Here is a 57671-nt window from a genome sequence, read left to right as displayed (position 1 = left end):
TCGCAGAGGAGGCGGTGCCCGCCACGGTGGATCGAGCAGGTGCGGTGGCGGGCACCTCACCGAGACGAAGCGGTGCCCGCCGCGGCGGATCAGGGAATGCGGCGGCGGGCACCTCACCGACTCACGCATCAGATCGTGAGAACGGCTGAAAGAGAGTGTCGCACGTAAAACTGTGAGCTGATTAATCCGTCCCCCGGTGCGGGGACGCACAGACCGGGGGGTCTACCCGACCGGTCCGGCCAGGGTCTCGACGGCCTCCCGGGTGAGGCCGGGATGCCGCGCACCCCGCACGGTCGTGGTGAGCGCCCCCGCCGCAGAACCCCAGCGCACGGCGCTCTCCAGGCTCGCTGAGGCGGCCAGCGCCGCGGCGAGTCCGCCGACGAATGCGTCGCCGGCGCCCACGGTGTCGATCGCGTCGACGGCGAACGCCGGATGGCTGATCGCGGCTCCCCCGGCGGGCGCGAACACGACTCCCCGAGCACCGAGGGTGACCACCAGATCGGTCGTCAGGTCGGCCGCGATGCCGGCCACGTCATCCGCTTCGAGCCCGGCGTCGAACCCGAACAGCTCGCCCGCCTCGATCTCGTTGACGACGAGCACGTCGACCCCGGCGAGAAGGTCGGCGGCGCGGCGATCGAGGGGCGCGGCGTTGAGCACGACCCGGGCACCCAGCTCGTCAGCACGGGCGACCACCGATTCGACGACCGCGAACGGCACCTCGAGCTGCAGCACGACGACGTCGCCCGGTCGCAGGTCGATCGACGCCGCGGCGGACTCCGGCCACTCGCTGTTGGCGCCCGGGATGACGACGATCGTGTTCTCGCCGCCGTCGTCGACCGCGATGAGGGCGGTGCCGGAGACTCCCGGGACGGTGCGCACCCCCGCGACGTCGACTCCGGCGCTCGCCAGGTCGCTGCGCAGCAACGCCCCCGCGTCGTCGTCGCCGACGCCCGCGACCATCGCGACGGTGACCCCCGGCGGGGCGATCTTCGCCGCGGCGTGGGCCTGGTTGCCGCCCTTCCCGCCCGAGAGGCGCTGAAGCTGGCTGCCCAGCAGGGTCTCCCCCGCCCGTGGCAGATGCGGCACTCGGTACAGCAGGTCGAGGTTGACGCTGCCGACCACGATGACCCGTGCGGAACTCACCGCCCCAGGTTAGGCCGTGCGTGCGAGAACCGAGTGGTTGACTGGGCGGATGGCGGATCGGCTGGCCGACCTCGCGGGTGAGCTCTACGGCGTGCCGCCCGCCGACTTCATCGCGGAGCGCACGGCGCGCGCGAAGGAGCTCGCCGACGACAAGGCGCTCGCCGCCCGGGTGAAGGAGCTGCGCAAGCCCGCCCCCGCCGCCTGGGTCGTCAACCTGCTCGCGCGCTCCCGGCCCGGCGATCTGGACGAGCTGCTCGACCTCGGCGCCGAACTCCGGGCGGCGCAGAACGCGCTCGACCGTGCCGAGATCACCCGGCTCGCGAAGGAGCGACGCGCCCGGGTCACCGCCCTCGCCCGCGTCGGCGCCGGTCTCGCGGCCGACGCCGGACACCCGGTGCCCGCCGGGGTCGTGGATGCCGTCGCCACGACCCTCGACGCGGGACTCGCCGACGCCGAGGCCGCCGACGCCATCCGCACCGGCCGACTGCTGCGCCCGCTTCAGGCGATCGGATTCGAGCCGGTCGACCTCGCGGAGGCTGTGGCCCTGCCCGAGGCGGGCTCCCGCGCGGCCCGGCCCCGCGCGGCACCCGAGCGGCCGCGGCCGCGGGCGATCGACGACTCCGACGCGGAGCTGCAGCGGGCGCGCAGCCGTGCGGATGCCGTGGTGGCGCGGGCGGAACAGGATGCTGCCGAGGCGGCGGACGAGTTCGGCGACCTCGAGGCGCGACTGCGCGAGGCGCGCAGGGCCCTCGCTGCGGCGGAGCGCGAGGCGGAGGCGCTCGAGCGACAACGGGATGCCGCCGGACGCGCCCACGAGACGGCCCGTGCGGCACTGGACGCCGCGCGAGCCGGGCGCCGCGACCTGGGGTGATCCGAGAGGTTGAGTCACCGCAATGGTTGCTCTAGAGTAACCGTTACCCATGAGCAACCAATCGGAACTCGCCCTCGACGCCCTCGGCGATCCCATGCGCCGCCGGATCGTCGAGCAGCTCCACCGCGGACCGACACCGGTCGGCCAGCTGGCCGAGGCGCTCCCCATCGGGCGCCCCGCCGTCAGCAAACACCTGCGCGTGCTCACCAACGCCGGACTGGTGGAGTTCAGCCCGCGCGGCACCCGCAATCTGTACGCGCTCGCGCCCGACGGTCAACGCGAACTGCAGCAGTGGCTGATCTCGATGTGGGACGACGCGCTCACCTCCTTCGCCCGTTACGTCGACGAGGAGCAGCGATGATCCCGCCCCTGCGACGCGAGGTGCTCGTCACCGCGAGCCCCGAGCACGCCTTCGCCCTGTTCACCGAGCGGATCGGCGACTGGTGGCCGTTGGCCCGATTCGGCGTCTTCGGCGACGGCACCGTCGCGTTCGAGGAGCGGCTCATCGTCGAACGCTCCGGCGACCGGGAGTCGGTGTGGGGCGAGGTCACCAGCTGGGAGCCGCCCGGCGCTCTCGGCTTCACCTGGCATCCCGGCTACGGATCGGGGCACGCGACCGATGTGCGAGTGACGTTCGAGGCCGCCGGCGAACAGACCCTGGTCACCCTCGTGCACTCCGGTTGGGAACGCATGACCGACCCGCAGGCCGCCCGTCGCGAGTACGGCAACGGCTGGCCCGCGGTGCTGGCGGGTTTCGCGGCGCTCGCGATGAGTTCATGACCGCCTGGTTCGCCCTCGTGCATCGGCCGGGACCGGCCCTCGAGGGCACGTCGATCTTCGAACATCCGGCGTTCGGCGAGCATGTCGCGTTCCTGCGCAGGTTGCAGGAGCGTGGACTGCTCGTCGCCGCGGGACCGTTGCCCGACGAGCCGGGCGTGGGGATGACGATCGTCCGCGCCGACGACGGCGTGGATGTCGTCGCTCTCGCCACGGTGGACGACGGAAGCGTCGCGGGCGGCTTCCTGACCGTCGAGGTGCGACCTTGGGACGTGCGCTTCACGGGCTGAGGGCGCGCTACGCGACGACGTCGGGACGCACGTCGATCGCATCCCCCTGCCGGATCGCGCTCAGCACGACATCGGCGGTCGAGAACTGCAGCACGTAGTCGCCATCAGGCTCGCCGAACAGGGCGATCCGGTAGTCGTCGGCCGACCACTCCGAACCGCCGCCGGCCGCGGCATCCAGCTCGGCGTCGGCGGCGAGCAGTTCGGCGAGCTGCGCCCACGCCTCGGCGCTCAGCAGCGACCGCAACAGGGTGAACGCGGCGTCGCGCTGCTCGGCGGTCAGGTCACCGAGCCGCAGGCCCGTGCCGGGAATGTTGGGGACGCCGTCGAAGAGGGCGGCGACCTGTGCCGGGTCGAGCGCGGCGACGAAGTCGGCGGCGCCTGCGGCCGCAGTCCGCACCGAGCTGGAGGTGCGCGACGTGGCGGCCGAAGCCGCCACGACGGGGCCCGCCGCGATGCCGCCCGCGAGGGCGAGTGCGGCGAGCGCGCCCAGCACTCGCCGGGTGACGGTGGTGTGGAAGCGCGACGCGGTGCGAGTGGAATCGGTCATGGCTCCAGACCACCGCAGTGACCTCGGGATGCGACTGCCGTTAGCTGTGAGGCAGCTCTGGATCGTCAGGGGAACCGTCGTCGCGCGGCAGCTCGATCCGGAAGACGGTTCGTCCCGGGACGCTCTCGACCGTCACCGTGCCGTCGTGGGCGCCGACGATCGCCGCCACGATCGCCAGACCCAGCCCGGTGCTGCCGGCGACGCGCGACCGTGAGTCGTCGCCGCGGGTGAACCGCTCGAACAGCGTGTGTTGCAGGTCCGCATCGATTCCCGGACCGTCGTCGGTCACCGTGATGGCCGCTCCACCCTCGGTCGGCGCCAGGGCGACGGTCACCGTCGTTCCGGGCGGGGTGTGCACGCGCGCGTTGGCCAGAAGGTTGCCGAGCGCTTGCCGCAACCGGTCGGGGTCGCCGCGCACCTCGATGTCGTCGGGCGGCAGCTCGAGGTCCCAGTGGTGGTCGGGCCCGGCCACGTGCGCATCGGAGACCGTCTCGACGAGCAGGGCACCGAGGGCGACGGGTTCCGCGCGCAGGTCGCGACCCGCGTCGAGGCGTGCCAGCAGCAGCATCTCCTCGACCAGCGTCGACATGCGCACCGACTCCGACTCGATCCGCTCGAGCGACCGCGCCGTGTCGGCCGGCAGCCGAGCGGGTCGCTGCCCGAGCTCCGCGTACCCGCGGATCGACGCGAGCGGCGTGCGCAGCTCGTGGGAGGCGTCGGCGACGAACCGACGCAGCTTCTGCTCGCTCTCGTGGCGCACCGCGAGCGAGGTCTCGACCTTGCCGAGCAGCCGGTTGAGCGCGGTGCCGACCTGGCCGACCTCGGTGTCGGGCGCATCCACCGGAACCCGCTCGGGCATCGACACCGCACCGGTTTCGAGCGGAAGTTCCGAGACGCGCGAGGCGGTCTCGACGACGCCGGTCAGCGGCCGCAACGCCACCCGCACGACGAGCGCGCCGAGGGCGAGGGCGAGCGCGATCGCGGCGAGGCTGACCGCCGCGATCGTCTGGATGAGGGATGCCGTGGCGGCGTCTGCCTCGGCGAGCGACAGCCCGTTGACGACGATCCGCCCGTCGGAGAGCTCGGTCGAGACGACCCGGTAGTCGCCGAGGTCGCCGAGGTCGACCGTCACCGGATCGCCCCCTTCGGGCACCTCGTCCAGTGCGACGAGCTGGTCGGCGTCGAGGCTGCGGAGATCGCCGTCGGTACCGATGTAGCCGGCGTAGACCGTGTCTGCCGTGATCACCATTCCGACCGCCCCCGCGCCCTGACCCGGCAGGATCTGGATGATCGGCGCCGGCCCGGTGAACCCCGCATCGACGGCGTCGCTCGAGCGCCCCGCGGCGGCGGCGAGCAGGCTGTCGAGCCGCGTGACCTGTTGCCCCCGCGACGCCGCCACGGTGACGACGGCGATCGCGATCGCGAGCACCGTCAGCAGGCCGACGATCCCGACGACGAGGCGGGTGCCGAGCGACCAGCGTTTCACGGACTCGCCGGACGGATCGAGTAGCCGACGCCCCGCACGGTGTGGATCATGCCGGGCCCGTGGGCATCCAGCTTCTTGCGCAGGTACGAGATGTAGAGCTCGACGACCGCCGCCCGGCCGCCGAAGTCGTAACTCCACACCCGGTCGAGGATCTGCTCTCGGCTCAGCACCCGCTTCGGGTTGCGCATCAGGAACCGCAGCAACTCGAACTCGGTGGGGGTGAGCTGGATCGGATGCCCGGCCCGCTCGACCTCGTAGCTCTCCTCGTCGAGGGTGAGGTCGCCGACCCGCACGATCGGACCCTCGTCGCCGGCGGCCCGCATCGAGCGTCGCACCAGCCCGCGCAGCCGCGCCATGACCTCTTCCAGGCTGAACGGCTTCGTGACGTAGTCGTCTCCGCCCGCGGTGAGGCCGGCGACGCGGTCTTCCACGGCATCCTTCGCGGTGAGCAGCAGCACGGGGCAGTCGTTGCCCGCCTCGCGCAACCGGCGCAGCACGGTGAGCCCGTCCAGCCCCGGCATCATGATGTCGAGCACCACCACGTCGGGCGGAGTCTCGCGGGCGAGCTTCAGCGCGGTCTGGCCGTCGTGGGCGACCCGGGTCTCCCAGCCCTCGCTGCGCAGCGCCATCCGCAGCATGTCGGCGAGCATCTCCTCGTCGTCGACGACGAGAGCCCGGATCGCGGAACCGTCGGGGCGGGTCAGAGGTTGGGTCACCCTCGTATTGGACGCGTTGTTCCTATGCGTTTTCTGTGGGCCAGCGCCCAGGAGGACCGGGCTAGGGTCGAACCATGGCTGAACCCGGGGAACCGACGGAATCCCGCGTCGCGGTCTACATCGACTTCGACAACGTCGTCATCTCGCGGTACGACCAGTTGCACGGCCGCGATTCGTGGCGCAAAGACGAGGCTCGGCGCAACGACGGCAAGTCGGTGCCCAAACTCGAGCAGGCCCGCGTCGACTTCGGCGCGATCCTCGACTACGCCTCGTCGTTCGGCACCGTCGCCCTGAGCCGGGCGTACGCCGACTGGTCGGTTCCGGCGAACGCGGCCTACAAGCGCCAACTCGTCGACCGGGCGATCGACCTCACCCAGCTGTTCCCGGCGTCGAGCACCAAGAACGGCGCCGACATCCGCCTCGCCGTCGACGTGATCGACGACATGTTCCGCCTGCCCGACATCACCCACGTCGTGATCGTCGCGGGCGACTCCGACTACATCCCCCTCGCCCAGCGCTGCAAGCGGCTCGGTCGCGTCGTCGTCGGCATCGGCGTCACCGGGTCGACGAGCCCCGCGCTCGTCGCCGCCCTCGACGAGTTCGAGGCCTACGACGCCCTGGCCGTCGACGTGCCCGAGCCGACATCGGCTCCCGCGCCCGCCGCGGCCACCACCGGTGACGACACCTCGGTCCCGGTCGCACTCACCCCGGCCACGGCATCCCGGCTGCTGGTGCGCGCGCTCGACCTGGCGCGCGGCAAACAGGACGACGACGAGTGGCTCAACGCCTCGACCGTGAAGTCGCAGATCAAGCGCCTCAACCCGTCGTTCAACGAGAGGTCGCTCGGCTTCCGCAGTTTCATGGACTTCGTGCGCGCCAACGACGCTCAGGTCGAGATCCGCGAAGCCGGCCAGCAGCGATTCATGCGCCTGCGCGAGCCCGCCCCCGACAGCGACACCGCCGCCGACCTCCCCACCGCCGCTGCCGTCGCCCCGCCGAAGCGTTCGCGTCGCGCCGGAACCAAGGCCGAGCCGCCGAAGACGGCGGAAGCCCCCCGTACCGCGGAAGCGAAGCCCGCCACCCGTGCCCCGCGGCGCGCGAAGGCGGCGGCATCCAGCACTCCCCCGTCGGCGACCGACCCGTTCCGCGAGCCGTAGGACTTCGCCCGCACGGAATGCCTCACACGCTGCCGCGTTGGATGACAGCATGACCACTTTCGGCATCATCGGCTCGGGCAACATCGGCAGCAACGTGGCGAAGGCGGTCATCGCTCGCGGTCACTCGGTCGTGATCGCCAACTCCCGCGGGCCCGCGTCCCTCGCCGACCTCATCGCCGACCTCGGCCCGTCGGCACGCGCCGCGACCGCCGAGGAGGCCGCAGCCGCCGGGGATGTCGTGCTCGTCGCCGTCCCGCTGCGCGCCTACCGCGAGGTGCCGGTCGCGCCGCTCGCCGACAAGATCGTGCTCGACGCGAACAACTACTACTTCGAACGCGATGGGCACTTCCCCGAGCTCGATGCCGGCGAGGCGACGACCTCGGGCCTGCTGCAGACCCACCTCCCTGAGTCGAAGGTCGCGAAGGCGTTCAACCACCTCGGCGCCGACGCGATCCCCACCGACGGCTCGCCGACAGGAACCCCGAACCGCCGCGCTCTCGCCACCGCGAGCGACTCCCCCGAGGCCGCCGACTTCGTCACGACGCTCTATGACGAGCTCGGGTTCGACACGGTCAACATCGGACCGCTCTCCGAGTCGTGGCGCGTCGAGCGCGATCGCCCGGCGTATGGGATTCGGCAGAATCGCGAGGAGCTTGCCGCCAACCTGGCGAAGGCGCCCCGCACGATCTGACCCGATTGCTGAAGCGAACCTGACGCCCGAGTCGACACCCCGAGGTCCGCTCCGTCAGGGCGAGATCGCCAGAAAGACGAACGCCAGCAACAGCACGAGGTGCACGACGCCGGCCAGCCGCGTCGCGCGCCCGGGCACGATCGTCAGAATCGACACGACGACGGTGAGGCCGAACAACACCAACTGCACATCGCCGAGGCCCAGCGTCAGGGGCCCGGGCAGCCAGATCGAGGCGACGGCGATCGCGGGGATCGTGAGACCGATCGTGGCGATCGCCGAGCCGATGCCGAGGTTGAGGCTCGTCTGCATCCGGTTGCGCAGCGCCGCCTTCGCGGCCGAGAGTCCCTCCGGCAACAGCACGAGGCTCGCGATGACGATGCCGACGAACGAGTGCGGGATGCCGGCCGCCGCGACGCCCGACTCGATGGCCGGGGATACGGCTTTCGCGAGCCCCACGACGGCGACGAGGGAGACGAGCAGCAGCACCGCGCTGACCGCGGTGGCCCGGTTGGTCGGCGGGTCGGCGTGACCGTCGCCGTCGGCGTCGGCATCCGGTCGGATCGTTCGTCCGTCGAAGCCGACGGGCAGAAAGAAGTCACGATGGCCGCGGGTCTGGGTGGCGACGAACCCCGCGTAGAGCAGCACCGAGACGATCGCGACGAACGCGAGCTGCGCCTCCGAGAAGCGCGCCCCCGGTTCGGAGACCGTGAAACTCGGCAGCACCAGCGTGAGCGTCACCAGGGTCACGACGACGGCGAGCGCCGCACCCGCGCCTTCGGCGTTGAACCGCGGGAGGCCGTGGCGTAGCCCACCGAGCAACAGCGAGATGCCGACGATGCCGTTGAGGGTGATCATCACCGCGGCGAACGCGGTGTCGCGGGCGAGCGTCTCGGTGCCCTTGCCGCCCACCATGAGGGTGATGATGAGGGCCACCTCGATGACGGTGACCGAGACGGCGAGCACGAGCGACCCGAACGGCTCCCCCACCCGGTGGGCGACGACCTCGGCGTGATGCACGGCGGCGAGCACGGCACCGATCAGCACCGCTCCGGTGAGCACGACGGCGACGACCTCGAGGCGGCGGTCCCAGGTGAGCACGAGGGCGACGGCTGCAACGGCGGGGACGATGACGGTCCACCGGTTGAGCAGTGTCGCGGCCCAGCGGGCGGCGAGTGGTCGGTTCATGCAAGGCCCCTCGTCGTCGGTTGCCAGTTTACCGAGGGCTCCTGGGAGCTCAGCGCCTCAGGTCACCGCACGCGTGTCATCCCCGTCAGGGTGCGTCACCACCCGACGGCGAGCGCGAAGAAGCCGAGCACGGCGGTCGCGCCAGCGATCGCGAAGATCACCAGGTTGAGGTACGGCTTCTCACCGCGACGGACGTGCACGACGAAGGCGCCCGCCTGCAACAAGGCGAGACCGAGAGCCGCGAGGGGGCCGAGCACCGAGATGATCCGCAGCGCCATCGGCAGGATGACGCCGATCGCGCCGAGCACCTCGAGGGCGCCGAGCACCTGGATCTGCCGGGGCGTGAAGTCTTCGACCCAGGCGAACGGCTTGCCCATCGTGGCGAGCTTCTCTTTGGGGCGCACCATCTTCATCAGTCCGGTCGCGAGGGTGAGGAAAGCGAGGATGCCGGCGGCGATGAAGTAGGCGATGATCATTCCTCGACGCTAATGCCTGCGGGGAGCAGTAGGCTCCCCGCAGACTCACCGCCGAGTCCCTCAACCGATTCGAGGAGCAGCCATGACCGTTCCCGCCATCAACTACATCGCCGTCGTACTCGCCACCCTGTCGAGCATGGTCGTCGGCTCCATCTGGTACACGCCGAAGGTGTTCGGCAACTACTGGATGAAGAAGTCGGGCGTCACCCCGTCGGGCGACGCGAAAGACGCCATCCGCCCGATCGTCGTCACCGTCATCGTGAGCTTCATCACCGCCTGGGTGCTCGCCGGAGCCATCTGGATCTCGTTCGACTTCTACGGCGGCTCGTTCCTGGTGAACGCGCTGCTCACCGCCGCCATCCTCTGGGCCGGCTTCACCGCCGCCCGGTTCATCACCCACGACCAGTTCGACGGCCGCCCCCCGGGCCTCACGCTGCTGAACTCGGCGCACGAACTCGTCACCGTGCTCGTGATGGCGCTCATCATCGGGGTCTGGCCCCCGGCGTAGCTACTTCGCCGCCGGGTCGGGCTGGTGGATGCCGAACGTGTTGCCGTCGGTGTCGAGGTAGTACCCCTGCCACGCCATCCCGGTGAGCGCCAGTTTCGGCATCACCACCTGCCCACCGGCGGCGAGGATCTTGCCCTCGGTGGCGTCGTAGTCGGCGACCTCCATCGTGCACACGTACGCGTTGGCCCCCGAACCGTCCGCCGGCGCGGGGCCCGACCGCTGCAGCAGACCGCCGTTGATGCCCGGATCGCCTTCGGCTCCGGCGATGATGCCCCAGTACGGCGAACCGGTCATCTGCCCGTAGTCCTGAAACGTCCAGCCGAACACCGCGGTGTAGAAAGCCTTCGCGCGCTCGATGTCGTCGACCTGGATCTCGAAATGCACCGGACCCGTCATCGTGGCTCCTTCGCGTCGGGGACGTGGCGGCGAGACCGACCCTACGCCGACGCGTCGTCCGCATCCAGGGTCGTGATACCGATCGGGCGGCACCGCCGTGTTACGCGCTTCTCGCCGACGATCTGCAACCCCGCGGAATTGCCCTCAAGCTGTCGGCGCTTCACGAGCCAGTCGCCGACACCCTCGCGAGAACCTCTTCCCGTTCCTCGGGCGACAACAGCCCGGTGAACGGCGAAACGCTGCGCATGTCGATGTCGTGTTTTGTGGTGCCGAGCATGACGGCGACCAACCCGCCGATGTCTCGACCCTCGATCAACTGGGCCCACTGATCGAGCCAATCGCGGGCGCCGCCTCGGAGGCTGGCACGTATCGGGTCGAGTCGCGAACGGGCAGACCCGACTACCGCTTCGGGGTCCGCCACGAGCTTCGATGCGACCGAGCGATGGAGTTCAAGACCTAGCCGATGTTCGCGCCGGTCAACAGGCTCGAACTCGGGCCGCCGAGACCGCGACGAAACGACGAGACGCTCTCCCATCGCAGCCAGAGCGCGCTGAAGGGTTTCGACCCGGATCGTTCCCGCCGCTTCCGACCGTTCCCAGTCGACGACGGTGGGACCGGCAACCCCGCACAGCCGCGCGAGCTCACGAACGCCAACAGAGTGGCGCTGTCGAGCATCGCGAATGAGAACACTCACAGATCGACTCCTTGCGGTAGGTTGCAGCCTAACACCGACGGGATGCCGTCGCGTCGTGAAGCGCGGCCTCCCGAAACCGCGGTCGTGGCGCGCTATCGTCAACGCCAAGTCAACGACGACCTCGCTAGGCGGATCAGATGGATGAGAAGTCCTGGAATGTCGCGCGGCTGATTCCCACCTCGGGCATCAACGGCGCGGAGGAGCAAGAGCGCCGTGCCACATCGGCGCTGCTCGCAGTGATGAGCTCGGTCAAGGAGTTCGGGCGGGTGATGACCGGCCCGCTGGGCGCGCCGTCGGGCCAACTCGAGACCTTCATCGAGGTGCCGTTCGATCTGAACGGCAAACGGATCTTCCCCGACGGTCTCATCCGCGCACGACGCGGTTCGAAGTCGTGGACAGCGCTCGTCGAGGTCAAGACCGGCACCAACGAGCTCACGGTGCAACAGCTGGAGAACTATCTCGACGTCGCCCGCGAGAACGGTTTCGACGCGCTCATCACCATCTCGAACCAGTTGCCGCCTTCTCCCGGCGTGCACCCGACGCCGGTCGACGGCCGCAAGCTGCGCAAGGTCGCCCTGCACCACTGGTCGTGGACCGAGGTTCTCACGCAAGCGGTCATGCAGAAGGAGTACCGCGGGGTCGCCGACCCCGAGCAGGCGTGGATTCTCGGCGAACTCGTGCGATACCTCGAGCACCCGAAGTCCGGCGCGATGTCGTTCGAAGACATGGGCGCCCAGTGGGTGCCGGTACGGGATGCCGTGCAGGCCGGGACACTGCGCGCAAGCGACAAGGCCGCGCTCGACGTCTCGTCGAGCTTCGATGCGCTGATCCGCTTCGCGGCCCTGCGACTCGGGCGACGACTGGGGGCTGAGGTCACACCGGTACTCACTCGCGCGGAGGTTGCGAACCCTGCGTCGCGCTTGGCTGCTCTGTCAGCGGGGCTTGTGAAGACCGGGAACTTCTCGGCTGCGCTTCGGATCCCCAACGCGGTCTCCGACCTCGCGATCGTCGTTGATCTGCGATCGTCGAAGATCACCTGCTCGTTCGACATCGACGCACCGCGCGAAGGCCGATCGACCACACGCATCAACTGGCTGGTTCGGCAGCTCAAGGATTCCCCTGGCACTCTCCGCATCGAGGCGCACTTTGCCCGCGGCCGCGCCGACGCCGCTGAACTGTTGCGAGACGTGCGGGAGAACCCAGCAAAACTCGCGACCGAGCCGACGAAAGAGATCAAGTCCTTCACCATCGCCCACGTCTCGGGGGCCGGTTCGAAACGCTCCACCGGTCGTGGCGGCTTCATCGACTCCGTGCTGGATGCCGTCGACGCAAGCTACGAGGAGATCGGCCAGCGCCTCAAGGCGTGGGCGGCAACGCCCCCGCGACTGCGCTCCGACGCAGAAGTCGAAGTAGAAGTCGACGTGCCGGCGAATCTGCCCTCCGCCGCGTTGTCGTCGCAAGACGAGTAGCCAGTTGCTGCTCGCGGTAGAGCCCCCGCACCGCCGAAAGGTGCGCGCTACAAATGGTCGCGACGTCGGGTGGGAGCGATCCTTCCCACCCGACGCCCAGCCTGCTAGGCGGCCTGACCGCTGTCGGGGCTCTCGTACTTCGACGCGACGAACTGCTTGAACGCCGCGAGAAGGTCTTCCTCGTTCTCGATCGCGCGGAACGTCACACGGTAGTTCGTGTTGCGACCGCGGCCCAGGCCGTCACGCTTCTTCAGCGTGTCCTTCGGCGTCTTGATCAGCTTCCCGTTCTTCGCACGAGCCGCCGTTTCGAGCTGCGCGTACGACAGCACCGCGGTCTCGTAGAAGCGGCCCGCAGACATCAGCAGGTTCGCACGTGCCCAGCCAACCGGGACGAGCAGCAGAGGCTTTCCGTCCGCGACCGGCAGGTTGAAGTCCGCCTCGTCCCACTCACGGGCCACCGGGTCCCAGACCTGGCGACGGAAGGTTCCGACCGTGTGCCCGCCTGCGGTGAACTCGGGATACTTGGCGAGCATCGACTCGGTGAAGCGGGCCAGAGGGCCGAAGACGATACGCGTGGTGACGTCTGACGTGATGTCGCGGTCGACGCCCTCCACGAACAGCGGCAGGTCTTCGAGCTGCTTCAGCACGCCGATGCGAACGAGCGCCGACACGTTGTCGTTCAGCGTCTCCCAGATCAGAGTGCCGATGCCGTCTGCGCCGCCGTGACCGTTGAAGCCGGTCTCGGACATGCCGAGGCGGGTCTCCCACGGCTCCTCGAAGTGCTGGAGCAGGTTCTCGCCACGAAGCACGTGGCTCGGCGTTCCCTTGATCACGCAATTGGTGACTTCGTGCAGGAACGTGTCGGCACAGATGATCGCGTCACGCGCGAACGGCTGCGGACCGCGAGCCAGGCGGATCGCGTGCGGGTCGAGGAACTGGAGGTTGTCGGCCTCGACATTCACATCGACGAACGGAACGGGTCCGGAGATCCCGTAGTAACTGGTAATGCTGGGCATAAAGCCCACCTTCTTCCTTCTGGGTCTTGGCCCCGAGAAAGAAGTGAGACTCCCTGTCTCAGCGAACTTCGGTACGCTGGTGATGACCTACCAGTCAACATCCGCGCTCCTCGGGGCCGGGTTCTGGCCTGATTCCGCTGTAACGGGATCAGGCCAGAAGTGTTTAGGTCTGCATGTCTTCCTCGGGGAACTCGTCATCGTCGTCCAGCAGGTCGTCGTCTTCGCCCTCGACGCCATGCTGCTTCTTGGCACGGTTGCCGATCACCTCGACGCTCGGGCTGGTCAGGTCGATGCAGAGCATCCCGTCCTGCTCGTACGGCTGGTAGCGGCGGCTGACCTTAGTGTCGACGCCGTAGTACTGCGTGAACGCCGTGGCGGACAAGATCACCTGGCCGGTCTTGCGCTCTGACTGCGGTCGAACGGTATAGGCGTGCGACTCCGCGGATGGACGCATCGCGATGACGTGCGCCTCCTTGTCGAACAACAGCTCGACGGTTTCGGGCTCCCCGATGAGCTTGTGAGCCGCCTTGTTGATCGAGAAGATGCCGCGCTTCTGGATCGTTACACTCGGCGCCTTGGCCAGCGGGGCCATGCGCTTGTCGAACACTTCGAACGCCACTTCTTACTCCCTTCCCGACGGTATCTCCAGTATACGGCACGGAACGGGCAAGAGAGAGCTTCAACGTGTTTGAAGTTTTCTATCGCAAGATTGCCCGTTGCGCCCCGAACATGTCGAATCGATACAAGATGGCCTTAAACGCTGGATGACAGCGTGAGCGCTCGCTGGAGGAGCTCAAGCGGCGCAGCAGATCCTTCATCGAAAAGTGATCGAAGAGGTGTTGCAAGCCCGCCTTTCGGCTTACTTCGTCGCGCCAGAAGTAGATCTCATCACGGTTTCGTCGGTTTCCGGGTCGATGCCGAGTGCTTCACGAACAGCAACTACATACTCAACTCGCGCGGCCTCGAAGCCCTCGGACTTCCGCTTCTCGGAGATGGTGGTTGCCACCTGGGTGCGGAGCGCGTCGGCCCGGCGAATCACTGCCTCGGGCCCAAGGATAGAGATGGTAGAGATGACCTCGGCCATCGGAGTGATCGCGACCAGCATTTGATCCTTCGTTTTCGGCGTCATTTTGACCGAGGCGAGCAGCATCGTCCGATCGACCTCGCGAAGGTAGTCGGTGTAGGCAGCGTGCCGCTGGGTCCGCTGCCAACGCTCGTGCTGTCGTTTCTCCGTATATCCCGCGACCCACCGAGCGAATGCGCCGGTCAAGACTGCGCCGACGGCGACCGCTCCGACGCCGACCAGAGCAATGATCAGCGCAATGTTTGAATCGGCGGTGGCCCCCGTCTCGAGTATCAGGGCAGCAACTCCTTTGCTGCAGCCGCCGTCTGGATCGCGGCAGCACCCACGATCGCCGTGCGGAACGCGACGGGCCGAACCTTCCGCCCCAGAGTACGAATCCGTGTCGCCAACTTCTTGTTTCCAAGAGCGTCGACCTGCTCGGCGAGATCGGTGAGGTAGCCCACCAGCTCGTTGATGCGTCGAAGAAGGTCGATCGCGTCAAACGTCTCATGCTCCGTGAGCGCGGTCTTCAGCGCGGTGATCAGCTCGAAGACGTAGCGCCGCTCGTGAACCGACAAGGTGATCTCGTCATCGTTCAGGAGCTCAACCAACTCGTCGAGCGCGCCGAGAGACTGGGTGCGCCCGGCCTCTTCGAGGTGGTAAGCCTCGGGGTTGCCATCAATCACATCCGCAAGTGCGTGCAACTGGTCGATGGTGGTCTGTGCGACGAGGACGGCGTCCGACTGGTGCTGGGAATTCCATTGAACGTTCGGCACGACAATGCCTTTGACCCACTCTGTCTCCGAACGCCGGTAGTGCTCGGTCGGGCGTCCAGCTGCCTCCATCGCCAAGAGAACCCGGTTCACCTGCGCGACAAGGTCCATCGCATAGACGTGCCGACTCCAAGCCTCGCGATTGTCGCCGCCGTGAACCTGGATTACGCGCTGAGTCTTCCCAACCCTCGCCCACTCCTTGAGCAGATCGGCGAGCTCTCGGGCGGCGTTCATGGGCTGCAGCCTAGCGAAATCGACCGACCGCGACGTCGAGAGATCGGCGGTGCCCGCGGCTAGGAAAAGCGCAGATCGCGCCTTATCGAACGGGCCTCCCTCCCGCATGTCATCGCCGATAGCCGGCACTTCCCTACCCCTGAGCCCGCTCCAGCACGAGTTCGCGGACGCGGGCGGCATCCGCTGATCCACCCATCGCCTTCATCACGGCACCGATGATCGCGCCGGCCGCCTGGACTTTCCCGTCCCGCAGCTTCTCCAGCACGTCAGGCTGCTCCGCAAGCGCCGCATCGATCGCCGCCAACAGTGCCCCGTCATCCGACACCACTGCGAGACCCCGCGAGGCGACAACCTCCGACGGACGCCCCTCCCCCGCGATGACACCTTCGAGCACCTGGCGGGCGAGGCGGTCGGTCAGCTCCCCCGCCTCCACGAGCGAGATCAGCTCCGACACGTGCAACGGCGAAACGAGCGACGCAGCGTCGACAGAAGCCGCATTCGCGAGGCGGGCGATCTCACCCGTCCACCACTTGCGGGCCTGAGCCGGCGCCGCACCGGCGGCCACGGTCTCCTCGATCTCGACGAGCAGCCCGGCGTTGGCGACATCCCGGAACTCGAGCTCCGTGAACCCCCACGTCTCACGCAACCGCCGACGCCGCACCGCGGGCGCCTCGGGCAGCGCCGCACGCAGCGACGCGACCAACTCGACGGAGGGTTCGATCGGCAGCAGGTCGGGCTCCGGAAAATAGCGGTAGTCGTCGGCATCCGACTTCACCCGGCCGGGCGAGGTCGTGCCCTTGTCTTCGTGCCAGTGGCGGGTCTCCTGCTGGATGGTGCCGCCGGCGGCGAGGATGGCGGCCTGCCGCTGGATCTCGTGGCGCACCGCCCGCTCGACCGAGCGCATCGAGTTGACGTTCTTCGTCTCTGTGCGGGTGCCGAGCTGGGTCGAGCCCCGCGGCATGAGCGACACGTTGGCATCCACCCGCAGGTTGCCGCGCTCCATGCGCGCCTCCGAGATGCGCAGGCCGCGCACGATGTCGCGGATCGTGCCGACGTACGCCTTCGCCACTTCCGGCGCCAGGCCTTCGGTGCCCATGATCGGCTTCGTCACGATCTCCACCAGCGGTACTCCCGCGCGGTTGTAGTCGACGAGGGATGCCTCAGCCCCGTGGATGCGTCCGGTCGCGCCGCCGAGGTGGGTGAGCTTGCCGGCATCCTCTTCCATGTGCGCCCGCTCGATCGGGATGTCGACGGTCGTGCCGTCCTCGAGCTCCACCGGCACCGACCCCTCGAACGCGATCGGCTCGTCGTACTGGCTGATCTGGTAGTTCTTCGCCAGGTCGGGGTAGAAGTAGTTCTTGCGGGCGAACCGGGATGACGTGGCGATCTGGCAGCCGAGCGCGAGCCCCAGCGAGATGGCGTACTCGACGGCGGTCGCGTTCACCACCGGGAGGGATCCGGGCAGCCCCAGGTCGACCGGGGTGATGAGCGTGTTCGGGGCGACGTCGTGGTTGTCGCTGTTCGCCGGGTTCGGCGCATCCGAGAACATCTTCGTGTTCGTGCTCAGTTCGACGTGAATCTCGAGGCCGATCACCGGCTCGAACAGTTCGAGCGCCTTGTCGTAGTCCATCAGATCGGCTTTAGCCATGTGCTCCATCGTATTTGGCGTGGGAGGGGGCGGATGCCGTGGGCGGTTCGGCAGCGGATGTCGAGTCCTCCACAGGGTGCGGCGCAACGACTTATCCTGAGAATGGTTCGTCTATCTAGTACATACGTTCGACGGTTGCTTCAATGGAGGCATGTCCTCTTCCGCCCCTTCCGTCACCTGGCTTGGCGCCGACCCGAGTGTGCTCGATGACGACGCACTGCTCACGGGCGCGCGCGAGCTGGGTGAGTTGCGGCGACTGGTGGAGGCGTCGCTGGGGTCGTTCGCGGCGGAGGTGAAGCACCGCTCCCGGCGGGAAGACGGCTTCGGCGGCCTCGCCCAACGCCTCGGCGCCGGCACGCCCGAGAAGCTGGTCGAGCAGGTGTCAGGGGTGTCGAAGCGGGAGTCGCAGACCCTGGTGCGCGTCGGTGAGCTGCTGACGGTGGATGCCGACCCGTGGCTCGCCGCGGTCGGTACCGGGGTCGCGTCGGGTGCGGTGTCGGTGGTGAAGGCCGACGTCATCAAGAACGGCCTCGGCACCCCGACGGAGGATGTCGCGGCGGATGATCTCGCCGACGCCGCCCAGGAGCTCGCCGCGTTGGCGCCAACGATGTCGGTCGAGAAGTTGGCGGCGCGGGCGCGGGAACTGCGTGACGAGCTGGATGCCGCCAACGTGCGCGATCGGCATCGTGCGTTGCGCGAGAAGCGGTACTGGCACATGACGCGCCGCTCCGACGGGATGACCCACCTCGATGCGCTCCTCGACCCTGACTCCGCGGAGCCGTACTGGGCCGCCTACGACGCCGCCACCTCACCCCGTCGCGGCGGACCCCGCTTCATCGACGACGAGCAGCGCGAGCGGGCCAAGAAGCTCGTCGATGACGAGCGCACCCTCGGGCAGATCGCCCTCGACACGTTCGTCGACCTGCTCCGCATCGCCACCGAAACCGACCCTGACCGTCTTCTCGGCGCACAGCGCTACGCGGTGCGGGTGCTCGTCACCGACCGAGACCTGCGCGAACGCACCGGAGCCGCCTTCCTCGGCAACCACCCCGACGGCGTCCCCCTGGAAACCGCCGACCGGCACATCTGCGACGCCGGCATCGTCCCCGTCCACTTCGAGGATGACGGCGAACCCCTCCGACTCGGCGTCACCCGCCGCCTGTTCTCTTCGAAGCAGCGTGACGCCCTCGCCGCCCGCGACGGCGGATGCCGTTTCCCCGACTGCGACCGGCCCGCCTCCTGGTGTGAAGCACATCACCGGATTCCCTGGAAACACGGCGGGCAGACCGACACCCGCGACGGACTCCTCCTCTGTCGACACCATCACATGCTCGTCCACGACAACCACTGGGTCATCGACCGAGATCCGGTCCATGGATTCGTCGCCATCCCACCCCGAAGCGTCGACCCCGCACAGCGACCCATCCCGATGCCCGCTCGATCCCCAGTCGCCGCGAGACTTCGAAGATGAGTGCCACAGCTCGTGCGCTGACGCCCTCGACCTCGCTCTCTGGATATCGTCGAAGCGTGACCGAGACCCACCCCCGCAGCGTCGAGAACGTGCGCGCCGCCCTGCTCGCCGCCGGTGTCCCCGGAGCCGACCGCATCCGCCACATCCCCGACGGCGCCCGCACCGCCGCCGAAGCCGCCGCCGCACTGGGGGTCGAGGTCGGCGCCATCGCCAACTCGCTCGTGTTCGTCGCCCGCACCGGCGACGACGACGGCACCCCCGACAACGGCGGCACGCCGCTGCTCGTCATGACGTCGGGCGGCCACCGCGTCGACACCGTCGCCCTCGCCGCGCGCATCGGCGTCACCGCGATCGACCGGGCGACCCCCGAGATCGTGCGCTCCGCGACTGGTCAGGCGATCGGCGGCGTCGCGCCCGTCGGGCATCCCTCCCCGCTGCACACCCTCGTCGACCCGGTGCTCGAGACGTTCCCCGAGATCTGGGCGGCCGCCGGCCACTCGCACGCGGTGTTCCCCCTGAGCTACGACGAACTCGTGCGCATTACGGGAGGCACCGTCGTCGAGGTCGGGTGACTCGGGGGTGGTTTCGACACGCCGCCTGCGGCGGCTACTCAACCACCGAGACGGCGTCCTACCACTCTCGGTGGGTCCCCCGCGCCGCGCGAAGCGCGGGGTCGGAGGTCGGTTCGCGAGTCGATCGGGGTAGGGGTCCCCGCTCTCTCGACTCGCGAACCGACCCCCGACCCCGCCCCCTGAGTTACAGAGCAGGCGCGAGCGAAAGCAGCGAGCCGCCCCACTGGGATTCCAGCAGCGACTCGAGCGCGGCACCCACGGTGTAGAGGCGGGCGTCTTCGCGCACCGGCGCCATGAACTGGATGCCGACCGGCAGGTTGTCTTCGGGGGCCAGGCCCGCGGGGATCGAGATGCCGGGCACTCCGGCGAGGTTCGCCGGGATCGTCGTCAGGTCGTTGAGGTACATCGCCAGCGGGTCGTCGACCTTCGAGCCGAGAGGGAACGCGGTGGTGGGCGCCGACGGGGTCGCCAGCACATCGACTTTCTCGAAAGCGGCGTCGAAGTCGCGCTGGATGAGGGTGCGCACCTTCTGCGCCGACCCGTAGTAGGCGTCGTAGTAGCCGGCTGACAGGGCGTAGGTGCCGAGGATGATGCGGCGCTTCACCTCGTCACCGAAACCGGCCTCGCGGGAGGCGGCCATGACATCCTCGACGGTCCCGCCGGGCACCTCGACGCGCAGACCGAAGCGCACCGAGTCGAACTTGGCGAGGTTGCTCGACGCTTCCGCCGGCAGGATCAGGTAGTAGGCGGCGATCGCGTAGTCGAAACTCGGCGCCGACACCTCGACGATCTCGGCGCCCTGCGCCTCGAGCAGCGCGAGCGACTCGCGGAAGCGCTGCAGCACGCCGGGCTGAAAGCCCTGCCCCTCCTGCGACAGCTCCTTCACGACACCGACCCGCAGACCCTTCAGCCCCTCGCCCCGCAGCCCGGCACGTGCGGCATCGGCGAACGACGGCCAGGCATCCGGAATCGAGGTCGAGTCGCGCGGGTCGTGCCCGCCGATGACGTCGTGCAGTAGGCCGGCATCCAGAACGGTGCGGGTGACGGGACCCACCTGGTCGAGCGACGACGCCAGCGCGATCGCCCCGTACCGCGAGACGCCGCCGTAGGTGGGCTTCATGCCCACCGACCCGGTGACCGCGGCGGGCTGCCGGATCGAGCCGCCGGTGTCGGAGCCGAGCGCGAGCGGTGCCTCGAATGCCGCCACCGCCGCGGCCGAACCACCACCGGAACCGCCGGGGATGCGCGTCAGATCCCACGGGTTGTGGGTGTTGCCGTAGGCGGAGTGCTCGGTCGACGAGCCCATCGCGAACTCGTCCATGTTGGTCTTGCCGAGCGGCACCAGCCCGGCGGCGCGCATCCGCGCGACGACGGTCGCGTCGTAGGGCGGAATCCAGCCCTCGAGGATTTTCGACCCGGCCGTCGAGGGCATGTCGAGCGTGCACAGCACGTCTTTGATGGCGACCGGGATGCCGGCCAGCGCCCCCAGGGCGTCTCCGGCGGCGCGGGCGGCATCCACCTGGCGGGCGGTGTCGAGCGCGGCGGCGTTGACGTGGAGGAACGCGTGGATGTCACCGTCGACCGCGGCGATGCGGTCGAGGTGTGCCTGCGTCACCTCGACGCTCGAGACCTCGCCCGCGGCGAGCAGCTCCGAGAGGCGGGCAGCGGATGCGGTGGTCAGCTCCGAGGCGCTCACTGCTCTTCACCCAGAATGCTCGACACCTTGAACTGCCCGAGTTCGTGTTCCGGTGCGCCCGACAGGGCCTGCTCGGTGGTGAGCGTCTGCCCGACGACATCCTCACGCGTCACCATGCCGAGCGGGATCGGGTGGCTGGTCGCCGGCACGTCGGGCGTCGCCACGGCGCTCACCTTCGCGACCGAGTCGACGATCTGGCCGAGCTCGCCGGTCAGCCTGGTGATCTCGTCATCCGTCAGGGCGATGCGGGCGAGATGGGCGAGATGAGAAACGACCTCGGGGGTGATGTCCGGCACCCCGAAAGTCTACGAGGGCTTGATCGCCGCAGATTCCGCGGTCAGTGCTGCGCGGTCTAGTGCGCCGACGCCTTCGCCAGGATGGTGTCGGTCGTCGCGAGGCCGCCCTGCCCGATCGCGATGAGGGCCGTGTTGCGCACCGACGTCGTGCCGGGCCAGAAGTAGTAGACGTGCCCGTTGATGTCGTCGAGCTTCTCGCCGGTGATCGGGTCGGTCGTCGCGTGCACCGAGAACCGCGTGGCGCCGAAGTCTTCGTCGAGCGGCTGGCTGCCGAACACACCACTGCGCGGCACCGGGTCGGTGTCGGCCGCCGCGACCCACACGTTGTGGTTGGCGACCTTGAGGTCGTCGACGCTCGTGGCGGGGCTGCCGGGCGATCCGACGAGGATGAGCGCGTCGACCGAGATGTCGTTCTCCTGCAGGGCGAGCATCGCCGCGGTCGACCCGTAGGAGTGCGCGACGATCGACACGTACGGGCCCGGGTCGGGAGACTGCGCCGCCGCGACGCCTCCGCGCACGGCTTTGAGTCCCTGCACCGAAGCGGTGAGGGAATCCCGGCCCTGGTAGGCGAGGTCGAGCCCGGCGATGTTGACGACGGTGGGCGTGTGGTAACCGATCCACGCCACCGTCGCCACGTCGCCGTCGAGGTCGAGCCGGCCGAGCCACTCCTGCTGCTCGAGGAGCGACGTCTCGGCGTTGCCGGTCCAGTCGACCAGCTGCTCCGCCACGCCGACGTACATTCCTGGGACGAAGAATGTGACGTAATCGGCTTCGGCGAGGTCGCCGACGGCGATCACCGCCCGGCCTTGGGCGGTGACGTCGAGGGCCACCAGACTGCGTCGTTCGCCCGACGCCCCGGTGATCAGCGAGGTCTCGACGGCCGCGAGCATGTTCAGCCGTGCTCGCAGTTCGTCTTCCATCGCCCGCCCGACCCCGGCATCCAACTGGGCATGGATGTCGGCGACGGTCTGGGCGAGGAACGTGCGGTTCGCGAGGTCGCGCACCGCGTAGGGCACCCCTTCGAGGTTGCCGACGACGGCGGGGAGGTCTTCCCGCAGGGACGCGCGGGAAGCCGCCGGCGTGCGCTCCCACCAGGTCGCCACCGCGCTGGCCGCGGGCGGACTGGTGGACAACTCGCCGACCACGTCGGGGTACAGCTGGACGAACTCGGAACGCTCGCCGGGCGTGAGGTCGACCAGCTGGTCGAGCAGGGCGACACCGTCGAGGCGGGCGATGGTGTCGAGCGACGACCCGCCGCCTACCGGGTCGGGGCCGATGAACGGCTGCGGAACATTGCTCGCGACGGCTTCCACGGCGGGCCGGGCGAGGGCCTCCGAGACCGTTGCGGCGGTGACGACGGGCATGGCTGGGGACATGCCGAGGACCCCGGCGACGACTGCAGCGATCGCCGGGTTTGACAGAAAAGTCGTGACGTCGACCAGCACGTCGGGTTGTCCCATCGCCCATAGTGCGGCGCGTCCGTCTGGCGAAGACGGGCATCACCGCACACCCCGCATTCTAGGGTCACGCTGGCACCCGAAAGGGGGGCGGTTCCTGTGGGGTCGCCAAAAACTCCCCGAAATCACCCATTTGTCCCCCGAACTGGGGACACTGGGGGACACTCACACCCGTTCGAGGGCCACCCGAGTCGAGATGGGAAGCCTCCCGGCCGAGCGATGGCAACGAAATCCGTTGTGATGCTCTCCGGCCGCCTCGGGGTGGCTGGTGTACCCCGAAATCGCGGCCGGACATGGTCGACGTCGTTTGTTCTGAAGCCCCCTGTTCCGCCACCCAAGGTGGGCGAAGTGGCGGCGCACCGGGGGTGGAGGATCAGGACCCACTCCCCGATGCGCCGCACATCGACGCCGCGCGGACCCGCATCCGCTATGGGTGTCTTACTGAAGAGACGGGACCGGCCACCCGCTATGACGCGAAACCGGCGACGGAATTCGCGGTGGGCACGTGTACCCCGAAGGCCCACCGCCGTACGGGAGTCGCCGATCCCTGGTCGACGCCGCTCAACCGGGTCGCCGCCGCGCGCGACGAAGTCGCTTGTGCAACTTGTGAGTTGCAGGTAGGGTCGACGAAATGCAACAACTCAGTTGCAGATGTCGATCGAAGGGAGCATCATCATGACCATGACCATCAACCCGCCGGCGAGCGTCGACGACGCCGGTTTCGCCGTGCGCCGCACCGTGACGATCGCCGCCCCGCCCGAGAAGGTGTGGGCCGCGATCACCGAACCGCGGCATCTGGCGCGGTGGTTCGGCCAGCGCGCCGAACTGCCCGAAGTCGCGGTAGGCGCGCGCGGCACGATCGGCTTCGACGGCTACGGCGACTACCCGCTTCGGGTCGAAGAGCTCGACCCGCCGCACGTCGTCGCCTACCGCTGGAGCAACGACGACACCACGGCACCGGCCGATCTCGACGCGGCCGACGAGGTGGTCTTCGCCCGCTCGACGGTCTTCCGGTTCACCCTCGAGCCGATCCCGGGCGGCACGTCGCTCACCGTCGTCGAAACCGGTTTCGACGCTCTCACCGACCCCGCCGCCGCGATGGCGAGCAACCGCAGCGGGTGGACCTCCGAGATCGACGAACTCGTCGCCTATGCGGAGGCGCTGTGAGCCGGAACGAGGTCTGAGTGAGATCGAACCGCGATGTGACGCTCGTGCCCGTGTTCGCCGCCCTCGGCGACGAGACGCGGTGGAGCATCCTGTCGGCTCTCGGCGAGGGCGACGCTTCGGCGTCCGCCCTCGCCGCGCGCCTTCCCGTCACCCGGCAGGCGATCGCCCGTCACCTGAGCGTGCTCGAAGGCGTCGGCCTGGTCGAGCCGGTGCGCGTCGGGCGCGAGGTGCGCTACCGCGTCGTCGGGGCGGAACTCGCCGCAACGGCCCGGCGCCTCGACGGAATCGGCGTCGAGTGGGATCGCCGGCTCGCCGCGATCAAGCAGATCGCCGAAGACCTCTGACCGCCCGACGCCGGCGCCCTACTCGACGGGAGGCAACGCGCCGGGCCCCTGCTCGACGAGCAGCTTGAACTGGGCGGCGTCGATGATGCGCACCCCGAGCTCTTCGGCCTTGCCCAGTTTCGACCCCGCCCCCGGGCCCGCGGCGACGAAGTCGGTCTTCTTCGACACGCTGGATGCCGCCTTGCCCCCGGCGCGCAGGATCGCCTCCTGCGCCTCCTCGCGTGAGTAGCCCTCGAGCGATCCGGTCGCGACCACGGTGAGTCCGGCGAGCACGCCGTCGACTCCCCCGGCCTGCCCGGGGCCCGGGTGGCCGGGCACCGCCCACGGCACCCCGGCGGCCCGCCACGACTCGACGATCTCGACGTGCCAGTCGACCTCGAACCACTCGAGCACGGCATCCGCGATGATGCCGCCGACCCCTTCGACCGCCGCGAGTTCGTCGCGGCTCGCCGCCCGGATCGCGTCGAGCGACCCGAAGTACGACGCCAACGCGCGCGCCGCGACGGGACCGACGTGCCGGATCGACAGCGCCACGAGGAAGCGCCACAGCTCTTTCGACTTCGCCTTCTGAAGCTCGTCGAGCAGCTTCTCGGCCACCGCGCTCGGCCCCGTCACCGCGGGCTGGTCTTTGCGGGCCGGGGTGACGATGCGCCGGAACGGGGCGCGCAGATCGGGCCGACCGTCGGCATCCGTCTTCACCATTCCGGTCTCGGCGTCGCGCACCCGCACCTCGATCGGCAGCAGATCGTCGATCGTCAGCGCGAACAGCCCGGCTTCGGTGACCAGCGGCGGCGGCTTCGGGATGTCGGGCTGGGTGAGCGCGACCGCACCGATCTCGCCGAGCCCCTCGATGTCGAGCGCACCGCGGGAGCCGATGTGCTCCACCCGGCCCCGCACCTGAGCCGGGCACGACCGGGCGTTCGGGCAGCGCAGGTCGACGTCGCCCTCCTTCGCCGGTGCCAGGGCGGTGCCGCACTCCGGGCAGTGGGTCGGCATCACGAACTCGCGCTCCGCCCCGGTGCGCAGCTCGACGACCGGCCCGAGCACCTCGGGGATGACGTCGCCCGCCTTGCGCAGCACGACGGTGTCGCCGATCAGCACGCCCTTGAGCTTCACGACATCCTGGTTGTGCAGCGTCGCCTGCCGCACCTCGGAACCGGCGACGCGCACCTTCTGCATCACCGCGAACGGCGTCGCCCGGCCGGTGCGGCCGATCGACACGACGATGTCGAGCAGCTTCGTGTTCACCTGCTCGGGCGGGTACTTGTAGGCGATCGCCCAGCGTGGCGCGCGACTCGTCGCCCCGAGTTCGTCGTGGAGCGCGAGCTCGTCGACCTTCACGACGACGCCGTCGATCTCGTGCTCGACCGAGTGGCGGTTCTCGCCGTACTTCTCGATGTAGGCGGCGGCCGCCGCGGCATCCGTCGTCACCTCGAATCGCGTCGACGTCGGCAGCCCCCACGACCGCAGCAGCTCGTACACCTGCGACTGCGACGCGACCGGCGGGCTCTGCCACGCCCCGATGCCGTGCACGAGCATCGACAGGTGCCCGATGCGGGCGCGCATGCGGGCGAGGGCGTCGGGCGACTTGCCCTCCGCCTTCTGGCGCAGCGACCCGGATGCCGCGTTGCGCGGGTTGGCGAAGATGCGGTCGCCGGCCTCCACCTGCGCCGCGTTGAGCGTCTCGAACGCCGCGGTCGTGAAGAACACCTCGCCGCGCACCTCGACGAGCGGCGGGTGACCCTCGCCCGCGAGGGTGCGCGGGATCGAGGTGATGAGCCGCACGTTCTCGGTGACGTCTTCGCCCACGACGCCGCTGCCGCGGGTCGCCGCCGAGACGAGTACGCCGTTCTCGTAGCGCAGGTTGAGGGCGAGGCCGTCGATCTTGAGCTCGCACAGGTAGTCGACCCGGCGGCCCGCGTCGCGCTCGACCTTCGCGGCCCAGGCGAGGAACTCGTCGCGGCTGAAGACGTTGTCGAGCGACAGCATCGGCTCGGCGTGCCGCACCTCGTCGAAGAGCGTCGACCGGGTGCCGCCGACGGTCTGCGTCGGGCTGTCCTGCCCCTGCAGCTCGGGATGCAGCCGCTCCAGCTCTTCGAGGCGCTGCATCATCGCGTCGTACTCGGCGTCGTCGACGAGCACCGTATCGCGCTCGTAGTAGGCCTCGCGCAGTTCGAGGATGCGGGCCGTCAGGTTGTCGGCCTCCCGTTTCGCGGCGGCCAGATCGGCGCTCGTGGTGTCGGGGAGCTGCTCCTGGGCTGGCGTCTGCGATCCGCGCGGCATGCCCTCAGCTTAGGAACCACCCCTGACGCCCGACGAAGGGTCTCAGCCCCCGTTCCAGGCGGCCACGAACGCGTCGTACGGCGCACGGTCGGTGTAGTCGTCGCCGATCGTCGCGACCCCGTTCTCGATGAGCACAGAGCCGTTCAGGTAGTCGACGTACATCGGCCGGGTCGTCCAGATGGGGCTGGTGCGCAGGGCGGCCGCGGCGGCCGGCATGTCGGGGTCGGAGCCCGGCGGGGAGTAGAGGCCGAGCCGCACGGCCTGCGGCGTGATCGCCACGCCGTAGAACGACTCGTGCAACGGGATGAGCGCTTCGGCGTCGGCGATGAGCGTCGAGATCTGGTCGAGGGTTCCGGTGGCCTCGATCGAGCCGCCCTCGTGGAACCCGCCCGCATCGCCGGCGATCGTGATCGAGGTGAGTCGCGCGGCGAGCGGTGAGCCCGCGACGAGGTCGAACACCGTCGTCGGCGGGGAGTCCCAGCCCTGGACGACGAGGGTGCCGTCGGCCGCGAGGGTGTACTGCACCGTCGGAGCGCCGGAGGTCTCGAGCGCCGCGACCACCGGAAAGAGCGACGCGTCGCCCGGCGTGACCTGGATCTCGTGATGCCCGTCGCCCTCTTCCGAGACGGTGAAGGTCGGCGCGGGCTCGCGACTGAGTTCCTGGTGCTCGGCCCACTCGAGGGCGACGACGGTGAGGTCGGTCTCGGGGCGGTAGACGAGGTCGTAGCCGCCGCAGACATCCGCGACCCCTCCGTCGATCGCGTCGAACCCGGCGCTCTCCAGCGCGCGCCCCCAGGTCTCCTCCGAGGGTTCGCAGGCGCCACCCCACAGGAACTGGAACGACCCGTGGCTGCGCTGCAACGGCCCGTAGTCGTCGTCGCGGCGGTCGGCGATCATGTCGTCGTCGCCCCGGAAACTCTCGACCTGCACCGCGACCGGGGAGTCGCGCAGCGCTTCCAGCACCTCGTGGGTGTCGGAACGCAGCACGTAGAGGTGCACGAGGTCGGGGTCGATGACGGCGGCGACGACTCCGCCGAGCCCGACCACGTCATCCCAGAGTTCGCGTGCGGCGGCGGTCGCGGAGGCCTCCCCGATCCGGAAGTCGACGTCGTCGTAGCCGAGGCGAAACTCCACCCCGGGGTGATCGCTCACGTACTCGACCGAGCGCTCCACCAGCGCATCGAGCACGGCGTCATCCAGGTCGGCATCCAGCTCGCCGCGGATGACGCCGCTCGTCTCGAACAGCGAGGTGCGGTCGACCACGACCTCGGCCGACTCGACGCCGTCCTGCCCGTTCAGCCAGGAGTGTGCGCCGTTCACGACGTTCGGAGTGCAGCCGGTCAGCGCGGTGAGGGCGAGCGTCGCCGCGAGAAGCAGTACCGTCGGTCGTGCCACCCTGATCATGGCGCGATTCTAGAGAGCGATGGGAGCGACCCGGTGACGCTGCAACAGACTGATCTGGATGCCTTGTGGGATTTCGCCGACGCCGTCGGCAGCGAGGCGCGGCTGCGCGCGGCGTTCGACGCCGCGACCGACCCGGTCGAGCGGCGGGAGCTGCGCACCCAGGTGGCTCGAGCCCTGGGTCTGCAGGAGCGCTTCACCGAAGCACACGCCGTTCTCGACGCGCTCGACCTCGACGAACCCGTCGTCGCCGTGCGCGTGGCGCTGGAGCGCGGCCGGCTGCACAACTCCGCGGGGGCGCCGGTCGAGGCAACCTGGCACTTCCGCCGTGCGGCGACTCTCGCCGAGGCGAACGGCCTGACCTTCCTGCACATCGACGCGCTGCACATGCTCGCCATCGCCGACTCCGAGCACGCCGACGAGCACACCGAGACGGCACTGCGTGAACTCGCCGCGATCGACGACCCGCGCACCCTGCGCTGGCTCGTCGGGCTGCACAACAACCGCGGCTGGGCCCGCTTCGACGCCGGCGACAAGGCGGGCGCTCTCGAGGCGTTCGAGGCCGCGAAGGATGCCGCCGAGAGGTACGGCACGCCGCAGCAGCGCATCTGGGCCGATGAGGCGATCGCGGAAGCCCGCGGCAGCTAGCCGGCGAGCGTCGTGACCGCCGACACGGTGCGGTCGATCGTGCACTGCCCCAGCACCCGCGTGCCGACGTAGAGCACCGCGCTCTGCCCCGGCGCGACCCCGAGCAGTGGCTCGGCCAGGGTCACGACGAGTTCGCCGCCCTCCACGCGCGCCGTCGCGGGAACCGGGTCGCCGTGCGCCCGCACCTGCACCTCGCAGTCGAAGGGCGTCGCCGGGTCGGCGGGCGGGTTGCCCGCCCAGCTGATGCGGCTGCCCGCCAGTTCGGCGATCGCGAGCGCCTCGCGGGGTCCGACGACGACCTCGTTGGTCTTGGGTCGCACCTCGAGCACGAAGCGCGGCTTGCCGTCGGCGGCGGGGAATCCGATGTCGAGTCCCTTGCGCTGCCCGACGGTGAACGCCACCGCGCCCGGGTGGGTGCCGATGCGCTCACCCGTGCGGTCGAGGATCGCGCCCTCCTCCATCCCGACCCGTTCGGCCAGCCAACCGCGGGTGTCGCCGTCGGGGATGAAGCAGATGTCGTGCGAGTCGGGCTTCTGGGCGACCGTGAGCCCGCGCGCGGCGGCTTCGGCGCGCACCTCGTCCTTCGACGGGGTCGCCCCCAGCGGGAACATCGCGTGCGCCAACTGATCGGCGGTCAGCACGCCGAGCACGTAGGACTGGTCCTTCGCCCAAGTGGCCGCCCGGTGCAGCTCGCGCGATCCGTCGGACCCGATGCGGATGTCGGCGTAGTGCCCGGTCGCGACGGCGTCGAACCCGAGGGCGAGGGCCTTCTCCATGAGCGCCGCGAACTTGATCTTCTCGTTGCAGCGCAGGCACGGATTCGGGGTACGGCCCGCGCTGTACTCGGCGACGAAATCCTCGACGACATCCTCGGCGAAACGCTCGGAGAAGTCCCACACGTAGAACGGGATCCCGAGCAGATTCGCGGCGCGGCGGGCATCCATCGCGTCCTCGATCGTGCAGCAGCCGCGCGAGCCGGTGCGCAGGGTGCCGCGCTGCCGGGAGAGCGCCAGGTGCACGCCCACGACGTCGTGCCCGGCGTCGACGGCGCGCGCCGCCGCGACGGCGCTGTCGACGCCGCCGCTCATCGCCGCGAGAACCTTCACCTGTCCAGGTTAGCTGTGCGCCGCACACACCGCCCGAACTACCAAATCAAGGAAGACTGCGACCGCGGTGGCGCATCGCCAGGGGACCGGTGCGACCGACGACCGGATCTCCTTGATCTGGTCGACGTGAGCAGGCCGCCCGCCGCGCCGCGCGCTGAACGCGGCTATTTGCCCAGAATGGGGCACTCAGCGGCGCGGGAGTGCCCCATTCTGGGCAAATAGCCGTCGCTCAGCGAGAAACGGATGCCGAGCGGGCCCGCTCGAGCAGACCCGGCAGCACGGCGAGCAGCGCGTCGATCGCACCGGGGGTCGTGTCGGGGCCGAGGGTGAAGCGCAGGGCGCCGCGTGCCTCCTCGGTCGGGACGCCCATCGCGAGCAGCACGTGCGAGACCTCGGCGACGCCGGCCTGGCACGCGGAACCGGTCGACACCGAGAAGCCGGCGCGGTCGAGCAGGTAGAGCAGCGCGTCGCCGTCGCATCCGGCGAAGGTCACGTGCACGTTGCCCGGCAGCCGGCCGGCAGGGTCGGGGTCGCCGCGCAGCACGACGCCGGGCAGCTCGAGCAATCCCGCGATCAGGCGGTCGCGCAGCGCGGCGAGCGCGGTGGTGTCATGCGGCAGGCCCGCGGCGACGCCGAACGCGGCGGCCCCCGCGGCATCCTGGGTGCCGGAACGCGCGCGCTGCTGGTTGCCGCCGTGGATGAGGGGTTCGACGGTGGCCGTGCGGGCGACGACGAGGGCGCCGATGCCGACCGGTCCGCCGATCTTGTGCGCCGAGACCGACACCAGGTCGGCGCCGACGGTGTGCACGTCGATCGGCACCGCGCCGTAGGCGGCGATCGCGTCGAGGTGCACGGGAACGCCGGCGGCGTGGGCGAGGCGCACGATCTCGGCGACCGGCTGCAGGGTTCCGACCTCGTTGTTCGCCCACAGAGCCGTCACCAGCGCGATGGATTCGGGGTCGCGGGCGAGTGCCTGCTCGAGCGAGGCGAGCGACAGCCGGCCCACGGCATCCACGTCGATCCAGTCGACCTCGGCGCCCTCGTGGCGCACCAGCCAGTCGACCGCGTCGAGCGTCGCGTGGTGTTCGGCGCGGGTGGTGAGGATGCGTGGTCTCGACACGCTCCCTACGGTCGCTACTCGACCACCGAGGTTGCGGGACCAGAACGTGCCCTTGATGGCGAGGTTCACCGCCTCGGTGCCCCCGCCGGTGAACACCACCTCGACGGGGTCGACGCCGAGGGACGCCGCCACCTGCTCGCGCCCCGTCTCCAGCAGGTCGCGCGCCGCCTGGCCGTGGGTGTGGATCGACGACGGGTTGCCGATCAGGCCGAGCGCCTCCAGATAGGCCTCGCGAACCGCCGACGGCATCGGGGTCGTCGCCGCGTGATCGAGATAGACGGCATCGGGGGAGGCGGGCATGACCCCACCCTAGGAAGCCATACGCTGGTTCGCATGCCCGCCGCTGATCCGCTCCGCGATCTCGGCGTGCGCGGCACTCCGAACGGCGGCGAGATCCGCGTCTGGAGCGAGAACGCGACCGGCATCGACCTGTGCCTCTTCGACGGCAAAGACCCGTCGTACGCCGGCACCACGCTCCCCCTCACCCGTGACGCCGACGGGGTCTGGAGCGGTGTGAGCCCCGCCCTCATCCCGGGCACCTACTACGCGTTGCGGGCCCGCGGCCCCAAAGGCCCGACGCACGCCTTCGATCCGTCGAAGAACCTGCTTGACCCTTACGCCCGCGGCCTCGCCCGCACCAGCAGCGGCGAGTGGCGCGGCTACGTGCAAGACGACGCGTTCGACTGGGGCGGAGCGACCAAGCCGGCGGTGGCCCTCGACCACACCGTCGTCTACGAGGTGCACGTCAAGGGGTTCACGAAGCTGCACCCCGACATCCCCGAAGAGCTGCGCGGCACCTACGCCGGCCTCGCCCACCCGGCCGCGATCGAGCATCTGAAGAGCCTCGGCGTGACGACGCTCGAACTGCTGCCCGTGCACCAGAGCGTGAGCGAGCAGCGCCTGCAGAAGATGGGCCTCATCAACTACTGGGGCTACAACACCCTCAACTTCTTCACCCCGCACGCCGCGTACGCGACCCGGGAGGCGCAGACCGGCGGCACCGGGGCGGTGCTGCGCGAGTTCAAGGGGATGGTGCGGCTGCTGCACGAGGCGGGCCTCGAGGTCGTGCTGGATGTCGTCTACAACCACACCGCCGAGGAGGGCCGGGGCGGCCCGGTGTTCTCGTTCCGCGGACTCGACAACGCGTCCTATTACCGGCAGGACGAGGCCGGCCAGTACATCGACACGACCGGATGCGGCAACACCGTCGACTTCTCGCGGCCGGTCGCGCAGCGGCTCGTGCTCGACTCGCTGCGGTACTGGGCGAACGAGGTGCAGGTCGACGGATTCCGCTTCGACCTCGCGGCGACCCTCGGGCGTGGCGAGGGTGCCGAGTTCGACCCCGAGCATCCGCTGCTGCTCGCGATCCGCGACGACCCGGAACTCGCGGGCGTGAAGATGATCGCCGAGCCGTGGGATGTCGGCATGGGCGGCTGGCAGGTCGGCAACTTCCCGGCCGGGTACTCGGAGTGGAACGACGGCTACCGCGACCGGATGCGCAACTTCTGGCTGCGCGACATCGCCGCCGCCCGGGCCGCCGGGGGCCTGCCGAGCGAAGGGATCGGGTCGCTCGCCCGTCGCCTCGCCGGCTCCAACCACGTGTTCGCGCTCGAGCGGGGGCCGCTCGCGAGCGTCAACTTCATCACCGCCCACGACGGGTTCACCGCGTGGGACCTGGTGTCGTACGACTCCAAGCACAACCTCGGCAACGGCGAGAACAACCGCGACGGGTCGAACGACAACAAGTCCTTCAACCACGGCGTCGAGGGCCCCACGCGCGACGAGACGATCCTCGCGGCGCGACGCCGCGGCATCCGCAACCTGCTCGGGACCCTGCTGCTCTCCGCCGGCATCCCGATGCTCACCGCGGGCGACGAGTTCGGCCGCAGCCAACGCGGCAACAACAACGCGTACTGTCATGACTCGGAGCTGACCTGGCTGTCGTGGGAACGCGACACCTGGCAGCAGGAGCTGCTCGACGTCACCCGGCACCTGCTGGAGCTGCGGCGCGAGAACCCGGCACTGCGCCCGGTGCGCTTCGGGCGGTTCGGCGAGACCACCCCGAGTGCGACGCAGATGGACTGGTACAACAAGCAGGGCGAGTCGATGTCGCTCGACGACTGGGACTCCCCGGCCGAGCGCACCCTGCAATACCTCGCGGCGTCGACGCCCGAGTTCGAGGCGTTCAACCGCATCCTGCTCGTCGTCCACGGCCTCGAAACCGAGGTGACCGTCACCCTGCCCGAGCACGAGGGCGTGACCGCCTACACGCTGCTGTGGGACTCGTCCGAAGACGACATCTCGGGCCGCGAGCCGGAGCACGCGCCGGGCGAGGAACTGCCGGTGGGGCCGACCTCAATACTCCTGTTCCGGGCGCACTAGATTCATACTCATGTCTGACGCGACGCCACCCCAGGCCGGCTGGTACAAGGACCCCGAGAACCCCTCCGGCGAGCGCTGGTGGAACGGCTCCGGCTGGTCGGATCAGAGGCGCGCCGCCACCGTCGATGCGGGGTTCACGTTCGGCAGCCCCACCGCCGAGCCCCGACCCGACCCGTACGCGGCGCAGACCTATCCCACTCCCCCCGCCTACACGGCGCCGGCCCAGACCACGGCGTCGCCTTACGTCGCGGCTCCGTACGGCGCTCCCGCCTACGGTGCCCGGTCGAACGGCCTCGCGATCGCCGGGCTCATCGTCTCGGCGGGCGGCTGGATCGTGTTCCCCTTCATCGCACCGATCGCCGGCATCATCCTCTCGGCGTTCGGGCTCGCCCGCGCCAAGCAGGCCGAGGCGGCAGGCAACCCGAACAGCGGCCGCGGCATCGCCCTGGCCGGACTCATCATCGGCATCGTCCTGACCGTGCTGGGCGTGCTGTTCATCGTGCTGTACGCGGCGTTCGTGATGTCCTCGATCGGAACCACCTACTGAGCACTCCGGCGGTCGTGGCGCTGCGGGCGGCGGGCATCCCGTTCACCGAGCGCGCGTACCTGCACGACCCGGCGGTGACCGACTTCGGGCGCGAGGCGGCGGAGGCCCTCGGCGTCGAGCCCGACCGGGTGTTCAAGACGCTGCTGGCGGATGTCGACGGCCGTCTCGTCGTCGGCATCGTTCCGGTGACCGGCAAGCTCGACCTCAAGGCCCTCGCGGCGGCGGTGGGCGGCAAGAAGGCGGCGATGGCGGATGCCGCCCTCGCGGAACGCCGGACGGGCTACGTCGTCGGCGGCATCTCCCCGATCGGGCAGAAGACCCGGCACGAGACGGTGCTCGACGAGACCGCCGAGCTGTGGGACACGGTGCTCGTCAGCGGCGGCCGGCGCGGCCTCGACCTGGAGCTCACCCCCGCCGACCTCATCCGCGCCACCTCCGCCGTCGTCGCCGACATCGCCCGCTGACCCCCTCTTCGGCGCGCGAAATGCCCATTTCTGCCGCACGTCGCCGACGAGATGCCCAGAAATGGGCACCTCGCGAGTCGCTACGCCGAGGCGAGGAGGCCGAGCTCGGCGGGGGTGGCGAGCAGGGGGTGATTGGGCACGACGCGCACGGTGTAACCGAACGAGCCGGAGCGGTCGAGGGTGACGGTGCCGTGGAAGGTCGCGGGTGAGCCGAGATCGTGCGACTCGAGGTCGAGCCGAAGACGACGGATGTCGGTGAGCCGGTCTCCCTCGCGGGCGTGACCGTGCACCAGCTCGACCTTGACGTCGTCGGGTTCGAGGTCGCCCAGCTCGACGTAGGCCCGCACGTGCAACTGCTCGCCGAGCTGCGGAGTCGCATCCACTCCCCCGGATTCGACGTGGGCGACGTGCACGCTCGGCCATGCGGCGTCCACCCGGGCGACCCAGGCGGCCAGGTCGCGGGCGGGCTGGAAACTCGACGCGGTGATGGTGCGTTCGGCCTGCGCCGCCGGAATGTAGAGGCCCTCGACGTACTGGCGCACCATGCGGTCGGCCGAGAGTTCCGGCGACAGGGTGGCGAGGGTATGGCGCATGTCGGCGACCCACTTGAGCGGGATGCCGTCCTCCCGCCCGTCGTAGAAGCGCGGCGTGATCTGGTGTTCGAGCAGGTCGTAGAGCGACGCCGCTTCGAGGGCGTCGCGTTCGGCCCCGTCACCGGTGGAGTCGGCGGAGGGGATCGCCCAGCCGTTGCGGTCGTCGTAGTACTCGTTCCACCAGCCGTCGAGGATCGACAGGTTGAGCGCCCCGTTGAGCGCGGCCTTCATGCCCGAGGTGCCGCAGGCTTCGAGCGGACGCAAGGGGTTGTTCAGCCAGATGTCGCAGCCCGGATAGAGCCGTTTCGCCATGCCGATGTCGTAGTTCGGCAGGAACACGATGCGCTGCCGCACGTCGGGACTCTGCGCGAACTCGACGAGACGCTGGATGAGCCGTTTGCCTTCGTCGTCGGCCGGATGCGACTTGCCGGCGATGACGAGCTGGATGGGCCGCTCCGGGTGGGTGAGCAGAGCCCGCAGCCGTTCGGGGTCGTGCAGCATGAGGGTGAGGCGCTTGTAGGTCGGCACCCGTCGCGCGAAGCCGATGGTGAGCACGTCGGGGTCGAGCAGGTCGCGGAACCAGGCGGGGTCGGCGATGCCGGGGTTCTCTTCGGCCCAGGCCGCCGACATCCGCTGCCGGGCGTCCTGCACGAGGTGCTCCCGCATCCGGCGTTTGAGCGCCCACAGGTCGGCGTCGGTCACCGCGGGCGACGACCAGTCGGCGGTCGTCGTGTCGGTGGTGCCGAGGCGCGACGCGGCGAGCGCGGTGACTTCGGCGTCGGTCCAGGTGGGGGCGTGCACGCCGTTGGTGACCGACCCGATCGGCACGTCTTCGGCGTCGAAGCCCGGCCACAGCGCGTTGAACATCGAGCGGCTCACCTCGCCGTGCAGCTTCGAGACGCCGTTCGCGCGCTGGGCGAGGCGCAGACCCATGACGGCCATGTTGAAGCTCGGTGCCGGGTCGTCGGGATGCCCACCGGCGTCGGGTTCGACTCCGAGCGCGAGCACGTCGGCGACGTCGACGCCGGGCAGCAGGTCGGTGGCGAAGTAGCGTTCGACGAGCGACGCCTCGAACCGGTCGATGCCGGCCGGCACGGGAGTGTGCGTCGTGAACACCGTGCCCGCGCGCACCACCCGGATCGCCTGCTCGAAGGTGAGCCCTTCCCCGATCAGGTCGGCGGCGCGCTCGAGCCCCAGGAATCCGGCGTGGCCCTCGTTGCTGTGGAACACCTCCGGCTCGTCGCGACCCTCCAGGGCCGCGAACGCCTTCACGGCGCGGGTGCCGCCGATGCCGAGCAGCAGCTCCTGCAGCAACCGGTGCTCGCCGCCGCCGCCGTAGAGCCGGTCGGTGACGCCGCGCAGCTCTTCGGGGTTCTCGGGGATGTCGGTGTCGAGCAGCAGCAGCGGCACCCGGCCGACATCCAGTCGCCAGACGCGCGCGGTGAGCGCGCGGCCCTCGGGCAGGGCGAGCACGACGCACACCGCCGACCCGTCGGGGTCGCGCAGCACCCGCATCGGAAGCCCGTCGGGGTCGACGACCGGGTAGCTCTCCTCCTGCCAGCCTTCGCGCGAGATCGACTGGCGGAAGTACCCGGCGCGGTAGAACAGGCCGACGCCGATGATCGGCACCCCGAGGTCGGAGGCGCTCTTCAGGTGGTCGCCGGCGAGGATGCCGAGGCCCCCCGAGTACTGCGGCAGGGCGGCGGCGATGCCGAACTCGGGCGAGAAGTAGGCGATCGAACGGGGAACGTCGGCACCGAGCGACTGGTACCAGCGCGGTTCGGCGAGGTAGGCCCGCAGGTCGTCGCGCAGCGCGTTCGCGCGCTCGACGAACCCCCCGTCGGCCGCGAGGTCGGCGAGCCGGGCCGGCGTCACCTCACCGAGCAGGCCGACGGGGTCGGCGTCGACCTCCCACAGCTCGGGGTCGACATCCCGGAACAGCTCGATCGTCGGCTGGTGCCACGACCAGCGCAGGTTCGCCGCCAGCTCGTCGAGGGCACCCAGCTCGGGGGGCAACACGGGACGGACGGTGAACCGGCGGATGGCTTTCACAAGCTGCGAGCCTACGGGCGCGGAGTTAACGCCCCGTTACGAGACGGCCGATACGGCGACGACCGCGGGGCGAAGGTCCCCCGACTCCCGCCCCACGGTCGCTCCCGCCTTGACGCCTGCGCATAACCCGTTAGCGCACTGACGTCACCGGGGAACAGCGGTTGCCCGTGCCCCCTGGGATACCCGAGGCGACCCCCGTCGCTCTCGGGTGGTCTGAATCACCCCTGCCCCCAGGATACGAGCGAGATCACCCGCACGTCACCCTTCGGAACAAAATCGTTGTACCCCGATCGGGTGGCGGGAGCCGACATCTTCGGCGTGATGCCGACGACGCAGTACGGTCGAGTCATGGCCGCCGCACCTGCCGACCCTGACGTCCGCGTGCCGGGCCAGCTCGGTCGCATCCCGATCCGTGACCTCCGCCCCCGGCAGAGCGAGAACCTGTGGGCGGCGAACGCCTACGTCGGCGAGGTCGTGCCGTTCGAGGCGACAGTGTTCCGCGAAGGCCACGACGCGCTGTTCGCCGAGCTCGTGCTGACCGACCCGTCGGGTGCCGTCACTCGTCACCCGATGCACGAGGTCGCGAAGGGCACCGACCGGCATCGCGCCGAGGTGCGCCTCGATTCGATGGGCGCCTGGCGCTGGCGAGTGCGGGCGGCCCGCGACGACTGGGCGACCTGGCTGCACACCGCAGAGATCAAGGTCGCCGCCGACCAGGATGTCGACATCGTCTTCGCCGCGGGCGTGCAGGTGCTGCAACGCGGCTCGGGCAAGGTGCTCGCCGACGCCGCGCGAGCCCTCGCCGACCCGGGGCTCACCCCGGCCGCCCGGCTCAAGGTCGCGCACGACCCCCGGCTCGCCAAGGCGATCGCCGCGCATCCGCTGCTGTCGCTCGTCACCGAGTCGGCTCCGCTGACCCTGCGGGTGGAGCGGGCGCGTGCCGCGGTCGGCTCCTGGTACGAGTTCTTCCCCCGCTCGGAGGGGGCGAAGAAGGCGAAAGACGGCTCGTGGACCTCCGGCACGTTCCGCACGGCCGCGAAGCGCCTGCCGGCGGTCGCCGCGATGGGCTTCGACGTCGTGTACCTGCCGCCCATCCATCCGATCGGCGTGGCGTTCCGCAAGGGGCCCAACAACACCACCGATGCCGGACCGCACGACCCGGGCAGCCCGTGGGCCATCGGCGGACCGCTCGGCGATGGCACCAACGGCGGGCACGACGCCATCCACCCCGACCTGGGCACCCTCGCCGACTTCCGCTGGTTCGTCGCGGAGGCCGAGAAACTGGGGCTCGAGATCGCACTCGACCTGGCCCTGCAGTGCTCCCCCGATCACCCGTGGGTGACGGAGCATCCCGAATGGTTCACCCACCGGCCCGACGGCTCGATCGCCTACGCCGAGAACCCGCCGAAGAAGTACCAGGACATCTACCCGCTCGACTTCGACACCGACCCGGAGGGGCTCTCCGCCGAGGTGCTGCGCATCGTCGAGCACTGGATCGCGCAGGGGGTGAACATCTTCCGCGTCGACAACCCGCACACCAAGCCGCTGTGGTTCTGGGAGTGGCTGCTCGGCCGCATCGCGGCGACGCATCCGGATGTCGTCTTCCTCGCCGAGGCGTTCACCCGGCCCGCGATGCTGCATTCGCTCGCCGAGGCCGGGTTCCAGCAGTCGTACACGTACTTCACGTGGCGCAACACGAAGCCCGAGCTGGAGGAGTTCCTCACCGGGCTCGCCACCCAGTCGGCGGACTACCTGCACCCCAACCTGTTCGTGAACACCCCCGACATCCTCACCGAGTACCTGCAGTTCGGCGGGCCGCCGGCCTACAAGATCCGGGCCGCCATCGCGGCGACCGCGTCGCCGTCGTGGGGCGTGTACTCCGGTTACGAGCTGTTCGAGGATGTCGCCCGGCCGGGCAGCGAAGAGAACATCGACAACGAGAAGTACGAGTACAAGCCGCGTGACTGGGCCCGCGCCGCGACCACGGGCCGCACCCTCGCGCCGTACCTGACGCTGCTCAATCAGATCCGCCGCGAACATCCGTCGCTGCAGCAGTTGCGCAACCTACGCGTGCACTGGAGCGACGACGACGCGGTGCTCGTCTACTCGAAGTTCCTCGACGGCGCCTTCACCCCGAAGGGTCGCCCCGACGGCATCATCGTCGTGGCGAACGTCGACCCGCACTCGGTGCGCGAGACGAGCGTGCACCTCGACCTGCGGCAGCTCGGGCTCGACCCCGGCGTGACGTTCGACGTGCGGGAGATCCTCACCGGCCAGCGCTGGACGTGGAGCGACTCCAACTTCGTGCGGCTTGATGCGTTCACCGAACCGGTGCACATCCTCAACGTCGAGTACGGCGCCGCGGTGAGGAAGCCCTGATGGCTGCGCCCAAGAAGTCGGTCCCCCAGCTGCCCGAACTCGACGCCGGGCTGATCTCGGCGCTCGTCAGCGCCAGCCACCCGCAGCCGCACGATTGGCTCGGCGCCCACGAGGTCGCCGAGGGATGGGTCATCCGCGCCGTGCGTCCGCTCGCGAAGACGGTCACCGCGATCCGGGCGGATGGCACGCGCGTGCCGCTCACGCATGTCGCCGACGGGCTGTGGCAGGGCCTCGCCCCCGGCGCGGGGCAGGCGTACGACCTCGAAGCGACCTACGACGGCGCACCCGACTGGGTGACGGGTGACCCGTACCGGTTCGTGCCGAGCGTCGGCGAGATCGACCTGTACCTGTGGGCCGAGGGGCGGCACGAGCAGATCTGGCACGTGCTCGGCGCCCACCATCGGCCGCACGAGGATGTCGCCGGCACCAGCTTCTCGGTGTGGGCGCCGCACGCCCGCGCGGTGCGGGTCGTCGGCGATTTCAACTCCTGGTCGGGGCTCTCGCACGCGATGCGGCGCCTCGACGACAACGGGGTATGGGAGCTGTTCGTGCCCGGGCTCGCACCGGGGTCGACCTACAAGTTCGAGATCCTCACCCAGGCCGGCGCCTGGGTGACCCGTGCCGACCCGATGGCGCGCTACACCGAGGTACCGCCGAAGACCGCCTCCGTCGTCGGGCAGACGCTCTACGAGTGGCACGACTCCACCTGGCTCGCCCAGCGCGCGTCGCACGACCCGCACAACTCGGCGATGAGCGTCTACGAGTTGCATCTCGGGTCGTGGCGCCCGGGCCTCGGCTACCGGGAACTGGCCGATCAGCTGATCGAGTACATCCACGAGCTGGGATTCACCCACGTGGAGTTCCTGCCGGTCGCCGAGCACCCGTACGGGCCGTCGTGGGGATATCAGGTCACCGGCTATTACGCGCCGACCTCGCGGTTCGGGCACCCCGACGACTTCAAGTACCTCGTCGACCGGCTGCACCAGGCATCCATCGGGGTCATCGTCGACTGGGTGCCCGCGCACTTCCCGAAAGACGAGTGGGCGCTGGCGAACTTCGACGGGCAGCCGCTCTACGAGCACTCCGACCCGCGCCTCGGCGAGCACCCCGACTGGGGAACCCTGGTGTTCGACTTCGGGCACAGCCAGGTGCGCAACTTCCTCGTCGCGAACGCCCTGTACTGGCTGGAGGAGTTCCACGTCGACGGGCTGCGGGTGGATGCCGTCGCCTCGATGCTCTACCTCGACTACTCCCGCAAAGACGGCGAGTGGCTGCCGAACGAGAACGGCGGGCGCGAGAACCTGCGCGCGATCTCGTTCCTGCAAGAGGTCAACGCGACCGCGTACAAGCGCAACCCCGGCATCGTGATGATCGCCGAGGAGTCGACCTCGTGGGCGGGCGTCACCGGCACCACCGGGGGCAACGGACTCGGGTTCGGCCTCAAGTGGAACATGGGCTGGATGCACGACTCGCTGGAGTACATGCACGAGAACCCGATGTGGCGCGCCCACCACCACGACAAGATCACCTTCTCGTTCGTCTACGCCTGGAGCGAGAACTTCCTGCTGCCGATCTCGCACGACGAGGTGGTGCACGGCAAAGGCTCGCTGCTGGCGAAGATGCCGGGCGACCAGTGGCAGAAGCTCGCCAACCTCCGTGCGTACCTGGCGTTCATGTGGGCGCATCCCGGCAAGCAGCTGCTGTTCATGGGCTGCGAGTTCGGTCAGCCCTCGGAGTGGAGCGAGCAGCGCGGACTCGACTGGTGGATTCTCGACCAACCCGCGCACCAGGGGCTCTCGCGGCTCGTGTCGTCGCTGAACCGCGTCTACCGCGAACAGCCCGCCCTGTGGGAACAGGACAACACCCCGGCCGGTTTCGAGATGCTCGGCAACGACGCCCCGGCCAACGTGCTGGCGTTCGTGCGCTGGTCGGCATCTGGTGAGGCGCTGGTCTGCGCGATCAACTTCGGCGGCAACCCCGTCGGCCCGTACCGCATCGGGATGCCGTTCGCGGGCCGGTGGGACGAGGTGATCAACACCGACGCCGTCGAGTTCGGCGGGTCCGGTGTCGGCAACTACGGCTCGGTCGTCGCCGCCGAGGAGCCCTGGGCCGGACGCCCCGCATCGGTGGAACTCACCCTCCCCCCGCTCGCCGCCCTCTGGCTCCGCGCCGCCCGCTGAGGTCGGCGCGCGAAGTGCCACTTTCTGCCGCCCGACGCGCGCGACGTGCGGCAGAAGCGGGCACTTCGCGCGTCAGTAGAGCAGCAGGGTGAGGCGGCGGCGCGCTGCGGCGACGCGGGGGTCGTCGGCTCCGGCGATCTCGAAGTACTCGAGGAGGCGGGTGCGCACGGCCTCGCGGCCCTCGCCGTCGAGCGACGGGAACAGGTCGAGCAGACGGGCGAAGGCATCGTCGAGGTGTCCGCCACTCACGTCGAGGTCGGCGACGGCGAGCTGAGCGGCGACGGAGGCCGGAGCATCCGCCGCGGCTTTCCGCAGGTCGTCGGCGACGGCACCGTCGAGGCGTTGCAGCAGGGATGCCTGCGCCAGTCCGGCGACGGCGAGGGTGTCGCGCGGGTTCTGCACGATCGCCTTCTTGTAGGCGGCGACGGCGGCCGCGTAGTCGCCGGTCGAGATCGCGTCGAACGCCTCCTGGTGGAGGGGCGGAAGCGGCTCTTCGACAGGAGCGGCGGGTTCCGCGGAGTCATCCTCGGCGGAAGGCGCGGCGTTCGGGTCGAGGCTGCCGGTGATGCCGTTCTGCTGGGCGACCTGCAGCAGCTGGTCGAAGACCTGCCGCACCTGCTCGTCGGCCGGCGTCCCCACGAAGAGCGGCACCGGACGCCCGCCGATGATCCCCGCCGCGGCGGGTACCTCCCGCACCTGGAACGCCTCCGCGATGCCGGGGTTCGCCTGGGCATCGACGGTGGCGAGCACGAGGCGTCCGCCGTAGGACTCGACGATCGCGCCGAGTGCGGGAGCGAGGCCGGGAGCGTAGAGCTCGACGACCACAGGGACCCGCGCCGAGAGTTCGACGATCTGCGGGAACGTCGCCTCGGTCACCTCGACGACGAGACCGCTGCCCGACGGCGGCGGTGTCGTTCCGGGTGCCGGGGTCGGGGTGTTCGCGCGCCGCACGAGTCCGGAGAGGTCGACGGCGCCGCGCAGGCTCGGTCCAGGGTTGCTCATCGCATCCAGCTTCGCACGACGGGCAGGGGTCTAGCCGACCTCGGCCGCCGCCACCAGACCCTGCGCGTAGCCGAGAACGACGATCTTCTGGTCGGTCGCGCTCGCCGGCGGCACATAGAACAGCAACTGCACCCCGTAGGTCGCGACGATGCCGCGCGTCGACTGCGACTTGCCCGAGAGCGCCTTCACCTGGCCCTTGGTGTTGATCGCGGCGCCGGCTTCGACCGGTTTGACCGTCTCGACGTCTTCCAGGATGACGGCGACGATCTGCCCGGAGTCGTTGGTGCCGAATGCGACAGGCGGATCTTCCCCGGGACCGTTCGTGAAGTCGATCGTCGCGCTCGTCGGCAGCTCGGCCCGCTGCTTCGCCTTGTACTCGGCTCCGATCTGCTCGCGCAGGCTGTCGCCTTCGGCTTCGAACAGGTCGGCGAACTCGCTCTCGTCACCGTTGATGAGCACGTCGCCGTAGGCAGCGGCAAGCTCGTCGGGGGCGAGAAGGCCGAAGCCGTTCGTCGGCGGCAGGGCCGGGGCGCCCAGCTCCGGCGGCGCGACGTCGGGCACCGACGCGATCAGGGTGACGATGTAGGACGCCTTGTAGTTCTCCCGCGGCGACTCCTGCGTGAGCATGATTCCCACGGCCTGCACTCCGCTGTCGCGCGTCACCGCGAACACCCGGCGCGGCCAGGTGTCGGTCTGCTCCGGCAGAATGACCTCGACCGACTCGGAGGGGATCGCGGCGAGCGGTGCGACCGTCGCATCGGCGGTGCGGATCGCGTAGTTCGCGGTACGGAGGGCGAGCGCGGGGCCGGTGAGTCGTTCGGCCGCGAGGGTCGCATCCGCGGCCTCGTCGGCATCCGCAACCGCGCCGACGACGTCGACGAGGATGCTGTCGAACTGACCAGGGGTCACCGCGACCGGGCTCATCGCGAACTCGGGGGTCTCGCTCGCGCCCGGGGCGGGCTGCTCTGCGACGGTGCAGCCGCTCAGCAGCAGCATCCCGGCGGTGATCGCGCCGGCCGCGACGAACGCACGACGTCGACCCGAGCCGGCACGTGCGGGTTCGAGCTCGGGGGTCGGCTTTCCGCCCCGGCGCTTCTCGGGCTTGAGCTGCGGCGGCTTCGGGCGCTTGGGGAGTTTCGGGGTCGACCGGCGCGGACCGCGGCTGCCGCGGGTGTGCACGAGGGCCCAGAGGAAGGCGCCGAGCCCGCCGAGGAGCAACACGATGCCGCCGATGATCAGCGGACCCGAGGCCGGCGCGGAGTTGTCGAGCGGCCAGGTGATGCTGAGGTCGAGGGGCGGCGACGGCTCTTCGGCTGCCGCTGAGCCGTCGGCCTCTTCCCCTTCGGGAGCCTCGACCGGTGCTTCGGTGGTCACGTCGGTGCCGTCGGCCGGGGTCGGGTCGACCCCGATGATGACCGAGATGCCCTCGGGGGCGTTGATCTTGCGGGTGAGCAGGTCGGTTCCCGTGAACTCCCGCAGCCACAGGTCGGATCCGACGAGCGACGGAACCTCGGCGGCCGGCTCGGAACCGCTGACCACCTCGGTCGTCAGTTCCTGCGTCTCGGCGTCCCAGCCGATCTGGTTGTAGGCGGCGTCGCCGACCCAGGCCATCACGTCGGCGGTACGGCCGTAGGCGAGCACGATGTCACCGGTCGCGGCGATCTCGATCGACTGCGTGCCGGCGTTCGCGTTGAGCGTCGCGGCGTCGATGACCGTGAGTGGGGCGTCGCCGGTGACCACCGACGACGAGATGGATGCCGGCCCGGCGAACACGGTGCGCTGAGCGACACCGAGCCCGATGGCGGCGGCGGCGAGTACGAGCGCGACGATCGCGACGACGAATCGCACGGGTGGATACCTCCCGGCGTGTTGAAGACACAGACATTCCAGAATACCTGCCCTCCTGGATGGCACCTGGGAGCCGCCTGAAACCGAGGGGCCCGCGAGGCCCGTCGCGCGGCGACATCCCTGCCTACGCCTCGCGTACGGGCCGTTACACTCGGAGGGTTCCCCGCGCGGTCGGGGACCCATCCACGCACCAGCAGAACCATCGAACGGGGAGTTCAACGTGGCGTCCGAGGACACGGGTTTCAGCACCGAACTGCGGGGCTACAAGAAGGACGAGGTCGACTCGGTCGTCAGCGAACTGCGCCGCGACCTGATCAAGGCCAACGCCGAGAAGAACGATCAGACCAAGGAGATCAAGCGTCTTCAGGCGGTCGCGGAAGACCTTCAGGCGGAACTCGACGAGGTCGGCAGCCCCACCTATTCCGGTCTGGGCACGAAGCTCGAGAACACCCTGCGCGTCGCCGAGGAGCAGTCGACGCGGCTCATCAGCCAGGCCGACATCGACGCCGAGCGCATGCGCCAGGCGGTGCAGCAGGAGGTCGACGCGCTGCGCGCCGAGGCCACCGCGCACGCCGAGAGCACGGTCTCGCAGGCGCGCGCCGAAGCGGAGCGCGCCGTTCAGGATGCCCGCGACGAAGCCGCCGCCCTGCTCTCCGCCGCTCAGGCGGAGGCCGAGACCGTGCGGCAGGACGCGCTGCGGGAAGCCGCCGTCACCCGCGGTGCCGCCGCGACCGAGGTCGCCGAGACCCGTGCCGCCGGCAAGCGCGAGGTCGCCTCGCTGCGCGCCGAGGTCGAGCACGAGCTCGCCGAGCTGCGCACGGCCGCCCAGCGCGAGGTCGCGGATGCCCGCGAGGCAGCTGCCACGCTCGCCCGCGAGACCGAGCGCACCCGGGCCGAGTTCGAAGCCGAAAGCGCCCGCCTGCGTTCCGACCTCGAACGCGAGCTCGAGGAGGCGCGCACCAACCTGGAACGCGACACCGCCGACGCGCGCATCGCCCTCGAGAACGACACGAAGGCCGCCAACGAGGCCCTGGATGCCGACACCCAGCGTGCCCGCGCCGAACTCGAGGCGTCCACGAAGGCGTCGCAGGCCGCGCTCACCGCGGAGGCGGCGCGCGTGCGTGCCGAACTCGAGGCCGAGATCACCAGCGGACGGGCGGCCCTCGAGGCGGAACTCAGCGGCGCCCGCGAGGCCTGGGAGGCCGAGTCGAGCGGTGCACGGAGCGCACTCGCCGCGGAACTGGCGCACACCCGGTCGGAAGTCGAGAACGAGATCGCCCAGGCCCGCGCGACCCTCGCCTCGGAGATCGAGAAGCAGCGCACCGACCTGGCCCGCGAGATCGCCCGGCAGCGTGCCGAGATCGCCCAGGAGGTCGAGACCACGCGCGCGCGCATCCAGCACGACACCGACGGCCTGCAGGCGAAACTGCTGGCGACCGCCGAGCAGGCGCGAGCCGACCTCGAGGTCGAGCTCACCGCCCGCCGCGACGAAGCCGAGAAGGAGTACGTGCGCAAGCACCAGGAGGCGGCCGCCGCGACGCAGAAGTACCTCGACGAGGCACAGGCGCAGCTCACCGAGGCGACCAACGCCGCCGCCGAGCAGCGTGCTGAGGCGCAGCGTCTCAGCACCACGAGCAAGGCCGAAGCGAAGGCGCTGCTCGACGACGCGAAGGCGAACGCGAAGAGCCGGGTCGACGAGGCCGAGAAGCGCGCGAAGGACCTGGTGAGAGACGCCGAGAAGCGCGCGTCGCAGCTTCTGGGCGACGCCGAGGAGCGCCTCGTGCAGATCCGTCTCGAGCGTGAGTCGGTCGCCGGCTACATCCAGAGCCTCCGCGGGGTGCTGGCGTCGGCCGAGCAGATCGCCAACGACCACGGCTTCCCGGCCGGTGTCGCCGACGACGAGCCGCTCGCGGTCGAGGCGGCCGCAGAGGCCGACGACGAGGAATCCGACGAGATCGACGAGATCGACGAGGTCGACGAGGACACGCGCGAGCGGGAGCACGCGGGCTGACTTGACCGGCGCACCGAGCCGCTAGCCTTGCGTTCGTGAAGATCCAGAACGCGTTCCGCCTCGGTCTGTTCGGTGGCCTCGGGGTCATCGTGGCGATCGGCATCGGCGGCGCGATCGGGTCACTCGCGACGATCCTCACCTACGTCGGTGCGGCGCTCTTCCTCGCGCTCGGCGTCGACCCCCTGGTCTCGTGGCTTGAGAAGCACGGCTGGAAGCGCGCGGTGGCGATTCTCGTGGTGCTCGCCGGCATTCTGGCGATCGTCGCCGGCTTCGTGCTCGCCATCATCCCGGTCATCGCCGACCAGGTGAGCAACCTCATCGAACGCGCGCCCGGGATCTTCGACGAGCTGGTCAACCAGCGAGCGCTCGAGATCTGGTGGGACGAGACACTCCCGTGGCTGCCGTTCTCCGAGGTGCTGACCAACATCACCGAGTTTTTCAACGACAACCTCGCCACGATTACCGGGGGTGTACTCGCCACCGCGGTCAACATCTTCTCGGGTGCCTTCGGCGCCGTGATCGTGCTTATTCTGATGCTGTACTTCGTCGCCTCGTTGGCGAGCATCAAGCGCGGCCTCTACCAGCTCGTACCCGCCACGAAGCGCGAGACGTTCATCGACATCGCCGAGCAGATCATGACCGCCGTCGGCCGCTACGTCGTCGGGCAGGTCGCGATGGGTCTCACCAACGGCATCCTCTCCATCATCTTCCTGACGGTGCTCGGCTGGATTCTCGGCGACCCGATCGAGTACGCGGTGCTGCTCGCGTTCCTCGCCTTCCTGTTCTCCCTGGTACCGCTCGTCGGAACGATCACCGGGTCGATCATCATCACGCTCGCCGTGTGGGCGTTCGACGGTTGGCCGGCGGTGCTGATCGTCGGCATCTGGTACCTCGTGTACATGCAGGTCGAGGCCTACGTGATCAGCCCCAACGTCATGAACCGGGCGGTCAAGGTGCCCGGTGTCGTGGTCGTGGTCGCCGCTCTCGCCGGCGGCACGCTGCTCGGCATCCTGGGTGCGCTCATCGCGATCCCGGTGGCGGCGGCGATCCTGCTCATCATCAAGCAGGTCATCATCCCGCGGCAGAACGAGCTGTAGCGGCGCTCAGCCGAGGGCGTCGGCCTTCTTCAGCAGCACGTCGCGCTCGCGCTCGTTGGTGGCGAGCCGGGCGGCAGCGGTGAGTTCGTTGCGGGCCTCGTCGACCCGGCCGAGGCGGGCAAGCAGTTCGCCGCGCACGCTCGGCAGTAGGTGCGACCCGCGCAGCGCGCCCTCGGCGGCGAGGGTGTCGACGATGCGGAGTGCGTTGGCCGGCCCGGTCGCCATCGACACCGCGACCGCCCGGTTGAGCTCCACGACGGGACTCGGGGCGATGCGCCCGAGCGCTTCGTAGAGCACGACGATCTCGTCCCAGTCGGTCGCCGCGACGCTCGGCGCGACGGCATGGCAGCGGGCGATCGCGGCCTGCAACGCGTAGCTGCCGCGTCCGCGACCCAGCGCGTCGGCGCGGTCGAGAGCCGCGATCCCGCGGCGGATCTGGGTGTGATCCCATCTCGAGCGATCCTGATCGGCGAGCAGGATCGGCGACCCGTCGTGCGCCTCCCGGGCGGCGAATCGCGAGGACTGCAGCTCCATCAGCGCCACCAGACCCTGCACCTCCGGCTCACGCGGTAGCAGCGCCGCGAGCACCCGGCCCAGCCGCAGCGCCTCGACCGCGAGGTCGTGCCGCACCCACCGCTCCCCCGACGTCGCGCTGTAGCCCTCGGTGTAGACGAGGTAGACGACCCCGAGCACCGCGCCGAGCCGCGCCGGCCACTCCGCGGGGTCGGGCACCTCGAACGGCACCCGGGCGGCCGCGAGGGTCTTCTTGGCCCGCACGATGCGCTGCTGGATGGTGGCGACCGGCACGAGGAACATCCGCGCGATCTCCTCCGTGGTGAGGCTCGCGACGACCCGGAGGGTCAGGGCGACCTGCGCCTCGCGGGAGAGCGTCGGATGACAGGCGGCGAAGACGAGGCGCAGCACGTCGTCGGGGATCGGCTCCCACTCGACATCCTCGGTCTGCTCCAGGTCGTGGGCGAGGGCACGGTAGCGGTCGTCGAGCCGTTCGCGCCGTCGCCATCCGTCGATCGCCTTCCGCTTCGCCACCGCCGTCAGCCACGCCCCCGGGTTGTCGGGAACGCCCGTCTGCGGCCACTGGGCGAGGGCGTCGGCGACCGCCTCCTGGGCGAGGTCTTCGGCGAGCCCGACGTCGCCGGTGAGGCGGGCGAGGGTCGCCGTGACCCTCGCCCCCTCGATGCGCCACAGTGCTTCGACCGAACGATGGGCATCGACGCGCGGTGCGATCCCGCTCACATCGACCCCTGCTCGCGCCAGCCCTTCTCCTTCTGGAGGTACTCGTTGTCCGCGAAGTCGGCGAAGTCCGACTCGTCGGTGACCCGGCGGATCTCGGTCTTCGAGCCCTTCGTCAGCGGCATCCGCAGCGCCCACTCCACGGCCTCCTCGCGGCTCGACACCTCGAGGATGTAGAAGCCGTTGAAGAGTTCGTGCACCTCGCCGTAGGGGCCGTCGGTGACGATCGGCTTCTCACCGGTGTGGTCGATGACGACGCTGTCGTTCGGGGCGAGGCCTTCGCCGGCGACGAGCACTCCCGCGTTCACGAGCTGCTCGTTGAAGGCGCCGACCTGGTTGATGATCTCCTCGAACGGCAGTTCGCCGGCGAACAACTCCGCCTCGGGGGTCGGACGCATGATGAGCATGTACTTGGGCATTTCGTTCTCCTCAGATTCGAGACCCCCGTCGGGCCCCTCTACTCAAGACGTCGAACGAGAACGGGTCGGATCGACATCCTCCGGAAAATTCCTTCCGGTCACCCGCCCCAGGTCGTCGGCAACGGCAGAGCGGACGGGTTCACGCGCTCCACGATCTCGCTCAGCACCCGGGAGGTGTGCGTCTCACCCACCCAGAGGTGCTTCGCGTCGTCGACGGCGACGACCTGCGCGCCGGGCAGCACCGCGAATCTCTCGCGGGCCGCGTCGGGCTTCAGGAAGTCGTCGAGTTCGGGCACGAGCGCGACGACCGGCACACCCCGGTCGGCCCAGGCGGCCAGCTCGTCAGGGGTGGTGCGCCGCAGCGGCGGGGACAGCAGGATGACGCCGGCGATCGGGAACGGCAGGCCGTGCTTGAGCGCCACCTCGGTGCCGAACGACCAGCCGACGAGCCACGGAGTCGGCAGGCCCCGTTCGGCGACGAACGCCATCGCCGCGGCGAGGTCGAGCCGCTCGTCGATGCCGTCGCCGAACGAGCCCTGCGAGGTTCCGCGCGGCGAGGTCACCCCGCGGAAGTTGAACCGCAGCACCGCGAGGTCGGCGAGCGCCGGCAGCCGGGCCGCCATCTTGCGGATGACGTGGGAGTCCATGAACCCGCCGTGCGTCGGCAGGGGGTGCAGGCACACCAGGGTCGCGACCGGATCCTTCTCGAGCGGGAGGGCGAGTTCGCCGACGAGGGTGAGCCCGTCGTCGGTGTGCAGCTCGATGTCTTCGCGGCGGGCCGGCAGTTCGACACCGGCACGGATCTCGATCGTCATGCGCGGCTTCAGCTCCTGATCTTCCAGCAGTGCGAATGCCAGTGTCGTCGGGCCGCGAGGTCGTCGGCCTCCCCCATGATGCCGTCGGCGCGCCACGTGACGAGGTGCGCGGTGGCCGGCACGATCTCGAGCCCGCACCCCGGGCACAGGTAACTCTTGACCGCCGAGGATGCCGATTGCGGCTGCACGTTCCACACCCCGTCGCGCTTCACCTCGGTGCGCAACCGCCCGGCGAGGGCCCGCTCCAGGTCCAGCTCCGCCTGCTCTTCCCGGCGGCGATTGGATCGAGGCACCCTCCCACCCTAACCAGCGGCACCATCCGATGCGCTCGCGTACCACAGCCTGAGATCGCCGGGAACACCCGGTGCGACTCAGGGGGAGGCGGCGGCCGAGCGATGAGGCAATCGGGGCAGGGGTCCCCGCTCTCTTGCCTCAGCGGTCGGCCGCCGCCGCCCCCAGCCCCCAGCAACGAGTCAGTCCCGGCCGCCCGTACTCATCTGCTCCAGCCGGGCCTCTTCGAGATCGAGGAGAGACTGCGCGCGTTGCAGGATCCTCGACGGGTACGCGCCGCGTGCGCGGGCATCCAGCAGCACGTCGCGCTCGACCTGCAGCACCTCCCGGCGCAGTTCGCGGTACTGCTGGTGCGGGGACTGCAGGATGCCGTCGTCGGCGTCGGCGTGTTTCGCGCGCTCCCAGGCGACTTCGGAGGCGAGCAGGGTGTCGTGGCGCACGCGTTCGATGACGGCCGGGTCGATGTCGCTGCCGTCGGGGAGTCTCAGCCGGGGCGCGTCGAGGGTGGCGAGCCCGGCTTCCTGCATCTCGTCGAGCAGGGTGGCGAGTTCGCGGCGGTCGGCGATGCGGTCGGAGCCGCGGATGCCGGTCCAGCGGATGACGAGCGGCAGCGTTCCGCCTTGCACGAGCAGGGTGACGATCGCGACGGTGAAGGCGATGAGCACGAGCTGTTCGTAGTACGGGGTCTCCCGCGGCAGGGATTGGGCGGCCGCGAGGGTGACGACGCCCCGCATCCCTGCCCAGCCGAGCACGATGCCGCCCCGCCAGCCGAGCCCTTCCGCCTGGTACTGCTTGACGTCGTTGCGCGCCTGTTCCGAGCGCCGCAGCGACCCGGTCGCCCGCGCGGCCCGACGCGCTGAGCGCTGTTCGCCGCGGCGCACGAAGAACAGCAGCGGCCAGACGAAGCCGAATCGCAGCACCATGAGGATGCCGGCGAGCAGCACGCCCAGGGCGACGGCCTGGTGCCAGGCCAGGTCGCCTTGTTCGATCTCGGTGACGATGCCGGACAGTTGCGCCCCCATCAGCAGGAAGACGCCGTTCTCGAGCACGAACTGCAGGGTGCGCCAGTTGAGTCGTTCGGCGATGCGCGACTGGGGGGTGAGCCTCGCGCTCTGGTGCCCGGAGTAGATGCCGGAGGCGACGACGGCGATGACTCCGGAGGCGTGGAGCTCTTCGGCGGGGATGTAGGCGATGAAGGGCACTGCGAACGAGATGGCCGTGTCGAGGATCGGTTGGCCGAGGCGGCGGCGGATGACGACGGAGACGAAGCCGACGATGAGCCCGAGGGCGAGGGCCACGACCACCGAGTAGGCGAAGTCGCCGATCGAGCCGGCGATGTCGAACGTTCCCGACACCGAGAGGGCGCCCGCGGCGATCGCGGAACGCAGCAGCACCAGTGCCGTGGCGTCGTTGACGAGCCCCTCGCCTTCGAGGATCGCGAGCAACCGCGGCGGCAGCCCGAGCCGTTTGCCGATCGCGGTGGCGGCCACGACATCCGTCGGGCTGATGACGGCGCCGAGCGCGATCGCGGCGGCGAGGTCGAGGTCTTCGAGGATCACGAACAGCACGAAGCCGGTGAGGAAGGCGCTGCCGATGACGAGCAGCACGCTGAGGGCCGAGATCGATCCGAAGTTGCGGCGGAAGTCGACGACCGGCAGCTGGATGGCGGCGGCGTAGAGCAGGAGGGGCAGAACGCCCATGAGGATCAGTTCGGGGTCGACCTCGATGTTCGGGATGCCCGGGATGAAGCTGTAGCCGATGCCGACGAGCACGAGCAGGAGGGGCGCGGCGACCCCGAGCCGGTGGGAGAACGCCGCCGCGGCGACGATGAGCACCACCCCGCCGATCCCGACGAGCGCGAAGTCGAGGTCCATGCGCTCAGGTTACCGACGCGGCTAGTACCAGCCTTTGCGCTCGCTGTGCTCCCACGCGCCGCACGGGGTGCCGTAGCGCCCGGCGATGTACCCCAGGCCCCAGGTGATCTGCGTCACCGGGTTGGTCTGCCAGTCGGCGCCCGCGGTCGCCATCTTGTCGCCGGGCAGCGCCTGCGGGATGCCGTAGGCACCGCTCGACGGGTTGTGGGCGTAGACGTTCCAGTGCGACTCGCGGTTCCAGAGTGCGACGAGGCACTCGAACTCGCTCTGATCCCAGCCCCGTGCGAGCACCATGTCGTAGGCGATCGCCTGGGCCGTGCCCGGGTCGGGAACGCCGACGGCGGGGGCGGTGCGGATGCGGCTGACGGCGAACGCGTCGCGGAACGCCCCCGGGTGCTCGGGGTCGGCGAGCACGTAGCTCTGACCGGGCTGGGTCGCCGGCGCGACCGCGAAGGCACGTGCCTCCTCCCCCGGGGAGAGCGACGACACGACCAGGAACGCGAAGGTCACGACCGTGGCGAATGAGGGCAGCGACCATCGGGAGCGCACATGACGCTCCTCGATCAGTTCCGGCACGCGGGGACGAAACGGTGCCCCCCGCCGGCGATAGCCGCTCACAGCTGGCTGAGCTTACGCGGCGCGTCCGTCAAACGTCAGAACCCCGAGTTGGTTACGGGGTCTTGACCGCTTGCAGCAGGTCGATGACGGCGTCGAGCACGACATCCACCTGCGTCTCCTGGTAGCCGCCGCGCTGGGCGCCGAACACGGCCCCGCGCACGTCGTCGACGGTCAGCGGCGTGCCCTGCTGGAGGTAGCGCACGACCCGGTCGGCGAACGCGTCGACGTCGCGCACCGAGTATCCGCCGGTGAGGATGCCGACCCGGGTGAATCGTCGACCGCGCGGTCGTACGCAGCGGTCGAGCAGCACCTGCGCGTCGGAGCGGGCCCGCTGGTACGCGCCCTGGTCGCCGAGTTCGGCGAGGGCACGATCGCGTTCCCGCGCCGCGAACGCGTCTTCGAGCCGTTCCAGCGCGGAGTCGACCGCCGCGGGCGAGTAGCCTCCGCGCTTCATGCTGAAGCCCATCTGGCGGATGGTGGCGGCCGTCACGACCTGGGCCGACCCACGGTCGCCGGTGTAGGCACGGCGCGCGTCTTCGAGGAAGTCCTCGACCTCGTCGATGTCGTACCCGGGGCCGCGTTTCACGCGCGGAAAGGTCGTGCTCACAACGTCAATGCTACGAGGTAGATCGCGTAGGCGACCGCCGCCGACGGCAGGATCGAGTCGAGCCGGTCGAGGAAGCCGCCGTGGCCGGGCAGCCAGGTCGAGATGTCCTTCACCCCGAGGCCGCGTTTGATGAGCGACTCGGTGAGGTCGCCCATCGTGCCGACGAGGGCGAGCAGCAGACCCATCACGAGTCCCACCCACCAGGGCTGACCGAGCATCAGCCAGCCGAGCAGGGTGCCGGCGATCACCGCGACGACGATCGAGCCCGCGAAGCCCTCCCAGGTCTTGCCGGGGCTGATCGTCGGCGCCAGCTTGTGCTTGCCGAAGGCGAGCCCCGACGCGTAGGCCCCGATGTCGGTGACGACCACGATGATGATCGACGCGAGCGTCCACCACTCGCCGCCGTCGAGTCCGACGAGCACGACGTAGAGCCCCGCCATGAAGGTGACGTAGACCTGCACGAACGCACCCGCGCCGATGTCGCCGAGCAGCGCGACGGCCCCGGCCCGATGGCTCGGGCGCAGCTGCTCGGCGAGCCGCCACAGCGTGATGATCACGACGGCGCCGAGCAGGGCGAGCCACAACCCTTCGACGCCGAAGAAGAACGCGGCCGGCACCGTCGCGACGGCGACCACCGTCGACGCGACCCGGGGCACGTCGCGGCCGGCGAAACGCAGGGCGCTCGAGAGCTCGAACACGGTGAGGCCGATCAGCACCGCGGCGAGGATCATGAACAGCCACTTGACCAGGATGAGGCTCACCAGGAACAGGCCGCCGAGCACGAGCCCGATGCCGATCGCGGCCAACAGATTGCGTCCCGTGCGCGCGTTGATCTTGGCATTGGCCTCGTCGAACTGGGCGCGGGCCTCTTCGACGCGGTGCTCGAGGTCGTCGAACGGGGTGTGCTTCTTGCCGGGCGGAGTCTCAGCCATCAGACCTCGAGCAGCTCGGCTTCCTTACGCTTGAGGGCGTCGTCGATCGCGTCGACGTGGTGCTTCGTGAGGGAATCCAGCTCTTTCTCGGCCCGCGCGATGTCGTCTTCGCCGACCTCCTTGCCCAGGGCATCCAGGTCGTCTTTCGCCTTGCGGCGCACGTTGCGGATCGCGACCTTGGCGTCTTCACCCTTGCCGCGCACGATCTTGACGTACTCCTTGCGGCGGTCTTCGGTGAGTTCGGGCATCGTCACCCGGATGATGGTGCCGTCGTTCGTCGGCGTCGCCCCCAGGTTCGGGAAGTTGACGATCGCGCGCTCGATCTCTTTCAGCGCGGCCTTGTCGTAGGGCGTCACGATGAGGGTGCGGGCTTCGGGGTTCTGCAGGCTCGCGAGCTGGGCGAGCGGCGTCGGGGTGCCGTAGTACTCGACCAGGATCTTCTGGAACAGCGCGGGGTTGGCCCGCCCGGTGCGCACCGTCGAGAAGTCTTCTTTGGCGACCTCGACAGCCCGGTCCATCTTGTCTCGGGCTTCGGTGAGGACATCGGCGATCGTCACGGGCACACTCCTTCGCATCCGTTTCCCGAGCTTAGGCGTACGGCGGGTGTTTCTAGCGCGCGACGGCGAGCAACGCGATCCCGCCCAGCACGATCACGGCACCCGCGAAACGCTGAAGCGGATGCGGCTCGCGGAACAGCAACCAGCCGGCGAGCCCGACGAAGACGACACTGATCTCGCGGGCGGGCGCGACGATCGCGACCGGCGCCAGCTGCAGGGCGAACAGGATGAGCAGGTAGGCCAGCGGCGAGAGCACCGCCACGACGAGCACCTCGCGCCAGTGGTCGCGCAGGGTCGACCGCACGACGCTCCACCGGCGCACCGCGAGAGGCGCGAGCAACGCCGCCTCGATGATGTTCGTGCCGGCGTGCAGCAGGATCGGGCTGATCGCGAGCACCGTCACCGCCCGCGCGTCCCAGAGGGTGTACGCGGCGATGAAGGTGCCGACCAGCAGCCCCCACAGCACGCCCGCACGCGCCGTCGCCCAGTGCGCTCGCCCGCCGGCCAGGCCGATGACGACGACGCCCACGACGACCGCCCCCGCGCCGAGCAACCCGAGCACCGGCGGGCTCTCGCCGAGCAGCGGGATCGCCAGCAGCACCGCGAGCAGCGGCCCCGTGCCGCGGGCGAGGGGGTAGACGACCGAGACGTCGCCGGCCCGGTATCCCGCTTGCAGCGTGAGGAAGTACCCGATGTGCAGAAAGCCGGCGACGATCACGGCCACTGCCAGATCGGGCCACGAGGGCGGCGCGAGCACGGCAGTCACGACCGCGATGGGCAGCATGAGCACCGCGGTGGCGACGACGGTCAGCCACACGAAGGTCGGTCCGCTGACCGCCGAGCGTTTCACCACCAGGTTCCAGGCCGCGTGGGCGAGCGCCCCGGCGAGAATCAGCCCGGCGACGACCAGCCCGGTGGTCACTCCGGTTCCGTGACGAAGTCGATGAGCTCCTCGACCCGTCCGAGCAGCGCGGGTTCGAGGTCGCCGTAGCCGCGCACCGTGCCGAGGATGCGCTGCCAGGCGGCGGCGACATCCGCCGGCTCGTCGTGGGGCCAGCCGAGCGCGGCGCACACGCCGTGCTTCCACTCGACGTCGCGCGGGATGACGGGCCACGCCGTCAGACCGAGGCGCGCCGGCTTGACCGCCTGCCAGACGTCGACGAACGGGTGCCCGACGACGAGCACGTCGTCGCTCGCCACCTGGGCGGCGATGCGGCTCTCCTTCGAGCCGGGGATGAGGTGGTCGAGCAGCACACCCGCCCGGCGCCTCGCACCAGGGGCGAACCCGGCGAGCGCGGCGCCCAGATTGTCGGCCCCGTCGAGCAGTTCGACGACGACGCCTTCGACCCGCAGGTCGGCGCCCCACACCTTCTCGATCAGCTCGGCGTCGTGGCGGCCCTCGACGTAGAGGCGGCTCCCCCGGGCGACCCGGGCGCGTTGCTGCGGCACCGCCCGGCTGCCGGATGCCGTGCGAGCCGTCGGTGCGGGCGCCGCCTTCGGCGTGACGAGGATGACGGGCTCGCCATCCACGAGGAAGCCGGGGCCCAGCGGGAAGGCCCGCACCCGTCCGGCGCGGTCTTCGAGTTCGACGGTCTGCTTCGCGACGCCCACGACGGCGCCCACGAAGCCGTCGACGTGCTCCACGACGAGATCACGGTCGGCAGGCAGCTCGGGCACGACGCGACGGGTGGCGGCGCGCCAGTCGCCGGCGAGAACATCCTCGCCGTAGCGATCCGTCACGCTCTGACCAATGTCCCCAGCCGGTCGCCCTTGAGCGCCTTGGTGATGTTGCCGGCGGGCTCCATGCCGAAGACGACCATCGGCATCCCGTTGTCCATGCAGAGACTGAACGCGGTCGAGTCGACGACTTTCAGACCCTGCACGAGGGCCTCCTGGTAGGAGATCTCTTCGAGCTTCTTCGCCTTCGGGTTGGTGCGCGGGTCGTCGTCGTAGACGCCGTCGACGCCGTTCTTGGCGACGAGCACTGCATCCGCGCCGATCTCGAGGGCGCGCTGCGCGCTCACCGTGTCGGTCGAGAAGTAGGGCAGCCCGGCGCCGGCTCCGAAGATGACCACGCGGCCCTTCTCGAGGTGCCGTTCGGCGCGCAGCGGGATGTACGGCTCGGCGACCTGGGTCATCGCGATCGCCGACTGCACCCGCACGCCCGCACCGGCCTGCTCGAGGAAGTCCTGCAGGGCGAGCGCGTTCATCATCGTGCCGAGCATGCCCATGTAGTCGGCACGCCCGCGGTCCATGCCGCGCTGGCTCAGCTCGGCCCCGCGGAAGAAGTTGCCTCCGCCGACGACCACGGCGACCTCGACACCGCCCTCGTCCGCAGAGTTCTTCGGGGCAGCTGCCGCGATCTCGCGGGCGATCGCGCTGACGACGTCCGGGTTGACCCCGAGCATCCCCCCGCCGAACGCCTCACCCGACAACTTCAGAAGTACGCGACGACGCTTCTGCTTCTTCTTGGGCACGATCCCCAGCGTAACGGGCGAGCGTTACCAGAAGATGTCGACCCCGGGGAGCGTCGAGAACGCGCGATCCGCCGTCACGAGACGAGCCCCTTCGAGGATGCTCTGCGCCGCGAGCATCCGATCGAACGGGTCGCGGTGCTCCCATTCCAGACGACCGGCCAGCAGACCGTGGCGACTCGCGATCGGGAGTTCGGTCACGCCGAGCTTCGCGACACTTTCGGCGAACGTCGCGACGAGCGTCGCTGCCTCAGGAAATCGCCCGATCCGATGCTTCATCGCGAGCTCCCATGGGGTAACCGGCGAGAACACAAGGTCGTTGCTCGTATCGCTGATCGCGTCGCGCGCCGTTGCTGAAAGGCGCGCCGAATCGTAAAGCGCCCACCACACGACATGGGTGTCGAGCAGAAGCCTCACAGACCGCCGCCCTCCCAGAGCTCGAGTTCGTCGTCGGGCAGCGGGTCGAAGAAGACTGAATCAGGGACGGGGCCGAGCTTCAGAAACCCGAGCTCGCGTCTCGGCGGTTCCACGATCGCGATCAGCCGGGCGACGGGACGACCCGCCCGAGCAATGGTGA

Annotated in this window: 57 protein-coding genes (1 of these 57 cut by a window edge); 20 read left to right on the top strand and 37 right to left on the bottom strand. The window is 69.9% G+C overall.

Going from position 1 to position 57671, the window contains the following annotated elements; translation table 11 throughout:
• Positions 1-222: 222 nt before the first annotated feature.
• A complete protein-coding gene (locus IE173_RS02045) occupies positions 223-1143 on the bottom strand; it encodes a ribokinase (protein WP_191281709.1) in 921 nt (306 codons plus the stop codon).
• A gap of 49 nt (positions 1144-1192) precedes the next feature.
• Between IE173_RS02045 and IE173_RS02040 the strand changes: the two genes are divergently transcribed.
• From IE173_RS02040 to IE173_RS02025, 4 genes are read left to right on the top strand one after another with little or no spacing between them, the layout of a single operon-like run.
• Positions 1193-2014: a transposase gene (locus tag IE173_RS02040; protein WP_191281708.1), complete on the top strand. Its 822-nt coding sequence runs from the start codon at positions 1193-1195 to the stop codon at positions 2012-2014.
• A 49-nt stretch (positions 2015-2063) separates the two neighbouring features.
• Positions 2064-2375, top strand: a complete 312-nt coding sequence (locus IE173_RS02035) for an ArsR/SmtB family transcription factor (RefSeq protein WP_191281707.1) — start codon at positions 2064-2066, stop codon at positions 2373-2375.
• A complete protein-coding gene (locus IE173_RS02030; RefSeq protein ID WP_229841818.1) occupies positions 2372-2794 on the top strand; it encodes an SRPBCC domain-containing protein in 423 nt (140 codons plus the stop codon). The genes IE173_RS02035 and IE173_RS02030 overlap by 4 nt, the downstream gene beginning before the upstream one ends.
• A complete protein-coding gene (locus IE173_RS02025) occupies positions 2791-3081 on the top strand; it encodes a YciI family protein (RefSeq protein WP_191281706.1) in 291 nt (96 codons plus the stop codon). Before IE173_RS02030 ends, IE173_RS02025 begins: the two co-directional genes overlap by 4 nt.
• Before the next feature lie 7 nt (positions 3082-3088).
• Here IE173_RS02025 and IE173_RS02020 read toward each other — a convergent pair whose 3' ends face one another.
• From IE173_RS02020 to IE173_RS02010, 3 genes are read right to left on the bottom strand one after another with little or no spacing between them, the layout of a single operon-like run.
• The gene (locus tag IE173_RS02020) at positions 3089-3628 is read right to left on the bottom strand and encodes a DUF3500 domain-containing protein (protein WP_191281705.1); all 540 of its coding nucleotides are present in this window, start codon (positions 3626-3628) and stop codon (positions 3089-3091) included.
• Positions 3629-3668: 40 nt separating this feature from the next.
• Positions 3669-5114, bottom strand: coding sequence for a sensor histidine kinase (locus tag IE173_RS02015; protein ID WP_191281704.1), 1446 nt, complete (start codon positions 5112-5114; stop codon positions 3669-3671).
• A complete protein-coding gene (locus IE173_RS02010) occupies positions 5111-5830 on the bottom strand; it encodes a response regulator transcription factor (RefSeq protein WP_308433070.1) in 720 nt (239 codons plus the stop codon). Before IE173_RS02010 ends, IE173_RS02015 begins: the two co-directional genes overlap by 4 nt.
• A gap of 74 nt (positions 5831-5904) precedes the next feature.
• On the opposite strand from IE173_RS02010, the gene IE173_RS02005 reads away from it, so the two are divergent.
• Complete coding sequence (locus IE173_RS02005; protein WP_191281703.1) at positions 5905-6987, top strand: NYN domain-containing protein; 1083 nt, start codon at positions 5905-5907, stop codon at positions 6985-6987.
• 37 nt (positions 6988-7024) lie between these two features.
• Entirely contained in the window at positions 7025-7678 is a 654-nt protein-coding gene (locus tag IE173_RS02000; RefSeq protein WP_268248891.1) for an NADPH-dependent F420 reductase, read from the top strand.
• A 54-nt stretch (positions 7679-7732) separates the two neighbouring features.
• On the opposite strand, the gene IE173_RS01995 is transcribed toward IE173_RS02000, so the two are convergent.
• On the bottom strand, positions 7733-8863 hold the full coding sequence (locus IE173_RS01995) for a calcium:cation antiporter (RefSeq protein ID WP_191281701.1): 1131 nt from the start codon (positions 8861-8863) through the stop codon (positions 7733-7735).
• Positions 8864-8958: 95 nt separating this feature from the next.
• Positions 8959-9339: a DoxX family protein gene (locus tag IE173_RS01990; RefSeq protein WP_191281700.1), complete on the bottom strand. Its 381-nt coding sequence runs from the start codon at positions 9337-9339 to the stop codon at positions 8959-8961.
• A gap of 82 nt (positions 9340-9421) precedes the next feature.
• Between IE173_RS01990 and IE173_RS01985 the strand changes: the two genes are divergently transcribed.
• On the top strand, positions 9422-9847 hold the full coding sequence (locus IE173_RS01985) for a DUF1761 domain-containing protein (RefSeq protein WP_191281699.1): 426 nt from the start codon (positions 9422-9424) through the stop codon (positions 9845-9847).
• On the opposite strand, the gene IE173_RS01980 is transcribed toward IE173_RS01985, so the two are convergent.
• Positions 9848-10243, bottom strand: a complete 396-nt coding sequence (locus IE173_RS01980) for a VOC family protein (RefSeq protein ID WP_191281698.1) — start codon at positions 10241-10243, stop codon at positions 9848-9850.
• 160 nt (positions 10244-10403) lie between these two features.
• Positions 10404-10937 carry a helix-turn-helix domain-containing protein gene (locus tag IE173_RS01975; RefSeq protein WP_191281697.1) on the bottom strand — a complete coding sequence of 178 codons (534 nt, stop codon included), beginning with the start codon at positions 10935-10937 and terminating at the stop codon, positions 10404-10406.
• A 137-nt stretch (positions 10938-11074) separates the two neighbouring features.
• On the opposite strand from IE173_RS01975, the gene IE173_RS01970 reads away from it, so the two are divergent.
• Positions 11075-12406: a stress response protein gene (locus IE173_RS01970; RefSeq protein WP_191281696.1), complete on the top strand. Its 1332-nt coding sequence runs from the start codon at positions 11075-11077 to the stop codon at positions 12404-12406.
• 104 nt (positions 12407-12510) lie between these two features.
• Here IE173_RS01970 and IE173_RS01965 read toward each other — a convergent pair whose 3' ends face one another.
• From IE173_RS01965 to gatB, 5 genes are all read right to left on the bottom strand, one after another.
• Positions 12511-13422 (bottom strand): hypothetical protein, encoded by a 912-nt coding sequence (locus IE173_RS01965; protein ID WP_191281695.1) that lies wholly within the window; start codon positions 13420-13422, stop codon positions 12511-12513.
• A gap of 163 nt (positions 13423-13585) precedes the next feature.
• On the bottom strand, positions 13586-14041 hold the full coding sequence (locus tag IE173_RS01960) for a hypothetical protein (RefSeq protein ID WP_191281694.1): 456 nt from the start codon (positions 14039-14041) through the stop codon (positions 13586-13588).
• A gap of 240 nt (positions 14042-14281) precedes the next feature.
• Positions 14282-14692, bottom strand: coding sequence for a hypothetical protein (locus IE173_RS01955; protein ID WP_191281693.1), 411 nt, complete (start codon positions 14690-14692; stop codon positions 14282-14284).
• An 86-nt stretch (positions 14693-14778) separates the two neighbouring features.
• Positions 14779-15492, bottom strand: coding sequence for a hypothetical protein (locus IE173_RS01950; protein WP_191281692.1), 714 nt, complete (start codon positions 15490-15492; stop codon positions 14779-14781).
• A gap of 133 nt (positions 15493-15625) precedes the next feature.
• On the bottom strand, positions 15626-17140 hold the full coding sequence (gene gatB / locus IE173_RS01945; protein WP_191281691.1) for an Asp-tRNA(Asn)/Glu-tRNA(Gln) amidotransferase subunit GatB: 1515 nt from the start codon (positions 17138-17140) through the stop codon (positions 15626-15628).
• Between the two features lie 151 nt (positions 17141-17291).
• On the opposite strand from gatB, the gene IE173_RS01940 reads away from it, so the two are divergent.
• Both IE173_RS01940 and IE173_RS01935 read left to right on the top strand, forming a co-directional pair.
• The gene (locus tag IE173_RS01940; RefSeq protein WP_191281690.1) at positions 17292-18611 is read left to right on the top strand and encodes an HNH endonuclease signature motif containing protein; all 1320 of its coding nucleotides are present in this window, start codon (positions 17292-17294) and stop codon (positions 18609-18611) included.
• A gap of 56 nt (positions 18612-18667) precedes the next feature.
• Complete coding sequence (locus tag IE173_RS01935; protein WP_229841817.1) at positions 18668-19183, top strand: YbaK/EbsC family protein; 516 nt, start codon at positions 18668-18670, stop codon at positions 19181-19183.
• A 184-nt stretch (positions 19184-19367) separates the two neighbouring features.
• Here IE173_RS01935 and gatA read toward each other — a convergent pair whose 3' ends face one another.
• Genes gatA through IE173_RS01920 form a run of 3 tightly spaced genes read right to left on the bottom strand, consistent with a single transcriptional unit; the run spans position 19368 to position 22635 of the window.
• Complete coding sequence (gene gatA / locus IE173_RS01930; RefSeq protein ID WP_191281688.1) at positions 19368-20879, bottom strand: Asp-tRNA(Asn)/Glu-tRNA(Gln) amidotransferase subunit GatA; 1512 nt, start codon at positions 20877-20879, stop codon at positions 19368-19370.
• A complete protein-coding gene (gene gatC, locus IE173_RS01925) occupies positions 20876-21175 on the bottom strand; it encodes an Asp-tRNA(Asn)/Glu-tRNA(Gln) amidotransferase subunit GatC (protein ID WP_191281687.1) in 300 nt (99 codons plus the stop codon). Before gatC ends, gatA begins: the two co-directional genes overlap by 4 nt.
• Positions 21176-21231: 56 nt before the next feature.
• A complete protein-coding gene (locus tag IE173_RS01920) occupies positions 21232-22635 on the bottom strand; it encodes an alpha/beta hydrolase (RefSeq protein ID WP_191281686.1) in 1404 nt (467 codons plus the stop codon).
• Between the two features lie 672 nt (positions 22636-23307).
• On the opposite strand from IE173_RS01920, the gene IE173_RS01915 reads away from it, so the two are divergent.
• Together IE173_RS01915 and IE173_RS01910 are read left to right on the top strand one after the other, a co-directional pair.
• Complete coding sequence (locus IE173_RS01915) at positions 23308-23799, top strand: SRPBCC family protein (protein WP_191281685.1); 492 nt, start codon at positions 23308-23310, stop codon at positions 23797-23799.
• Between the two features lie 17 nt (positions 23800-23816).
• On the top strand, positions 23817-24143 hold the full coding sequence (locus tag IE173_RS01910; protein ID WP_229841816.1) for an ArsR/SmtB family transcription factor: 327 nt from the start codon (positions 23817-23819) through the stop codon (positions 24141-24143).
• Positions 24144-24161: 18 nt separating this feature from the next.
• Here the strand turns inward: IE173_RS01910 and ligA are convergent, their stop codons facing one another.
• The gene (gene ligA, locus IE173_RS01905) at positions 24162-26426 is read right to left on the bottom strand and encodes an NAD-dependent DNA ligase LigA (RefSeq protein ID WP_191281684.1); all 2265 of its coding nucleotides are present in this window, start codon (positions 26424-26426) and stop codon (positions 24162-24164) included.
• 42 nt (positions 26427-26468) lie between these two features.
• The gene (locus IE173_RS01900) at positions 26469-27830 is read right to left on the bottom strand and encodes a hypothetical protein (RefSeq protein WP_191281683.1); all 1362 of its coding nucleotides are present in this window, start codon (positions 27828-27830) and stop codon (positions 26469-26471) included.
• A 33-nt stretch (positions 27831-27863) separates the two neighbouring features.
• Between IE173_RS01900 and IE173_RS01895 the strand changes: the two genes are divergently transcribed.
• Entirely contained in the window at positions 27864-28475 is a 612-nt protein-coding gene (locus IE173_RS01895) for a hypothetical protein (protein WP_191281682.1), read from the top strand.
• Here the strand turns inward: IE173_RS01895 and mnmA are convergent.
• Positions 28472-29581, bottom strand: coding sequence for a tRNA 2-thiouridine(34) synthase MnmA (gene mnmA / locus IE173_RS01890; RefSeq protein WP_191281681.1), 1110 nt, complete (start codon positions 29579-29581; stop codon positions 28472-28474). The two genes, IE173_RS01895 and mnmA, sit on opposite strands and share 4 nt — an antisense overlap.
• A gap of 229 nt (positions 29582-29810) precedes the next feature.
• On the bottom strand, positions 29811-31001 hold the full coding sequence (locus tag IE173_RS01885) for a cysteine desulfurase family protein (RefSeq protein WP_191281680.1): 1191 nt from the start codon (positions 30999-31001) through the stop codon (positions 29811-29813).
• A 33-nt stretch (positions 31002-31034) separates the two neighbouring features.
• Between IE173_RS01885 and glgX the strand changes: the two genes are divergently transcribed.
• Genes glgX through ybaK form a run of 3 tightly spaced genes read left to right on the top strand, consistent with a single transcriptional unit; the run spans position 31035 to position 34094 of the window.
• Positions 31035-33083 (top strand): glycogen debranching protein GlgX, encoded by a 2049-nt coding sequence (gene glgX, locus IE173_RS01880; RefSeq protein ID WP_191281679.1) that lies wholly within the window; start codon positions 31035-31037, stop codon positions 33081-33083.
• A gap of 10 nt (positions 33084-33093) precedes the next feature.
• Positions 33094-33630: a DUF4190 domain-containing protein gene (locus IE173_RS15440; protein WP_229841815.1), complete on the top strand. Its 537-nt coding sequence runs from the start codon at positions 33094-33096 to the stop codon at positions 33628-33630.
• A 14-nt stretch (positions 33631-33644) separates the two neighbouring features.
• Complete coding sequence (gene ybaK / locus IE173_RS01870) at positions 33645-34094, top strand: Cys-tRNA(Pro) deacylase (protein WP_229841814.1); 450 nt, start codon at positions 33645-33647, stop codon at positions 34092-34094.
• Between the two features lie 80 nt (positions 34095-34174).
• Here the strand turns inward: ybaK and glgP are convergent, their stop codons facing one another.
• A complete protein-coding gene (gene glgP, locus IE173_RS01865; protein ID WP_191281678.1) occupies positions 34175-36739 on the bottom strand; it encodes an alpha-glucan family phosphorylase in 2565 nt (854 codons plus the stop codon).
• 348 nt (positions 36740-37087) lie between these two features.
• Here glgP and IE173_RS01860 point away from each other — a divergent pair, with 348 nt between their 5' ends.
• A complete protein-coding gene (locus tag IE173_RS01860) occupies positions 37088-39118 on the top strand; it encodes an alpha-1,4-glucan--maltose-1-phosphate maltosyltransferase (RefSeq protein WP_229841913.1) in 2031 nt (676 codons plus the stop codon).
• Entirely contained in the window at positions 39118-41298 is a 2181-nt protein-coding gene (glgB, locus tag IE173_RS01855) for a 1,4-alpha-glucan branching protein GlgB (RefSeq protein WP_191281677.1), read from the top strand. Before IE173_RS01860 ends, glgB begins: the two co-directional genes overlap by 1 nt.
• A 72-nt stretch (positions 41299-41370) precedes the next feature.
• Here glgB and IE173_RS01850 read toward each other — a convergent pair whose 3' ends face one another.
• On the bottom strand, positions 41371-42300 hold the full coding sequence (locus IE173_RS01850; RefSeq protein ID WP_191281676.1) for a tetratricopeptide repeat protein: 930 nt from the start codon (positions 42298-42300) through the stop codon (positions 41371-41373).
• A 30-nt stretch (positions 42301-42330) separates the two neighbouring features.
• Positions 42331-44148: a hypothetical protein gene (locus tag IE173_RS01845; RefSeq protein WP_191281675.1), complete on the bottom strand. Its 1818-nt coding sequence runs from the start codon at positions 44146-44148 to the stop codon at positions 42331-42333.
• Positions 44149-44368: 220 nt separating this feature from the next.
• On the opposite strand from IE173_RS01845, the gene IE173_RS01840 reads away from it, so the two are divergent.
• Together IE173_RS01840 and IE173_RS01835 are read left to right on the top strand one after the other, a co-directional pair.
• Positions 44369-46159 (top strand): coiled-coil domain-containing protein, encoded by a 1791-nt coding sequence (locus tag IE173_RS01840; RefSeq protein ID WP_191281674.1) that lies wholly within the window; start codon positions 44369-44371, stop codon positions 46157-46159.
• A gap of 35 nt (positions 46160-46194) precedes the next feature.
• Positions 46195-47256, top strand: a complete 1062-nt coding sequence (locus IE173_RS01835) for an AI-2E family transporter (RefSeq protein WP_191281673.1) — start codon at positions 46195-46197, stop codon at positions 47254-47256.
• Positions 47257-47262: 6 nt separating this feature from the next.
• Here the strand turns inward: IE173_RS01835 and IE173_RS01830 are convergent, their stop codons facing one another.
• The 14 genes from IE173_RS01830 to IE173_RS01765 all read right to left on the bottom strand — a co-directional run.
• Positions 47263-48510, bottom strand: coding sequence for an RNA polymerase sigma factor (locus IE173_RS01830; protein WP_229841813.1), 1248 nt, complete (start codon positions 48508-48510; stop codon positions 47263-47265).
• Positions 48507-48926, bottom strand: a complete 420-nt coding sequence (locus tag IE173_RS01825; RefSeq protein ID WP_191281672.1) for a YciI family protein — start codon at positions 48924-48926, stop codon at positions 48507-48509. The genes IE173_RS01830 and IE173_RS01825 overlap by 4 nt, the downstream gene beginning before the upstream one ends.
• Positions 48927-49024: 98 nt before the next feature.
• Positions 49025-49741: an alpha/beta hydrolase gene (locus tag IE173_RS01820; protein ID WP_191281671.1), complete on the bottom strand. Its 717-nt coding sequence runs from the start codon at positions 49739-49741 to the stop codon at positions 49025-49027.
• An 8-nt stretch (positions 49742-49749) separates the two neighbouring features.
• Complete coding sequence (locus tag IE173_RS01815; RefSeq protein WP_191281670.1) at positions 49750-50034, bottom strand: hypothetical protein; 285 nt, start codon at positions 50032-50034, stop codon at positions 49750-49752.
• A 180-nt stretch (positions 50035-50214) separates the two neighbouring features.
• On the bottom strand, positions 50215-51906 hold the full coding sequence (locus IE173_RS01810; protein ID WP_191281669.1) for a cation:proton antiporter: 1692 nt from the start codon (positions 51904-51906) through the stop codon (positions 50215-50217).
• A gap of 21 nt (positions 51907-51927) precedes the next feature.
• Entirely contained in the window at positions 51928-52482 is a 555-nt protein-coding gene (locus IE173_RS15620; RefSeq protein WP_308433069.1) for an aggregation-promoting factor C-terminal-like domain-containing protein, read from the bottom strand.
• 94 nt (positions 52483-52576) lie between these two features.
• On the bottom strand, positions 52577-53131 hold the full coding sequence (locus tag IE173_RS01800) for a DivIVA domain-containing protein (RefSeq protein WP_191281668.1): 555 nt from the start codon (positions 53129-53131) through the stop codon (positions 52577-52579).
• Complete coding sequence (locus tag IE173_RS01795; RefSeq protein WP_191281667.1) at positions 53128-54063, bottom strand: phosphatidate cytidylyltransferase; 936 nt, start codon at positions 54061-54063, stop codon at positions 53128-53130. The genes IE173_RS01800 and IE173_RS01795 overlap by 4 nt, the downstream gene beginning before the upstream one ends.
• Complete coding sequence (gene frr, locus IE173_RS01790) at positions 54063-54638, bottom strand: ribosome recycling factor (protein ID WP_191281666.1); 576 nt, start codon at positions 54636-54638, stop codon at positions 54063-54065. Before frr ends, IE173_RS01795 begins: the two co-directional genes overlap by 1 nt.
• A 34-nt stretch (positions 54639-54672) precedes the next feature.
• A complete protein-coding gene (locus tag IE173_RS01785) occupies positions 54673-55542 on the bottom strand; it encodes a DMT family transporter (RefSeq protein WP_229841812.1) in 870 nt (289 codons plus the stop codon).
• On the bottom strand, positions 55539-56360 hold the full coding sequence (locus tag IE173_RS01780) for a DUF3097 domain-containing protein (RefSeq protein WP_191281665.1): 822 nt from the start codon (positions 56358-56360) through the stop codon (positions 55539-55541). The genes IE173_RS01785 and IE173_RS01780 overlap by 4 nt, the downstream gene beginning before the upstream one ends.
• Entirely contained in the window at positions 56357-57097 is a 741-nt protein-coding gene (gene pyrH, locus IE173_RS01775) for a UMP kinase (protein ID WP_191281664.1), read from the bottom strand. Before pyrH ends, IE173_RS01780 begins: the two co-directional genes overlap by 4 nt.
• A 24-nt stretch (positions 57098-57121) precedes the next feature.
• Positions 57122-57511, bottom strand: coding sequence for a type II toxin-antitoxin system VapC family toxin (locus IE173_RS01770; RefSeq protein WP_191281663.1), 390 nt, complete (start codon positions 57509-57511; stop codon positions 57122-57124).
• Positions 57508-57671 carry the 3' portion of a type II toxin-antitoxin system Phd/YefM family antitoxin gene (locus IE173_RS01765; RefSeq protein ID WP_191281662.1) on the bottom strand. The gene runs 79 nt beyond the window's last position, so only the last 164 of its 243 coding nucleotides appear in the window; the start codon falls outside the window, past its right edge; the stop codon is at positions 57508-57510. Before IE173_RS01765 ends, IE173_RS01770 begins: the two co-directional genes overlap by 4 nt.

Source organism: Pseudolysinimonas yzui (genome assembly GCF_014653215.1).
GTDB classification, from domain to species: Bacteria; Actinomycetota; Actinomycetes; order Actinomycetales; family Microbacteriaceae; genus Pseudolysinimonas_A; species Pseudolysinimonas_A yzui.
Note: the sequence above shows the minus strand (reverse complement) of the source record. Positions and strands in the feature narration are given on the sequence as shown.

Excerpts from the sequence above, each read along its gene's own strand:
- IE173_RS02040 (WP_191281708.1), top strand. The coding sequence starts at position 1,193 with ATGGCGGATCGGCTGGCCGACCTCGCGGGTGAGCTCTACGGCGTGCCG.
- IE173_RS02035 (WP_191281707.1), top strand. The coding sequence starts at position 2,064 with ATGAGCAACCAATCGGAACTCGCCCTCGACGCCCTCGGCGATCCCATG.
- IE173_RS02030 (WP_229841818.1), top strand. The coding sequence starts at position 2,372 with ATGATCCCGCCCCTGCGACGCGAGGTGCTCGTCACCGCGAGCCCCGAG.
- IE173_RS02025 (WP_191281706.1), top strand. The coding sequence starts at position 2,791 with ATGACCGCCTGGTTCGCCCTCGTGCATCGGCCGGGACCGGCCCTCGAG.
- IE173_RS02020 (WP_191281705.1), bottom strand. The coding sequence starts at position 3,628 with ATGACCGATTCCACTCGCACCGCGTCGCGCTTCCACACCACCGTCACC.
- IE173_RS02005 (WP_191281703.1), top strand. The coding sequence starts at position 5,905 with ATGGCTGAACCCGGGGAACCGACGGAATCCCGCGTCGCGGTCTACATC.
- IE173_RS01995 (WP_191281701.1), bottom strand. The coding sequence starts at position 8,863 with ATGAACCGACCACTCGCCGCCCGCTGGGCCGCGACACTGCTCAACCGG.
- IE173_RS01990 (WP_191281700.1), bottom strand. The coding sequence starts at position 9,339 with ATGATCATCGCCTACTTCATCGCCGCCGGCATCCTCGCTTTCCTCACC.
- IE173_RS01985 (WP_191281699.1), top strand. The coding sequence starts at position 9,422 with ATGACCGTTCCCGCCATCAACTACATCGCCGTCGTACTCGCCACCCTG.
- IE173_RS01980 (WP_191281698.1), bottom strand. The coding sequence starts at position 10,243 with ATGACGGGTCCGGTGCATTTCGAGATCCAGGTCGACGACATCGAGCGC.
- IE173_RS01970 (WP_191281696.1), top strand. The coding sequence starts at position 11,075 with ATGGATGAGAAGTCCTGGAATGTCGCGCGGCTGATTCCCACCTCGGGC.
- IE173_RS01965 (WP_191281695.1), bottom strand. The coding sequence starts at position 13,422 with ATGCCCAGCATTACCAGTTACTACGGGATCTCCGGACCCGTTCCGTTC.
- IE173_RS01950 (WP_191281692.1), bottom strand. The coding sequence starts at position 15,492 with ATGAACGCCGCCCGAGAGCTCGCCGATCTGCTCAAGGAGTGGGCGAGG.
- gatB (WP_191281691.1), bottom strand. The coding sequence starts at position 17,140 with ATGGCTAAAGCCGATCTGATGGACTACGACAAGGCGCTCGAACTGTTC.
- IE173_RS01940 (WP_191281690.1), top strand. The coding sequence starts at position 17,292 with ATGTCCTCTTCCGCCCCTTCCGTCACCTGGCTTGGCGCCGACCCGAGT.
- IE173_RS01920 (WP_191281686.1), bottom strand. The coding sequence starts at position 22,635 with ATGGGACAACCCGACGTGCTGGTCGACGTCACGACTTTTCTGTCAAAC.
- IE173_RS01915 (WP_191281685.1), top strand. The coding sequence starts at position 23,308 with ATGACCATGACCATCAACCCGCCGGCGAGCGTCGACGACGCCGGTTTC.
- ligA (WP_191281684.1), bottom strand. The coding sequence starts at position 26,426 with ATGCCGCGCGGATCGCAGACGCCAGCCCAGGAGCAGCTCCCCGACACC.
- IE173_RS01900 (WP_191281683.1), bottom strand. The coding sequence starts at position 27,830 with ATGATCAGGGTGGCACGACCGACGGTACTGCTTCTCGCGGCGACGCTC.
- IE173_RS01885 (WP_191281680.1), bottom strand. The coding sequence starts at position 31,001 with ATGCCCGCCTCCCCCGATGCCGTCTATCTCGATCACGCGGCGACGACC.
- glgX (WP_191281679.1), top strand. The coding sequence starts at position 31,035 with ATGCCCGCCGCTGATCCGCTCCGCGATCTCGGCGTGCGCGGCACTCCG.
- IE173_RS15440 (WP_229841815.1), top strand. The coding sequence starts at position 33,094 with ATGTCTGACGCGACGCCACCCCAGGCCGGCTGGTACAAGGACCCCGAG.
- IE173_RS01860 (WP_229841913.1), top strand. The coding sequence starts at position 37,088 with ATGGCCGCCGCACCTGCCGACCCTGACGTCCGCGTGCCGGGCCAGCTC.
- glgB (WP_191281677.1), top strand. The coding sequence starts at position 39,118 with ATGGCTGCGCCCAAGAAGTCGGTCCCCCAGCTGCCCGAACTCGACGCC.
- IE173_RS01850 (WP_191281676.1), bottom strand. The coding sequence starts at position 42,300 with ATGAGCAACCCTGGACCGAGCCTGCGCGGCGCCGTCGACCTCTCCGGA.
- IE173_RS01825 (WP_191281672.1), bottom strand. The coding sequence starts at position 48,926 with ATGCCCAAGTACATGCTCATCATGCGTCCGACCCCCGAGGCGGAGTTG.
- IE173_RS01820 (WP_191281671.1), bottom strand. The coding sequence starts at position 49,741 with ATGACGATCGAGATCCGTGCCGGTGTCGAACTGCCGGCCCGCCGCGAA.
- IE173_RS01810 (WP_191281669.1), bottom strand. The coding sequence starts at position 51,906 with ATGGACCTCGACTTCGCGCTCGTCGGGATCGGCGGGGTGGTGCTCATC.
- IE173_RS01795 (WP_191281667.1), bottom strand. The coding sequence starts at position 54,063 with ATGGCTGAGACTCCGCCCGGCAAGAAGCACACCCCGTTCGACGACCTC.
- frr (WP_191281666.1), bottom strand. The coding sequence starts at position 54,638 with ATGCGAAGGAGTGTGCCCGTGACGATCGCCGATGTCCTCACCGAAGCC.